47 protein-coding genes and 4 pseudogenes are annotated in these 53,142 nt (G+C 63.5%); 21 read left to right on the top strand and 30 right to left on the bottom strand.

Annotation, left to right across the window (positions count from 1 at the left end; all coding sequences use genetic code 11):
• Positions 1 to 85: 85 nt before the first annotated feature.
• The 4 genes from CG471_RS13565 to CG471_RS13550 are packed head-to-tail and all read right to left on the bottom strand — an operon-like array spanning position 86 to position 4,183.
• The gene (locus CG471_RS13565; RefSeq protein WP_099232180.1) at positions 86 to 2,281 is read right to left on the bottom strand and encodes a strawberry notch family protein; all 2,196 of its coding nucleotides are present in this window, start codon (positions 2,279 to 2,281) and stop codon (positions 86 to 88) included.
• Between the two features lie 57 nt (positions 2,282 to 2,338).
• Positions 2,339 to 3,178: a toprim domain-containing protein gene (locus tag CG471_RS13560; protein WP_063977164.1), complete on the bottom strand. Its 840-nt coding sequence runs from the start codon at positions 3,176 to 3,178 to the stop codon at positions 2,339 to 2,341.
• Positions 3,179 to 3,230: 52 nt separating this feature from the next.
• Positions 3,231 to 3,524 (bottom strand): chromosome partitioning protein ParB, encoded by a 294-nt coding sequence (locus CG471_RS13555; protein ID WP_081261105.1) that lies wholly within the window; start codon positions 3,522 to 3,524, stop codon positions 3,231 to 3,233.
• Positions 3,521 to 4,183, bottom strand: a complete 663-nt coding sequence (locus CG471_RS13550) for a ParA family protein (protein WP_063977163.1) — start codon at positions 4,181 to 4,183, stop codon at positions 3,521 to 3,523. The genes CG471_RS13555 and CG471_RS13550 overlap by 4 nt, the downstream gene beginning before the upstream one ends.
• 757 nt (positions 4,184 to 4,940) lie before the next feature.
• On the opposite strand from CG471_RS13550, the gene CG471_RS13545 reads away from it, so the two are divergent.
• The gene (locus tag CG471_RS13545) at positions 4,941 to 5,687 is read left to right on the top strand and encodes a lytic transglycosylase domain-containing protein (protein WP_234781661.1); all 747 of its coding nucleotides are present in this window, start codon (positions 4,941 to 4,943) and stop codon (positions 5,685 to 5,687) included.
• Here CG471_RS13545 and CG471_RS13540 read toward each other — a convergent pair.
• Entirely contained in the window at positions 5,654 to 5,929 is a 276-nt protein-coding gene (locus CG471_RS13540) for a hypothetical protein (protein WP_063977162.1), read from the bottom strand. The genes CG471_RS13545 and CG471_RS13540 overlap by 34 nt on opposite strands.
• 351 nt (positions 5,930 to 6,280) lie before the next feature.
• Positions 6,281 to 6,967: a helix-turn-helix domain-containing protein gene (locus CG471_RS13535; protein ID WP_257211535.1), complete on the bottom strand. Its 687-nt coding sequence runs from the start codon at positions 6,965 to 6,967 to the stop codon at positions 6,281 to 6,283.
• Positions 6,968 to 7,065: 98 nt separating this feature from the next.
• Between CG471_RS13535 and istA the strand changes: the two genes are divergently transcribed.
• The 3 genes and pseudogenes from istA to CG471_RS13520 form a co-directional block, all read left to right on the top strand.
• A complete protein-coding gene (gene istA / locus CG471_RS13530; protein WP_063977055.1) occupies positions 7,066 to 8,580 on the top strand; it encodes an IS21 family transposase in 1,515 nt (504 codons plus the stop codon).
• The gene (istB, locus tag CG471_RS13525; protein ID WP_031304487.1) at positions 8,567 to 9,295 is read left to right on the top strand and encodes an IS21-like element helper ATPase IstB; all 729 of its coding nucleotides are present in this window, start codon (positions 8,567 to 8,569) and stop codon (positions 9,293 to 9,295) included. Before istA ends, istB begins: the two co-directional genes overlap by 14 nt.
• A 174-nt stretch (positions 9,296 to 9,469) precedes the next feature.
• A pseudogene (locus CG471_RS13520) lies at positions 9,470 to 9,808 on the top strand (EAL domain-containing protein); the annotation flags it as partial.
• 15 nt (positions 9,809 to 9,823) lie between these two features.
• Here the strand turns inward: CG471_RS13520 and CG471_RS31690 are convergent.
• Positions 9,824 to 10,159: a toprim domain-containing protein gene (locus tag CG471_RS31690; protein ID WP_306552744.1), complete on the bottom strand. Its 336-nt coding sequence runs from the start codon at positions 10,157 to 10,159 to the stop codon at positions 9,824 to 9,826.
• Between the two features lie 129 nt (positions 10,160 to 10,288).
• On the opposite strand from CG471_RS31690, the gene CG471_RS31685 reads away from it, so the two are divergent.
• Positions 10,289 to 10,618 carry a hypothetical protein gene (locus tag CG471_RS31685; protein ID WP_306552743.1) on the top strand — a complete coding sequence of 110 codons (330 nt, stop codon included), beginning with the start codon at positions 10,289 to 10,291 and terminating at the stop codon, positions 10,616 to 10,618.
• A 536-nt stretch (positions 10,619 to 11,154) separates the two neighbouring features.
• Here the strand turns inward: CG471_RS31685 and CG471_RS13510 are convergent.
• Positions 11,155 to 12,450, bottom strand: a complete 1,296-nt coding sequence (locus CG471_RS13510) for a replication protein RepA (RefSeq protein WP_069336927.1) — start codon at positions 12,448 to 12,450, stop codon at positions 11,155 to 11,157.
• Between the two features lie 525 nt (positions 12,451 to 12,975).
• On the opposite strand from CG471_RS13510, the gene CG471_RS13505 reads away from it, so the two are divergent.
• On the top strand, positions 12,976 to 14,181 hold the full coding sequence (locus CG471_RS13505) for an AAA family ATPase (protein WP_099232178.1): 1,206 nt from the start codon (positions 12,976 to 12,978) through the stop codon (positions 14,179 to 14,181).
• 206 nt (positions 14,182 to 14,387) lie between these two features.
• Positions 14,388 to 15,368, top strand: coding sequence for a ParB/RepB/Spo0J family partition protein (locus CG471_RS13500; RefSeq protein ID WP_069336930.1), 981 nt, complete (start codon positions 14,388 to 14,390; stop codon positions 15,366 to 15,368).
• A gap of 56 nt (positions 15,369 to 15,424) precedes the next feature.
• Here CG471_RS13500 and CG471_RS13495 read toward each other — a convergent pair whose 3' ends face one another.
• Positions 15,425 to 16,552 (bottom strand): hypothetical protein, encoded by a 1,128-nt coding sequence (locus CG471_RS13495; protein WP_257211534.1) that lies wholly within the window; start codon positions 16,550 to 16,552, stop codon positions 15,425 to 15,427.
• Between the two features lie 323 nt (positions 16,553 to 16,875).
• On the opposite strand from CG471_RS13495, the gene CG471_RS13490 reads away from it, so the two are divergent.
• From CG471_RS13490 to CG471_RS13470, 5 genes are all read left to right on the top strand, one after another.
• The gene (locus CG471_RS13490) at positions 16,876 to 17,766 is read left to right on the top strand and encodes a recombinase family protein (protein WP_016744730.1); all 891 of its coding nucleotides are present in this window, start codon (positions 16,876 to 16,878) and stop codon (positions 17,764 to 17,766) included.
• Between the two features lie 136 nt (positions 17,767 to 17,902).
• Positions 17,903 to 18,205: a hypothetical protein gene (locus tag CG471_RS13485; protein ID WP_016744731.1), complete on the top strand. Its 303-nt coding sequence runs from the start codon at positions 17,903 to 17,905 to the stop codon at positions 18,203 to 18,205.
• 111 nt (positions 18,206 to 18,316) lie between these two features.
• Positions 18,317 to 19,036, top strand: coding sequence for a HupE/UreJ family protein (locus CG471_RS13480; protein WP_373562053.1), 720 nt, complete (start codon positions 18,317 to 18,319; stop codon positions 19,034 to 19,036).
• Complete coding sequence (locus tag CG471_RS13475; RefSeq protein ID WP_029548568.1) at positions 19,033 to 19,626, top strand: hypothetical protein; 594 nt, start codon at positions 19,033 to 19,035, stop codon at positions 19,624 to 19,626. Before CG471_RS13480 ends, CG471_RS13475 begins: the two co-directional genes overlap by 4 nt.
• A 31-nt stretch (positions 19,627 to 19,657) precedes the next feature.
• Positions 19,658 to 19,987, top strand: a complete 330-nt coding sequence (locus tag CG471_RS13470) for a DUF6488 family protein (protein ID WP_016744734.1) — start codon at positions 19,658 to 19,660, stop codon at positions 19,985 to 19,987.
• Positions 19,988 to 20,042: 55 nt separating this feature from the next.
• On the opposite strand, the gene CG471_RS13465 is transcribed toward CG471_RS13470, so the two are convergent.
• The 9 genes and pseudogenes from CG471_RS13465 to CG471_RS13430 form a co-directional block, all read right to left on the bottom strand.
• Complete coding sequence (locus tag CG471_RS13465) at positions 20,043 to 21,377, bottom strand: MFS transporter (RefSeq protein WP_099232176.1); 1,335 nt, start codon at positions 21,375 to 21,377, stop codon at positions 20,043 to 20,045.
• 58 nt (positions 21,378 to 21,435) lie between these two features.
• The gene (locus CG471_RS13460; protein ID WP_016744736.1) at positions 21,436 to 24,657 is read right to left on the bottom strand and encodes an efflux RND transporter permease subunit; all 3,222 of its coding nucleotides are present in this window, start codon (positions 24,655 to 24,657) and stop codon (positions 21,436 to 21,438) included.
• Positions 24,647 to 25,897, bottom strand: a complete 1,251-nt coding sequence (locus CG471_RS13455) for an efflux RND transporter periplasmic adaptor subunit (protein ID WP_016744737.1) — start codon at positions 25,895 to 25,897, stop codon at positions 24,647 to 24,649. The genes CG471_RS13460 and CG471_RS13455 overlap by 11 nt, the downstream gene beginning before the upstream one ends.
• Positions 25,897 to 27,177 (bottom strand): TolC family protein, encoded by a 1,281-nt coding sequence (locus CG471_RS13450; protein ID WP_029548569.1) that lies wholly within the window; start codon positions 27,175 to 27,177, stop codon positions 25,897 to 25,899. The genes CG471_RS13455 and CG471_RS13450 overlap by 1 nt, the downstream gene beginning before the upstream one ends.
• A 59-nt stretch (positions 27,178 to 27,236) precedes the next feature.
• Positions 27,237 to 27,650: a hypothetical protein gene (locus tag CG471_RS13445; protein ID WP_020372088.1), complete on the bottom strand. Its 414-nt coding sequence runs from the start codon at positions 27,648 to 27,650 to the stop codon at positions 27,237 to 27,239.
• 63 nt (positions 27,651 to 27,713) lie between these two features.
• Positions 27,714 to 28,427: a hypothetical protein gene (locus CG471_RS31335; RefSeq protein WP_029548570.1), complete on the bottom strand. Its 714-nt coding sequence runs from the start codon at positions 28,425 to 28,427 to the stop codon at positions 27,714 to 27,716.
• Positions 28,428 to 28,484: 57 nt separating this feature from the next.
• A pseudogene (locus CG471_RS31800) lies at positions 28,485 to 28,973 on the bottom strand (TniQ family protein); the annotation flags it as partial.
• On the bottom strand, positions 28,894 to 29,817 hold the full coding sequence (locus tag CG471_RS13435) for a TniB family NTP-binding protein (protein WP_016744740.1): 924 nt from the start codon (positions 29,815 to 29,817) through the stop codon (positions 28,894 to 28,896). The gene CG471_RS13435 and the pseudogene CG471_RS31800, both read right to left, overlap by 80 nt.
• The gene (locus tag CG471_RS13430; RefSeq protein ID WP_046765589.1) at positions 29,814 to 31,469 is read right to left on the bottom strand and encodes a Mu transposase C-terminal domain-containing protein; all 1,656 of its coding nucleotides are present in this window, start codon (positions 31,467 to 31,469) and stop codon (positions 29,814 to 29,816) included. Before CG471_RS13430 ends, CG471_RS13435 begins: the two co-directional genes overlap by 4 nt.
• A 181-nt stretch (positions 31,470 to 31,650) precedes the next feature.
• Here CG471_RS13430 and CG471_RS13425 point away from each other — a divergent pair, with 181 nt between their 5' ends.
• Positions 31,651 to 33,105: a Swt1 family HEPN domain-containing protein gene (locus tag CG471_RS13425; RefSeq protein ID WP_099232175.1), complete on the top strand. Its 1,455-nt coding sequence runs from the start codon at positions 31,651 to 31,653 to the stop codon at positions 33,103 to 33,105.
• On the top strand, positions 33,102 to 34,229 hold the full coding sequence (locus CG471_RS13420; protein WP_069336924.1) for a tyrosine-type recombinase/integrase: 1,128 nt from the start codon (positions 33,102 to 33,104) through the stop codon (positions 34,227 to 34,229). Before CG471_RS13425 ends, CG471_RS13420 begins: the two co-directional genes overlap by 4 nt.
• A gap of 150 nt (positions 34,230 to 34,379) precedes the next feature.
• Here the strand turns inward: CG471_RS13420 and CG471_RS13415 are convergent, their stop codons facing one another.
• Genes CG471_RS13415 through CG471_RS13400 form a run of 4 tightly spaced genes read right to left on the bottom strand, consistent with a single transcriptional unit; the run spans position 34,380 to position 40,331 of the window.
• Positions 34,380 to 35,519: a hybrid sensor histidine kinase/response regulator gene (locus CG471_RS13415; protein WP_099232174.1), complete on the bottom strand. Its 1,140-nt coding sequence runs from the start codon at positions 35,517 to 35,519 to the stop codon at positions 34,380 to 34,382.
• Complete coding sequence (locus CG471_RS13410) at positions 35,516 to 36,082, bottom strand: chemotaxis protein CheB (protein WP_099232173.1); 567 nt, start codon at positions 36,080 to 36,082, stop codon at positions 35,516 to 35,518. Before CG471_RS13410 ends, CG471_RS13415 begins: the two co-directional genes overlap by 4 nt.
• Entirely contained in the window at positions 36,079 to 36,903 is an 825-nt protein-coding gene (locus CG471_RS13405; protein ID WP_099232172.1) for a protein-glutamate O-methyltransferase CheR, read from the bottom strand. The genes CG471_RS13410 and CG471_RS13405 overlap by 4 nt, the downstream gene beginning before the upstream one ends.
• Positions 36,903 to 40,331: a response regulator gene (locus CG471_RS13400; protein WP_099232171.1), complete on the bottom strand. Its 3,429-nt coding sequence runs from the start codon at positions 40,329 to 40,331 to the stop codon at positions 36,903 to 36,905. Before CG471_RS13400 ends, CG471_RS13405 begins: the two co-directional genes overlap by 1 nt.
• 300 nt (positions 40,332 to 40,631) lie before the next feature.
• On the opposite strand from CG471_RS13400, the gene CG471_RS13395 reads away from it, so the two are divergent.
• On the top strand, positions 40,632 to 43,115 hold the full coding sequence (locus tag CG471_RS13395) for a PAS domain-containing sensor histidine kinase (RefSeq protein WP_099232170.1): 2,484 nt from the start codon (positions 40,632 to 40,634) through the stop codon (positions 43,113 to 43,115).
• A 192-nt stretch (positions 43,116 to 43,307) separates the two neighbouring features.
• A complete protein-coding gene (locus tag CG471_RS13390) occupies positions 43,308 to 43,469 on the top strand; it encodes a YdcH family protein (RefSeq protein ID WP_373562052.1) in 162 nt (53 codons plus the stop codon).
• A gap of 151 nt (positions 43,470 to 43,620) precedes the next feature.
• Here the strand turns inward: CG471_RS13390 and CG471_RS13385 are convergent, their stop codons facing one another.
• A complete protein-coding gene (locus tag CG471_RS13385; protein ID WP_099232169.1) occupies positions 43,621 to 43,977 on the bottom strand; it encodes a hypothetical protein in 357 nt (118 codons plus the stop codon).
• Positions 43,978 to 44,100: 123 nt separating this feature from the next.
• Here CG471_RS13385 and CG471_RS13380 point away from each other — a divergent pair, with 123 nt between their 5' ends.
• Genes CG471_RS13380 through CG471_RS13370 form a run of 3 tightly spaced genes read left to right on the top strand, consistent with a single transcriptional unit; the run spans position 44,101 to position 46,521 of the window.
• Positions 44,101 to 44,508 (top strand): PepSY domain-containing protein, encoded by a 408-nt coding sequence (locus CG471_RS13380; protein ID WP_099232168.1) that lies wholly within the window; start codon positions 44,101 to 44,103, stop codon positions 44,506 to 44,508.
• A gap of 4 nt (positions 44,509 to 44,512) precedes the next feature.
• Positions 44,513 to 45,169, top strand: a complete 657-nt coding sequence (locus CG471_RS13375; protein ID WP_099232167.1) for a response regulator transcription factor — start codon at positions 44,513 to 44,515, stop codon at positions 45,167 to 45,169.
• A 2-nt stretch (positions 45,170 to 45,171) separates the two neighbouring features.
• Complete coding sequence (locus CG471_RS13370) at positions 45,172 to 46,521, top strand: HAMP domain-containing sensor histidine kinase (protein WP_099232166.1); 1,350 nt, start codon at positions 45,172 to 45,174, stop codon at positions 46,519 to 46,521.
• Positions 46,522 to 46,575: 54 nt separating this feature from the next.
• Here CG471_RS13370 and CG471_RS13365 read toward each other — a convergent pair whose 3' ends face one another.
• The 3 genes from CG471_RS13365 to CG471_RS13355 form a co-directional block, all read right to left on the bottom strand.
• A complete protein-coding gene (locus tag CG471_RS13365) occupies positions 46,576 to 47,202 on the bottom strand; it encodes an RES family NAD+ phosphorylase (protein ID WP_201450225.1) in 627 nt (208 codons plus the stop codon).
• 38 nt (positions 47,203 to 47,240) lie between these two features.
• Positions 47,241 to 47,768 (bottom strand): MbcA/ParS/Xre antitoxin family protein, encoded by a 528-nt coding sequence (locus tag CG471_RS13360; protein ID WP_069336918.1) that lies wholly within the window; start codon positions 47,766 to 47,768, stop codon positions 47,241 to 47,243.
• A gap of 242 nt (positions 47,769 to 48,010) precedes the next feature.
• Complete coding sequence (locus CG471_RS13355; protein WP_099232181.1) at positions 48,011 to 48,196, bottom strand: YdcH family protein; 186 nt, start codon at positions 48,194 to 48,196, stop codon at positions 48,011 to 48,013.
• Positions 48,197 to 48,473: 277 nt separating this feature from the next.
• Between CG471_RS13355 and CG471_RS13350 the strand changes: the two genes are divergently transcribed.
• On the top strand, positions 48,474 to 48,962 hold the full coding sequence (locus tag CG471_RS13350) for a Crp/Fnr family transcriptional regulator (RefSeq protein ID WP_099232164.1): 489 nt from the start codon (positions 48,474 to 48,476) through the stop codon (positions 48,960 to 48,962).
• 8 nt (positions 48,963 to 48,970) lie between these two features.
• Positions 48,971 to 49,584, top strand: a pseudogene (locus tag CG471_RS13345) (DedA family protein).
• A 57-nt stretch (positions 49,585 to 49,641) separates the two neighbouring features.
• Here the strand turns inward: CG471_RS13345 and CG471_RS31330 are convergent.
• The 4 genes and pseudogenes from CG471_RS31330 to CG471_RS13325 form a co-directional block, all read right to left on the bottom strand.
• On the bottom strand, positions 49,642 to 50,436 hold the full coding sequence (locus CG471_RS31330) for a trypsin-like peptidase domain-containing protein (protein WP_099232163.1): 795 nt from the start codon (positions 50,434 to 50,436) through the stop codon (positions 49,642 to 49,644).
• 214 nt (positions 50,437 to 50,650) lie between these two features.
• Positions 50,651 to 51,004: a hypothetical protein gene (locus CG471_RS30665; protein WP_164522511.1), complete on the bottom strand. Its 354-nt coding sequence runs from the start codon at positions 51,002 to 51,004 to the stop codon at positions 50,651 to 50,653.
• Between the two features lie 9 nt (positions 51,005 to 51,013).
• Positions 51,014 to 52,819, bottom strand: a complete 1,806-nt coding sequence (locus tag CG471_RS13330; RefSeq protein ID WP_069336912.1) for a SulP family inorganic anion transporter — start codon at positions 52,817 to 52,819, stop codon at positions 51,014 to 51,016.
• Positions 52,786 to 53,031 (bottom strand): annotated as a pseudogene (locus CG471_RS13325) (NAD(FAD)-dependent dehydrogenase); the annotation flags it as partial. The pseudogene CG471_RS13325 and the gene CG471_RS13330, both read right to left, overlap by 34 nt.
• Positions 53,032 to 53,142 lie beyond the last annotated feature (111 nt).

Genomic DNA, 53,142 nt, shown 5'->3' with positions numbered 1-53,142 from the left:
AGCGAGATGCCAATCTGATGGGATGGCTCGACACCCTATAGAATAATGTGAAGGACGTGGCGAAATGTTCCGCAGCTTTGCAGGACTACGCCGCGTTCCTCCGCATTACCGCTTCCTCGCGATAAGGCATCTTATGGCGAGCTGCGCATAAGATACCCCATGCGTCGGCATAGGTGTCATAGACTTCGATCTGTTCGGGCGTCAGTTCGTGGCGCAGGATGTCGTATTCGACGCCTGCGAAGCTGAGTGCGCGCGCGGTATAGAGTCCTGTGGCCTTGAGATCGCGGGCGACCAGCTCCATCGCCGCGATGCCACCCTGACGGATCTGGGTGATAAAGGCTTCACGGTTGGCGAAGGCGGTATCTGGCCCCCACAGGCCGAGCCGCACCGCATAGGCAAGATTGTTGACCTCGGACGCGCCGGTGGCGGACGCATAGAGCACGCGCGCGAGCGGCAGATGGTTCTGGAGCAGGACCCCTGCGATGCCCTGCTGCGACCCCTTCTTGGTGCCCATCGATCCCTCGCCGCCTGCAACGCCGCCCATCTCATGGGCTTCGTCGAAAGCGATCACGCCGTCGAAATCGGCACCTGCCCAGGCAATGATCTGGTCGAGCCGCGTGGCATCGCCCCGGTTTGAGCGCAGGGTCGGATAGGTGACGAACAGGACTCCCTCGGCCATCGATATCGGCTCGTCGATTTTCCAGCGCGAGAGCGGCTGCACATCGGCGGCAAGACCGCCCAGCGCGGTCCAGTCCCGGATCGCATCGGCGTGCAGTGCTTCGTTCTTGCTGATCCAGATATTCTTGCGACGACCGGCAAGCCAGTTGTCCAGAATGACGGCCGCGACCTGACGCCCCTTCCCTGCCCCGGTGCCGTCGCCCAGGAAATAGCCTTTGCGATAGGCCCGACCGTCGTCGGCGAGGACCAGGCCGACGCCTTCCTTGTCGGGCTTTGACAGGCCGGGGATGAACTGGGTCCAGGCATGACCGGCATAGACGACGGTCTCGAGTTGCGAGGAGGACAACAGCCTGTCCGTCACGGTTCGCTCAGGGAGCGCGGGCACATGGGAGGGGATCGGCGCCGGGATCGAGCCCATGGCGATGGATTCGACCAGGGCGGTCGGATGCTCCCCAGCGGTATCGAAGACGATCCGGCTCGGGCGATAGGGAAGATAGACGCCGGTCTGCTCGGCCAGCGGTGCCGCCGTTTCGAGGACGGCATAGCTTACGGGAAGCACGTCGTTGCGCGCCGGTGCGCGGAAGATTCGCGGCGTGGCGGCGGGCTTCGACTTGACGCTGCGCATCAGCGAGATCGGGCCGCTGCGTTTGACAGGCGTTGGCGCGACCGCGGTCATTGGCAGGCGTGGCGGGATCGCGAGGACATCGAGAAGGTCAGCGACATCGCGGCGCTGGATCGTTGTTGTCGTGGTATCGCCCACGGCCTTGTCGATGACGTAAAGGCGGACTGCGACCCCGGTGCCGTGCTTGCCATAGGCATGGGTGAGCCGGATCGAGGTGCGGAGGCTGACGCTGGCGAGCGTGGTCGACCAGACCGATGCCATGCGTGCCGATTGCGCAAACCAGTCGGGCATGATTGCCACGACGCGTCCCCCCGGTGCCAGACGTTTGATGGCGGCCTGGAGATGGCGGACGGCTGCCAACGCATCGGCGCCGCGGCCGAGCGACCGCGAGAATGGCGGGTTCATGAGGATGAGGCCGGGGCGCGGTGCTGCCGTCATGACGCTGGCGATCTGTGCGCCGTCATGCCCTGTGACGCTGGCAAGTGGATAGGCCGCTGCTAACCGAGCGCGGCGGGCCGGGTCGATCTCATTGAGATGAAGCGCCGCGACAGGTGGCAGGCAGGCGATCAGCAGGCCGTTGCCCGCGCTCGGTTCAAGGACGATATCGTCGTCCTGTGGCGCGGCAAGCAAGCAGGCAACCGCCGCAAGGTCGAGCGGCGTCGAGAATTGCTGCCAGTCGATCTGTTCCTCGCTGCGGACGGTCTGGGTGGGAAGTCGGCCGACAAGAGCGATCGCCTCTGCGATGCTTGGAGGCTTTGCCCCGCCATTGACCGCCAGGACGGTCGCATGCTCGAGGATTTCGAAGCTCTCGCGCTGGGTCCAGTGGCCATCGGCGTCGCTGCCGCCAAAGGCGTTTGCCATTGCGTCGTTAAGCTTGGCGCGGGTGATTTTGACCCCGCTTGCGATCGAGGCCGCGACGTGACGGGCAGCAGCGGTGGCATTTCCGGCGCGGGCAGGCGCCGTATCGAACAGGTCGGTCATGGGGATCTCCAGGGCTTGGGCTGCTCGTGCAGCTCGCAAACCCGATCCCCCTCCCCTTCAGGCTCCTGGCTTCAGGACGTCGGCCCAGTCGCCGAAGCGCGGCGGTGGCGGCATCCGCTTGAGGATGAACCCCTGTGGGCGGTAGGCGGCCCAGGCTTTCCGCCGCGCGCGCCGCCCTTCGAAATCATTATCCTCGGCGAAGATGAGCGTGGTGACACTCGCGGGGATATAAACACGGTCGAGGCGCGCTGCGCCAAGGGTCGCCCAGCAGGGAATGCCGTGGATCTGGCTGAAGGCAGCCGACGTCTCGAACCCTTCGCCAAGGGCGAGTGTCTCGCGAACGCGCACCCCCTGCCACGTCGCGCCGCCCGGCGTTCCCAGGGTGACCTTGTCGAGATAGCTCCCGGTCTCAAGGTCGAGGAAAATACGCTGGATCGCTCGAAGTACGCGCCCTTCCCGCGCCGCGACCAGGAGGGCCGGGAGAAAACGGGTCAGGGGCTTTGGACCCCACGGGCAGCGCGGATGAAAGCGCAAGTCGTCGAATGTGCCGGTGATACCGCGAAAGCGCAGATAGGCTTGCGCCGGCGTACCCTCGATCGGGAGAGCATCGTTCCACAATCGCTCGAGATTTGCGGGGCGTCCAGCGCGCTGGGCGGGAGGTGGCTCGTAGCGACGACCCGGTTCGATGCGGGCGATCTCGCGCAGGACGTCGTCTGCCGCGCAGCCGGCAAAGCAATGGACCAGGATGCCGTCATGCCCTTGCCGCAGCGACAGGCTGGGTTTGGAATCTGCGTGCGCAGGGCACCGGCACATGGCGTTGAAGCCGTGCCATGTGCCGCCAAGGGTGCCGACGATATCGACGAGGGTCTGGGTGGGTTTAAGGGCAACGAGGGGCATCACATATCCTTTCTCGTCTGCTCGACCCCCCTCCCCTTTTCTGATCGTCCTATCAGCGGTCCTTCGTAAACAGCGCCCAGGCTTCTTCGATGAGTACGCCCTGGGTGACGCCTCGGCGCTGAGCTTCATCCGCGATTTCTAATGCGACATGCGGCAGTACCTTGGCGTGGACTTGTCCTGTTCTTGGACTTGGACGCCGACCAGCCTTGCGAGGTTCAGGGTCGCGAGAAACGAACCCATGTTCTTCTGCCGCCTCGTCTGCCGCTCGGAGTGCAGACGCATCTTGTGGTTTTGGCCGGGTTTTCAGGCCACCGATGTCGATGGCGAAACTTGGCTTTTCGGTCATCGTGCAGTCTCCTTCAGTCGTTCTACGACGGCTTGCATAAATGCTGAGGCGTTCTGCTGTGCTGCGACTGCATTCCCCTGGGGTGGCATCGTGTAGAGATCGCCACCGAATTCGAAGAGGCTGGAGAAAGCCGATCGTTCCAACAGGTCGGGTTCTATAACGTCAACGCCTTGTCCACGGAGCGAAGCGACAATCCCGGAATGCTGCTTGGAACGGACTGTTTTTGTCATCGTGAATACCGCGGCATATCGAATCTGCCGACCCAGCGATTCCTCTTCTTCCATTATCAGGGCGATCGCGCGTGCGCCGATTGTTGCATCGAGAGTGGTTGCTCGCATCGGTGTAATAACAAGATCGGCTTGCGATATCGCTCGCGACATCAGTCGTGAAGCCACACCTTCCATGTCGACGATGACGATTTCCCCATCGCGATCGAATTCTTTGATTGTTTTGATGACTGTCGATTCCGTCACGTCGTTGAGAACCTTGATTCTCGGAGGCAATGCTCCTCGGCTTGCCCAAAGGCTGACGGACATATTCGGATCGCAGTCTAGAAGCGTAACGGGCACGCCAGCGTGAGCGAGTTCCGTGGCCAGAATGACCGCTGTGGTACTCTTGCCGGCCCCTCCTTTCGGGGACGCGATCGTGATTGTTGGCATGGGGACCCCCTGAATGTTGTTGCCCGGAGCGCTTTCGCAAACCGGGTTTTGGTATCAATCGGATATGCTTATCAACCGGATTTCATCGATGACCAGATATGGCAATTAACCTGGTATATGCCATAACCGGATTGGAATGGAAACCCGGTATTGGCGTCGACCGGGTACTCGAGATGACCCGATAATTCCTTGCACCTGATAAGAGGGCTTACCCGATAATCCCTTATACCTGATAACACATCATACCTGATATTCCTAAATATCCGGTTTCCCAGATTATCGGGTGATCTCAATAATCCGGTATAACCTCTAACTCGGTTCGTCAAATTATCCGATTAGGATCGTCATGCGCCCAGGAGCGATGAGGGCGTGCACACAATCGTGCACAGCGGGCTTTGACCGAAGCCAAGTGACTTAGGGCCCGGAAGCAAAGCTCATTTGGTAGTTGCACGATCTGATACGATCAGACTGACGTCGAGTAGAGGGGCGCTCTGCCAATTTAGCTCAACAAGTCACCCCTTGACGGACCCACAGTGTAATTTTTTTCCACATTGACCGGATTGGTCGACTCTGGCTGTTTGAAGCTATGAACTCATGCCTCGCAATAAGACTTGTAACAGGTGTAACAGCGATCGCGGCCGTTTCTTCACCCGTCGCTGCGTCGCAGCGTAGAGTCGAGATCGTCGCCTTTGGTGACATATCCCGGGGTGCTGTAATTGATGTCGGTCCCGCGCGCGCTATCCCCAGGCAAGCAGACGTGCCTGAGATTGGTGTTTCGCCGGAAAGACTTCAAGCCGATTTCCGCAATATTACAGCGGGAGAGAACGCCTGGGGTTCGGATATACCGAATCCTTCGGTTTCTGTTCCTCTTTGGATGCAGACCGGCACGGTGATGACCGGCGCAGCTCGGGCTGCGCAAAATGTCGTCGCACCCTTCATGTATAGTCCGGCCGCCTGCTCAATCACGCCATACCGTCCGCGTGGCGATCTGGCCCCTTGGCAGGAGGCACGAAGAGCGCGCTATTTCCCGATGATCTCAGCCGTAGCTTGTGAAGCTGGGGTCCCGACCGGCCTTCTCGACGCTCTAGTGGCCCAGGAAAGCCAGTATGATCCGCTTGTGGTCTCGCCCAAGGGCGCCGTTGGCCTGACCCAGTTGATGCCTGGCACGGCGCGCGGGTTGGGCGTTTACAACTCTCGCGATCCGCTTGCCAATCTGAGGGGAGGGGCGAGGTATCTTCGTTCTCACCTAGACGAGTTCAAAAGGGTCGACTTGGCGCTGGCAGCCTATAATGCCGGTCCGGGTCGCGTTCGTATGCTCGGCCGGATACCGCCGTTCCGTGAGACGATCGATTATGTTGCCGCAATCACCAAGGGTTGGAGCAACGGCGTGTCAAGAATGGCGTCGATCCAGACGGCTTCCCACCCCAGTCTTCCTAGGATAGCGCAGGGCAGGGGGGTCGAATTGTTTGCCTACACATCAACGAGTGTTTCAAACCCCAGATAGTGTGCAAAATAGATCGCAATACATAAAACTGCCGGCGCACCTTGGAGATAGTTGATCTGCCAACGTACCCAGACCCTGGGGAGCACGAGCATCTTATCCAGCGTCGATGTTGTGGGAAGACCGATTCCCCCCTGTCGATAGTCGTAAGCTGTTTTGGCAATTGCGAAGGTAGCGCACATTAATGCCATGACGCCGACGGCGGCATAGAGGGAGAGCCAGGCCTGAACTGTCGCTTGGGGCATGTTCGCTACCTAACAGTAAGATCCTGTCGCTTCCTTAACTCTCTGATCGTGCCGAAGTTACCGGAGGCTGGATCAGTTTGCGCTAAGGGATGCAGTCGCGTTGAGCGCGCGAAGGGAAGGGTGGCATCGTTGGATTAGCGCTCTTAAGCTGCGCAGACTGGCGCTATGGTCCCGTTCATCAACGAAAATCAGCTGAACCAAGCATGAAGGCGGCCTTTTGAGCGCCACGGTAAACGCTTGCTCCTTTCGGGAGCACCGCGGCGCACAGCGCCGCGTTCCACGGCTCAATCTGGCGTTGGCGGCTGTGGCTAGTCGGGGTTGGTGGTTCTAGGGCTGTCTCGCCGTCAGGCGTTAGGGCGTTGGCCGACCAGGCCAACTCTTCTCACAGCTTATATAATATGAATCTAGGAGCGGTTGACCATTTTTTTGAGACTCTTGGTTCTCGATGGCCATGGCGAGGCTGTCCAATATGCGCCGCAGGTCCACATCCACAATCTCCTCGGCAACAACCTGTCGGGGCGAGCGCCATAGCCTCATCGCCTCGATCTCTTCGATCCGGTCGACCTCACGCTGCACCACGTCATCGGGGAGAGGAATGGGCCGTAGAAAACGCGGAAGGAATCGCGCGAGCCTGTTGGGAAAGCTCATCCGATAGACGTTGGACGTTTGTGCGTTGCGGGCCTTTGGACGATCGGCGGGAGGATCGATCGGTACGCACCGGCGCTGTTTGTCGAGCAATCCCATTTTGGAGAGGATCGATAGCCCGCGTCCAACGCTCGCGCGAGAGAGTCCGGTGTGCGTCTCGATCCATTCCCAGGTTGGGAACACCTTGCCAGCGCAGTTGCGGGCAAGATCGGTAAGCTCCTTGAACACGCGTACCGCTGCGGGCGTTATCAGCGTGAGGAGCTGTTCATCTTCGGTGAGTGGTCGCCCCTCGGCGCGGGCAAGCCGGCGGACCGCGTTCTTGCGCTTCAGCAGTTCCGTGGCGTTCTTGTAGAGCCGATCCGGCTCGCCCTTGGCGTGAGGATCAGCGTGCAATAGGCACCCCCTTCGTGGGGTGATCGGCGTGCAAAAAGGACCCCTTCATCCCGGGGATTTAGTTGGCCGACTGGTTTTGATCAGTTGGCGAGAACGGGATGTTGATCGTGGAGACAGTGGTTCGGATTCGGCGTGAGCATGCAGCGGGTAAGGCGATCAAGGCGATCGCTCGTGACCTTCGTTTGTCGCGGAAGGTCGTCCGCAAAGCGATCCGGTCGCCGGAGGCGGCGTTCAACTATCAGCGCAAAGTCCAGCCGCTGCCGCGGATCGGTCCTTATCAGGATCGTCTCGATGCGCTGCTTGAGGAGAACGAAGGTCGCGGCCGTCGCGATCGGCTACGGATGACGCGTATCCATGACCTGCTGGTGCGCGAGGGGTTCGATGGATCCTATGATGCGGTGCGCCGCTATGCGGCGCGCTGGCGTGCTGCGCGGCGGAAGGATGCTGGCGAAGGCGCACCGGCGTTCATCCCGATGACCTTCCAGCCGGGTGAGGCCTACCAGTTCGACTGGAGCCACGAGGATGTGGAGATCGCCGGCAAGCCGATGCGGGTGAAGGTGGCGCATATGCGTCTCTGCGCCTCGCGCGCACCCTATGTCCGGGCCTATCCGCGCGAGGGCCAGGAGATGCTGTTCGATGCCCATGCCCGGGCGTTCGCGTTCTTTGGCGGTGTGCCGCGACGCGGTATCTACGATAATATGAAGACGGCGGTGACGGCCGTGTTCACCGGCAAGGAGCGTGTGTTCAACCGCCGCTTCTTGATCATGACCGATCATTACATGGTCGAGCCGACCGCCTGCTCGCCGGCGGCGGGATGGGAGAAGGGCCAGGTCGAGCAGCAGGTCCAGACGATCCGAGGCCGCTTCTTCCAGCCGCGGCTCCGGTTCGCCAGCCTGGCCGAGCTCAACGGGTGGCTGGAGGCCGAGTGCCGGCGCTGGGCCGAGCATCATGCCCATCCCGAACGCGGGGATATTACCGTCGCCGAGGCGCTGGATATGGAGCGACCGGCCCTGCAGCCGATCCTGGCACCGTTCGACGGCTTCCATGAGAGCGAGCATGCCGTCACCGGCACATGCCTCATCAGCTTCGATCGCAACCGCTACTCGGTCATGTCGACGGCCGCACGCCGGACCGTTCAGGTGCGCTCCTATGCCGATCGCATCGTCATACGCTGCGGCGATGCGATCGTCGGGGAGCATGAGCGCCACTTCGGTCGGAACCGCACGATATACGATCCCTGGCATTATCTGCCGGTCCTCGCGCACAAGCCCGGCGCGCTGCGTAACGGCGCACCGTTCCAGGACTGGGATCTGCCGCCCGCCCTGCACCGATTACGGCGAAGGCTCGGCACCGGGGACGAGGCCGATCGCAGGTTCGTGCGGGTCCTCTCGGCGGTCCTCACCGATGGCCTGGAGCCGGTAGAGGCTGCCGTGCGCGAAGCGTTGGCGAACGGAACGGCCAGCGACGAGCTGATCCTCAACATCCTCTCCCGGCGCCGCGAGCCGGCGACACCCCACAGCATCGTCACTTCGGAAGACCGGATGCTGCAGCATCCTCCGCTCGCCGACTGTGCCCGCTATGATCTGCTGCGAGGCTATGATGCAGCGGCATGATATGATCGACACGATGCGCGGCCTCGGACTCAAGGGCATGGCGGCGGCGTTCGACGAGGCGGTCACTACCGGCCTCCAGCGCAAGCGCACCACCATGGAGATACTGACCGACCTGCTCCGTGCCGAGGCGACCCACCGGGATGCAGCCTCCATCCGCTATCGGATGACGGCTGCGAGGCTGCCCGTGGTGAAGGACCTGGAGCGGTTCAGCTTCGAGGGCACACCGATCAATGAGGAGATGATCCGCTCCCTTCACGACGGCTCCTTCCTCCCGCCTCGCCGCAATATCGTGCTGGTCGGCGGCACGGGGACAGGCAAGACCCACCTCGCCATCGCGATCACCGCCAATGTCGTGCGAAGGGGCGCTCGCGCCCGCTACTTCAACACCGTCGATCTGGTGACACGCCTCGAAGAGGAGACCCGGATCGGCAAAGGCGGGACCCTGGCGGCGCAGCTGTCGCGGCTCGACCTGATCGTGCTTGACGAGCTCGGTTATCTGCCGTTCGCCCGCTCGGGAGGGCAGTTGCTGTTCCACCTCATCAGCAAGCTTTATGAGCGCACCAGCGTCATCATCACCACGAACCTCGCCTTCGGTGAATGGCCGACCGTGTTCGGCGATCCCAAGATGACCACGGCGCTGCTCGACCGCGTCACCCACCACTGCGATATCGTCGAGACGGGCAACGACAGCTGGCGCTTCAAAAACCGCAGCTGACAGCCACCTTCGGCGCCTTCAAAAATCTATCTTGCGCTGCGCGCGCCTCCGGTCGGGCTACGCCCGCCCTCCGCCGCACGCAGCGCAAGGCCATCTTCAACAAACCAACATCATATCCGAAAAGGGGTCCCTCTTCGACGCCGATCGGGGGTCCCTTTTGAACGCCGTTTGACAATCAAGGCGCTGGGAGTGTCGATCGCTATCGACGATTTTGGCACCGGCTACTCATCGCTCGACACGCTGAACTCGTTCCCCTTCGACAAGATCAAGATCGACAAATCCTTCCTTCTCGAGTCCGAAACAAGCCATCAGGCGCGCGCGATCATTCGAGCGGTTCTCGCTCTCGGCCGCAGCCTTGAAGTGCCGGTTCTTGCCGAGGGGCTTGAGAGTGAGGAGCAATTGCGCCTTTTGCGATCCGAAGATTGCGATGAAGCGCAGGGGTATCTCTGGGGCAGACCAGTTCGGCTGCCTTTGCCCGATGATAAGCCGGGGCAGGAGAGCGAAGCGGCATGAAGTGCCGGGAGGTCGTCAGCGCATGCTCTCCAGGACATCGGCCCAGTCATTATGCCCAGGAGGAAAGCTTCGCTCGATGACAAGGCCCGGCCGGGCATAGATGGTTTCGGCAAATTCCACCGCACGTCGCCCTTCCGCGTCATCATCTCCCGCCAGGATCAAGCGTCGCAGCGTATCGGGCAGGCGAGGATGGGCATAGCGGCGCGCTCCCATGCTGGCCCAGCACCGAATGGCGTTCAGCCGGGTGAAGGCGGCAGCCGTCTCAAAGCCTTCGGCGAGGGCAAGCGTGTCACTCCCCTCCCCTTCTCCCTGCCATGCTCCCGCTCCTGGTCGGCCGAGCATCAGCTTCATGCGGTATCTTGCGGTGGCCGGGTCGAGGAATATGCGCTGCACCGCCTTCAGTTGCCGGCCCTCGCGAACGGCGATGAGCAAGGCGGGGTGGTAGCTGGTCCAGGGCTTGGGCCGAAACGGACAACGCGGATGAAAACGCAGGCCTTCACTGAGCGGCCAGAGACTGCGAAGCTCGAGGTAGCGCTGCGCCAGGGTGCCCTCGACAGGCTGCGCTTCAGCCCAAAGACGTTCGACATTGCCGGCGTGGGGCAAGGGCCCGTCATTGTAGGTAAACGGCCCGCGGTTTGGTACACGCCGGAGCTCGCGCAGGACATTTTCTCGATCACACCCGGCAAAGCAGGTGACGAGGATTCCGCGATTGCCTTGGCGCAAGGAAAGGCTCGGCCTGTTGTCAGCATGGGATGGGCAACGGCACATGGCGACCCGGCCATGCCATTGCCCGCCGAGGGATCCGACTAAATCGACCAGCTCCTGGCTGGGCTTGAGAGCGACTAGGGACATGAGCTCATCCTTTCGCTGCTAGCCCTCCCCCTCCCCTCTTTCCATGCGCCCACAGTGAAGCAGCCGTCGCGTCAGCGAGGTGCCGCCGTCTTTCTCTTCGCTTTGTATGAGCTTCGGGGGGCATCTCTACGCGGCCTGAACTGTTCAGATGAGGAACTGGGGGCGTGCACAGTGGCTGGCCTGGGCAGCGTTGCACCTTGTGCCGGACCCCTAGCGAAATGCTATGGAGTTCAAGGGATTAGCCTGAATCTCGGGCGAAGGACCAACAAGGACCTGCAGATCAGCGTAATGCCGCCGGTGAAGTCAACGCTGCTGTCTATGTGAGTTTGCGGGGGTTGAGCCAGCTACAACTGGCGAGCTACATCTTCTTCTTATGAGCCTTGGGGGGCACCTTCGTAGCGGCCCTCTAGGCTTACCTTGGATGGCGACGGCAGGGTTGCTCCCTCGACTGCTGCTGTTCTCAGGCAGCATCGGAAACGCACGGAGATCATCGGTCATTCGCTGCCGGATTGAGATCGCCGCTCGGCATAGCGGATGACGAACGCCTCCCAGACGCGTAGCCATTCGGTGTCGGTCCGTGGCTGCTTGATCCCCGGAAAGCCTGCCCGGAACGCTGTCGCCATATCATCGACCGACCAGGGTTTGCCTTTTTCAAGGCCAATCGCTCTAAAGGCTGCCTCTCGTGTTCCGTAGCTCATCGAACCTGCAGGGAAAGCCTGCTTGGGCTCGTCCTTGCCGACCTGAGCTTTCGCTCTTGGCGCGCTGACCGATGATCTCGGTGCCGTTTGATCCGGCTGAGCACCGATGAGCCGCAAGTGTGACCCCACGAGCTTGCGCTCCAGCGGCGCCGGGGACGGGTGAAGCACGACCTTGCGTCCCGAGAGATCGACATTTGCGTTCGGATAGACAGCCGACACGAGCTGCATTGTCTCTCGAACCGTCTGACGAAAGCGCTTGCTGTCGGCATCGTTGCCGAGGTGCTTGGCAAGCTGATCCCAGGATATGACCTGACCCTTGCCTGTGATCCGCGGTAGCCGATATGCCAAATAGGTATAGAGATCAAGCGCCGTAGGGGTGCCCTTCAACTCGCGGATGGCGACTTCGTTGAGCGGTACCGCATGATCCACCAAATGGCTATAGAACGCTTCGGACATCCGGATCTCGCGGGCAAAAGCACCGTTCGCGCCCAAGCTTCCGGCATATTCGTTGGAGATCTTGACGTCTCGGACGGCGAAGGCGTTATCGCCGGCATCCGTCCCGTCCCACCGGATCTGCCACTCGCAAGCGAGCAGACGGTCGACCTGCTCGCGCATGAGGTTGGCCGTGCCGCGCGGTCCGTAGGACACGGTCTGATACCCGAGCCGGCGCATCCACTCGGTGAAGTTGCGGCCCAGATAAACATCACGCGAGCGCTTCGTGACGGCCTGGGAAAGCAAATAAATCAGCGCGACTCGCGGATAGGCTCCGTACGGAACTCCCAAGCTACGGAAGACGGGCTTTCCGTCCACCGTCTGAAGAATAGGCTTGGGATTGATGGCGAGAGCATACCTGCCGTCTTCGCGTAAGATCGGCTGGGTGTCGTCCTTCGGCCGTTTTGTGGGTAGGCTCATGGCGCAGAGCGCGGAATGGAGGAAAGCCGGAACCGGTTCTTCGTCATGAACGCGTAGGAAGGCGTCCATCGTAAGTTGGGTGCCAGCGGCCTGGGCGACCCGGCGAACCCGGTCCTCGCCGCCGTCGAGCATGGCCAGAGCGTATTGATGCCCTATCGGTTTATGGCTGTCACCGCTCATGCCTTTGCCCTTCCCCGACTCACGGGCTCTGATTGGCTCCTTTCAACAGCTTCGGACGGCTTTGGCAAGCATGTTGGCAGTTTCAGCGCCGGCAGCAGGGCGAAACCTCCAAATTTACCGATGATGTCGGTGCGGTTTGCTCCCTCCCCTTTTCAAAATTGAAAAACGATTCGCCCAATCGGATTTCTATAGGGATTCGAGTCTTTAGGTATGGGCTCCGAGATCATCGGTCGGGTCGGAACCGAGATCATCGCTTTCCGGCACCGAGTTCATCGGCTCGCACCGACATCATCGGCGGTTATCCACAGCCCTGATCCCCACAACGGCCTGAGCGCTCGGGAACGCACTGGCCGCGGAAAACCGCACCGAGATCATCGGTCGCTGCCGCAAGTCAGGAGCCGGCGAACTCTCGAAGCCCCAGAACGGCTCGGAGATCATCGGTGAAGTTGCAAGGTTGGTGGACAATTCTTGCTCCAAACTGCCAACGACGGTAGAGATTGGCTTCAATCTCACAAAGTGGCGGCCATGGCGAGCGAACAAACCTTAGAAGCACCTCAGGACGAACTGCTGGATGACGGTCTCGGCCTATTGCACCGGCGCGCGCTCACGATCCTGAAACGGATCCGGGACAACGCAATTGATCCAGAGACTGGCGCGAAGAAGGGGCCGTCCTTCCCCATCTCGAAGGCGGCGGCGCTGGTTAGCCGCACGGCTTCTGCAATCCGCGAGGCCGAACGGGACGGCCGCCTGCCGGCGCGGGGGCGGACAGCGTCCGGTCACCGGGTGCAATATTCACTCGAGGAACTCGACCATATGCGCGAGGTGTTCGGTACGCGGCCGTGGCGCTCGCCTGAGGACGTGCCGGCCATCATTTCCGTGTCGAACTTCAAGGGAGGTGTGGGCAAGTCGACGATTGCACTTCACCTAGCGCAGCATTTCGCCATTCGTGGCTATCGCGTGCTGTTCATCGACTGCGACAGCCAGGCAAGCTCGACGATGATGTTCGGGTATCGACCTGATATCGACCTGTCAGAAGAAGACACGCTTTACGGGCACTTCCACAATCCCGAGCTGCTCGGGGTTCGTAAGATCATCCGCAAGACGCATTTCTTCGGACTAGATTTGATCCCTGCCAACCTCAAGCTCTACAATCTCGAATACGAGATCGCGGGCTATCTGGCGCAGAACCAGAGCTTCGACATCATCGACATGATCGCGCAAGCGATCGATGACGTGGTCGACGACTATGACGTCGTTATCATGGATCCACCGCCAGCCCTCGGCATGGTCTCCATGGCTGTCCTCCAGGCGGCGAACGCGATGGTGATACCGGTTCCGCCGAGCGTGATCGACTTTGCGTCAACCGTTTCCTTCATCGACATGGCGCGCACTACCATGCGGCAGCTGGAAAAGCTCGCGGGGAGGGTGAAGCCGGCATACAATTTCATCCGCCTCGTCGGAAGTAGGGTGGACGAAAGCAAATCGATGCAAAGCGAAATCCTGACCATGATGCGTCAGGTTTTTGGAGGTTCGATGATCAGTTCGGTGCTGCGTACGAGCGCCGAAATCGACAACGCAAGCTCTCGCATGAAGACCGTTTTCGAACTGGATCGACCGGTCACTTCCCACGAGGTCCACAACCGCTGTGTGAAGTACCTGAACGAGGTCTGCCTCGACATCGAGAAGGATGTCCTGCGCACCTGGCAGAGCCGGGCAGGGGAGGTGGCGTGACATGAATTGCCACGTGGCAACAACTCGAAACACGTCAGTATATGAATATGTTACGTCTGGCGCGGCGAGGCACACGCAGTGGATCACCCGCGACGATGAACGCCGGTTGCCACGTGGCAACGCAACCCTCGCCAAGCGGCTTTCAGGCCAAGTTGCCACGTGGCAATCGCGGCAGGGTGGAACAATTTCAAGTGGGATAAGCGATGATGTCCAAGGGTAACAGAGGCTTCGGCAGCAGTCTTACTGAGGGTCTCGACGAGGCAACCGACGTCGACACCGCTGCGCCGGCCGAAGGCATTATGGCGAGCCGCAGCCAGGCCTTGGCCCGCATCGCATCGGGCAAGGTGGTGACAGACCGTACCGAGTGGGTCGATCCTGCGAGGTGCCGGCCGTGGCGACTTCATAATCGCGATCTCGACCATCTCAATGAAGAGACCTGTCGCGATCTCATTGACGCTTTTCTCTCGGCGAAGAAGCAGCGCATTCCGGCAATCGTCAGGAGGCTGCAAGGCGATCCTGACTTCGATTTTGAAATCATCGCCGGGGTGCGGCGCTGGTGGACGGTCAAGTGGCTTCGTGAGCATCACCATCCTGAATATGACTACCTCATCACGATCCAGTCGGTTTCCGACGAGGAAGCATTCCGGGTCTCGGACATCGAGAATCGTTCCCGCAAAGACATCTCCGATTGGGAGCGGGCGAAGGAATATTCACGTGCCCTGGCGGAGTTCTACAATGGCTCGCAGGCCGAAATGGCAGAGCACCTCAAAATATCTCGCTCGTGGCTCAGCCGGCTGCTCGACGTGGCGCGCCTGCCGCAGTCCATCGTAGCCGCCTTCAGCGATCCTCACGATATCACCGTGCGGATTGCCCGCGACGTTAAGCCGCTCTCAGTTGACGCGAAGATGTTGCCGTTGATGGAGGCAGAGGCGCGGCTGATCGAGAGCGAGCGAGCCGATCTCGGAGCCAAACTGCCGGGCGCCGAGGTCGCCAAACGGCTCGTGCGCGCGACTGTCGCCCCAAAGCAAAAGGGTGGCGCGGAAGTGGAGCTTAAGGCGAGGAACGGGAAGGCGATGTTGCGCTATACGCGGGGCAGCCGCGGCGGCCTGTCCTTGAAGGTACTGCCACGCTCGGGTGCTTCGACCGACGAGGTTCTGGAATCGATCCGCAGCCTGCTTGAACCTTGAGCAAAACCGGCGGACTGCGACTCCGGAAGCGCTAGCCAATGCGACCGGAGTGGAGGTCAGCGGCTCGCAAGAAGCGCGTCTATGCGCTCCATCTCCTGGTCGAAGGCGACAAACGCCTCGGCCAGGTCCCGGCGTGGGGGCAGGGGAGGGGGCTCCTTTGGAGGTCGGCCGCGTTTGGGCGCCACAAAGCCAAAGTCGACAGCTAGATCTGCGGCAACGAAGATGCGCCAGGAACGCCGCCGCGTAATCTCGACGAGAAGCTTGGCCGAGGCGGCTCGTGCTAGGAGCTTGCTCGCGCCAGCAAGAGTCAAGCCGAGCGCGCCAGCCACCGATTGCGGCGAAAGCACCGGATGATGGCAGCTTAGCGCAGCAAGGGCGGGAAGCATGCCTGGCCGATACTCGGCCATAATCTTGCGCTGCGCATCCCGATAAAGCCTTTCGAGTCGATCGAGGCGATCAAGCCCGGCAATGGCGGCCGCTTCAACCGAGCGAACGGCCGCTTGCCAGTCATGGTCCGCTGGCATGCGTTTGAGGCGCAGCGCCTTGGCCCCTCCCGCGAGGCAAGGCAGCGGCGTCGTCGTCAGATCGTAATCGCGCAGCGCGAAGGCCAGGCCTAGCCATGGCTCGATGGTCGCGTCGATGCGGGCATGCTGGCGAACACGCTCGAGGGCCCGGACGAGGGCAGGGTGCTCCGTGACAAAATGCGGTTCCGTTACAGCTACCGGCAGTTTGTCACGCCAGGCGAGCCGATCAGGCTCGCGCAGCGCCTGCGCCCACGCCGGGAAGCCGTCGAATACATCCACGTTGGTCGCGCGCCGCGGCCGTTCTGGAATATGGATGCCGCAGCCCCAGGAAAATACGTCGATTTCGTCGATCTCCGCCGCCTGCAGGTGGAGCGCCCGCGCATAGCCCGACCAAGCAGCTCGGCGCGCCCAGGCGGATGCGGCTGAACTGACGCAAATGCGGGCATCGAGGCGCGAAATTGCCGCTGTACACGACGCTACGCTTGCAACCATCCGCGGGCTGTAAGTGGGGCCGAAGCGGGCCGGCGAGGAAGGTGCGGGCATAGCCAACAGTAAACCGAAGAGGCATCTAAGTAAATCGTGCCGAGATATACAGTGGTGATAATAGGTCGTTATCAACACTGGTGGGCTGCGCACCGATCGTGTAAGACGCCGCAGCAATTGTCGGTTTCCCTATACGACCGGACTCCAGCGTTTCCCGCGATGTAGCGCGTCAGGCTGACCCCAAACCTCCGGACTCCGATACCAAACCACTGGACTGGCATTGGCAAAGCGCCGGAAAGTCGCGGATTGGGGCGCTTTTGAACCTTTGAGTGGGGAGGGGGCTCAATCCCTCACGAGTATAGGCGCTGGCGCGGCGCGCAACATTCTCTCCTTGGATCACCGGCGCGCGTTCATGGCGATCAAGACTAGCCGCCACTTGCTCAAAACTCTATCGTACGGGGACAACCGGTCGTTTGACCCCGTTATATGGAATGTGACAAATGGCTTTGATCGGCTACGCGCGGGTCTCGACCGACGAGCAGGACACGGCCATCCAGCTCAGTGCGCTGCGCGCCGAAGGCTGCACGGTGATCCTCGAGGACAAGGCGAGCGGGGGCAGCCGCGATCGTCCGAACCTCGCGCGTGCGCTCGCACGCGTCGGGCATGGCGATACGTTGCTGGTGGTTCGGATCGACCGTTTGGCACGATCGCTTTCGCATCTGCTCGAGATCGTGGAGACCCTGAGGGGGAAGGGCGCCTATTTTCGCTCGATCAACGATCCGATCGATACATCGAGCGCGCAGGGCATGCTGATGACGCAAATGCTCGGCGCCTTCGCGGAGTTCGAGCGTGCGCTGATCCGCGAGCGGACCCGCGCCGGTCTTAAGGCGGCCGTTGCACGAGGAGCTAAACCTGGAAACCCGAAGATGCGCGCACGCGATCCGGCGGCGATCGCCGATATCCGCTACAGCCTCAAGGAACGCTATCTCAATGAGTTGATCGACGATCGGCACCGCTGGTTGCCGACGGTTGCCAGATTGCGGCCGCATCTGCCTTGGGCACTAGTCCTACGGCAAATCCGCGCCATCACGCCACCCGTGCGCTCGTTCAGCGAGCGAACTCTGGTGAAAGCGTGCCGAGCCCTGGTAAAGGCCGGCTATGCCGATGCAATCATCCTTGACCAGGCACCGCGCCTGCCGCCTGATACGCGGGTCGCGCGGCTTGTCGCCGATCGCCTGAAAACGCATCCGGATTCCTCGTTACGGGACATTGCGTCCTGGCTGACCCGAGATCTGCGTGAGCCAACGCCGCGCGGCGGATTGGCATGGTCGCCCGAGGGCGTGCGGCGGGTGATTGGGCAAGCGCAGAAGCTGCAATTGCTCCAGGATTGATCCAGAGCTTCCTTTTTGCGAATAATTCGCAGATAAGCGCGGTCAGGAATTGCGAAGTTCGCAGGATTCGGGCTTAAGAACACTTTGGAAGGAAAGGCCTCTCGACCTTGCTATGTTGATCGTCCGGCTACTTTCCTTGCTGTTCGTGCTGACGCTGGCTTTCTCCCACGGCGGTCCGATCGCGTCGATCAGCCACGATCACGCGCTCACGGCCGAACATCATCATGCCGGGCATGGCCATAGCCCTAGCGATGCGCCCGATACCGATCATGAATCGGACGGGACCAGCGCCCATGTTCATCTGCTCGTCGACCGGCTCGCGTATGCGGCGCCGGTCCCGGCGACGAGGCTTGACCGAGCGCCCCGACACTGGCCGCACAACCAACCGCAACTGCCATCGGCCGTTCTCGCGCCGCTGCTCGAGCCACCCGCCGCCTGAGCCTGATGCGGCAGCCGCCGCGTGAACGCGGTGCGGGTTTGTTTCGCGCCGTTTCTCCAGGCATGTGCCTGGCGGGCCGCTTGCCCGTCCGGCGCTCAGGAAAGTCATGTCATGAATTCCTTACGGGCCAGACCTCCGGCGATTTGCCGCACGGTCCTCCTTGCCCTGATGGCCTTTTCCTTCGCTGGCGCGGCTTTCGCGCACGGCGTCGCCGAGGGCGATCAGGGCTATATCGAACAGACGAGCGGGCCACAGATCGGCGCGTTCCTCTATCTCGGCGCCAAGCATATGGTGACGGGCTACGACCATCTGCTGTTCCTGTTCGGCGTGATCTTCTTCCTCTACCGGATGAAGGACATCGCCGCCTATGTGACGCTGTTCGCGATCGGTCACTCGACGACGCTGATCGCGGGCGCCCTCATGGGCACGAATGTCAGCGCCTATCTGGTCGATGCGATCATCGGCCTGTCGGTCGTTTACAAGGCGCTCGACAACCTCGGCGCGTTCCAGCGATGGTTCGGCGTCCAGCCCAATACCAAGGCGGCGGTGCTGATCTTCGGCCTGTTCCACGGCTTCGGCCTTGCGACCAAGCTACAAGACTTCTCGCTGTCCCCGGATGGGCTGATCGTCAATCTCCTCTCGTTCAATGTCGGCGTCGAGATCGGGCAGATCCTCGCGCTCGCCGCCATCCTTATCGTCATGGGCTACTGGCGGCGCACGCGCAGCTTTTCGGCCCATGCCTTCACCGCCAACGTCGTGCTGATGACCGCGGGCTTCGTGCTCACCGGCTATCAGCTCGCGGGCTTTGCTCTGGAAGGAGCCGCATCATGAACCAAGTTCCGCAACCCGGCATCGGGGAGTTGCCGAGCCTGCGCCAGCTCAACCGCGCGACCCTGATCGCTCTCGGAGCCGCCGCCGTCATTCTCGTGACGACCGTGCTTCCGGCCGAATATGGCGTCGATCCCACCGGCGTCGGCCGCTTGCTCGGGCTGACCGAGATGGGCAAGGTCAAGCGGGCGGAAGCCGCAAGCCATGCCGTCCCGGCGACGCCCGTGGCCGCAGCGCCCGCCGCATCCCCGGCGCCCGCGCTGAAGGCCGGGGAACCCGTCGAGGTGAAGCTGACGCTCGCTCCCAATGAAGGCCGTGAGGTCAAGGCGACCATGAAGGCGGGCGGCGAGTTCGACTATCGCTGGGCCACGGATGGCGCGGAGGTCCGTTTCGAGCTGCACGGCGAGCCGGCAGGCGCTGCGAGCGACGACTATACGAGCTATGAGAAAGGCAGCTCGGCTGGCGCATCGGGCAAGTTCCGCGCGCCCTTCGACGGCACGCATGGCTGGTATTGGAAGAACCGCACCGACCAGCCCGTCACCATCACCGTGACCGCAACCGGCGACTTCGAGAAGTTCGCCGCGCTTCCCTGAACCTCATTTCCAATCTGAAAAGGATATTTCCATGCGTATTGCTCTTATCGCTCTTGCCGCCTTCGCGCTCCATGCTGCCCCGGCGCTCGCCCATCCCGACCATGACGACGAGGAGCATGAGGCGCGCACCCCCCAGCAGACCGCCCGCGACAATGTGGTGCGGCTCATCAGCCAGGCGAAGCTGCCGGCGAGCTGGTCGAAGGCGACCGTTGCCGGCACGCGCGAGCGCACCAGCCAGGGTCAGCGCCAGACGATCGTGACCTTTCGCAACGAAGCCGAACCGAATGCGGCGCGCAAGCTGTTCCATGTCGTGCTGACGGCAGGCGGCCAGTTCGTCTTGGGCGACTTCCGCCAGCCTTGACCCTGCAAGGACGCCGGGGCCATCCCCCGGCGTCCGCTTTTCCGACTCCGCGATCCTATCGGATCGGCCAGTGCGGATGCAGTTCGTCGATCACGAATATATGGGCCGCGCGACCCTGCGGATGGCCTTCGGCGAGATGGGGATGGTCGGGCGGAAGGGCGGCGTGATCGTGCTCCACCACGTCGGCATCCTCCTTTGGCCAGATCAGGAACGCTAGTCCCACGCCGATCAGCGACAGCGCGGCGGCGACCGCGAACGCCAGGCCCATGCCACCCTGCGCGCCGGTCTGGCCAGCCAGCGGATAGGCGACGAGCCAGCACACATGGCTGAGCGCGAACTGCGCGGCGAACAGGGCGGGCCGATCCGCTTCGCCCGACGATCGTCGTAACAGGCGGCCGCCCGGCGTGATGCTCGCCGAATAGGCAATGCCGAGCACCGCCCACCCCGCGAGAATGACGCTCCAATAGCCGGGCGAGGCATGACCGCGCCATGAGAGAGCCAGCGCGGCCAGCGCGATGGTCATTGCCGAGGCCGCCGCAAGCATCACCGTGCGGTCGGGCAGCTTGTCGAGCAGGCGCGGCAGCAGCAGCGCGGCCAACATCGAGCCGCCGCCGAACGCGGCGAGCGTGATCGCCACCTCCCGTTGCCCCAACCCGAGCGCCGCCTGCACCAGCACCGGCGTATTGACGATCACCATCGCGCTCGCGGCGGCGGCGGCGAGCGTCACCGCCAGCAGCCCGCGCAGCCGGGGCGTCTTGAGATAGAGCCGGGCGCCGCGCGTGGTGTTGTCGTAGATGCCGCCTTTTGGCTTGGCGGCGGCAGCACGCGGCAGAACCGTCGTCAGGACCAGCAGCGCCGAGCAGGCAAAGCCGATCGCGGTGCCCGAAAACAGCCAGTGGAAGTTCATCACCGTCAGCAGCGCGGCGGCGAGCATCGGGCTGGTCAGGCTTTCCATGTCGTAAGCGAGGCGCGAGAGCGACAATGCGCTAGTATAGTCCTTCTCGTCGGGCAGCACCTCAGGAATGGTGGCCTGGAAGGTGGGCGTGAATCCGGCCGAGGCTGATTGCAGCACGAAGATCAGGAAATAGACCTGCCAGACCTGATCGACGAACGGCAGCGCCAGCGCGACCAGCCCACGGATCACGTCCATCGCGACAAGGAAGCTGCGGCGCGGCAAGCGGCTCGCATAGGCGCCGACGGCCGGGGCGACGCCGATATAGGCGATCATCTTGATCGCCATCGCCGTGCCGAGCACGGCCCCCGCATCGGCCCCGGCGATGTCATAGGCGAGCAGGCCGAGCGCGACCGTGGCGAGGCCGGTGCCGACCAGCGCGATTATCTGCGCCAGGAACAGGTGGCGGTAGGTGCGATTGGCGAGAACCGAGAGCATGGGCAATTCCTCAGACTGTCCGCTCCCATGCGCGATCGACGCATGGGAGCGGCATGGGTCAGTTTATGGCGGGCGCCATGTCCGGCGGCGTTCGCGTTTCGGGTTCGGCCCTGCGGCCATGCACGAGGCGATAGAGCGCGGGCAGGACCAGCAGCGTCAGCAGTGTCGAGGAGATGATGCCGCCGATCACAACTGTTGCGAGCGGCCGCTGCACTTCCGCGCCCGCGCCGACGTTGAACGCCATCGGCACGAACCCGAGGCTTGCCACCAGCGCGGTCATCAGCACGGGTCTCAGCCTGGTGAGGGCGCCTTCGCGGATCGCATCCTCAAGGCCGTTGCCACTGGCGCGGAGCTGCCGGATGAAGCTTAGCATCACCACGCCGTTCAGGACCGCCACGCCCGAGAGCGCGATGAACCCGACACCCGCCGAGATCGAGAGCGGCATACCCCGGATCAGCAGCGCCGCCACGCCGCCGGTCAGCGCCAGCGGCACGCCGGAGAAGACGATGGCGGAATCCCTGGCGGATCGGAACAGGCCGTAGAGCAAGCCGAAGATCAGCAGCAGCGCGGCGGGCACCACCAGGCGCAGCCGCTCGGCCGCCGAGATCAATTGCTCGAACGTACCGCCATAGCTCACCCAATAGCCGGAGGGGACTTCGACCTCGGCGTCCACCTTTTGCTGAAGCTCCTCGATGAACGAGCCGAGATCGCGCCCGCGCACGTTGGCGGTCACGACGACGCGGCGCTTGCCGTCCTCGCGGCTGATCTGGTTGGGTCCGATCACCACCTCGACCTTGGCGACATCGGCGAGCGGCACGAACCCGCGCGGGTTGGCGCCATTGCCTGCCAGCGGAATCCGCAAGCGCCCGATCTCGTCGGCCTTGCTCCTGATGTCCTCGGGCAATCGCACGATCACCGGGAAGCGCCGGTCGCCCTCGAATATCCGCCCGGCCTCCCGGCCGCCGATCGAGACCGCCACCACCTCCTGGATATCACCGATGTTGAGGCCGAGCCGCGCCAGCGCCGCCCGGTCGGGCGTGATCTGGAGGACGGGCAGCCCCGTAACCTGCTCGACGCTCACATCCTGCGCGCCCTCGATGCCGCTCACCACGCCTTCGACGGCCTGACCGATCTCCAACAACTGATCGAGATCGTCGCCGAACACCTTGATCGCGACATCGGCCCGGACGCCCGACAGCAGTTCGTTGAATCGCATCTGGATCGGCTGGGTGAACTCGTAATTGTTGCCGGGAATGGTCGCGGCGGCTTCCTGCATCTCGCGGACCAGCTCGGCCTTGGGCTTGCGCGGGTCCGGCCATTCGCTGCGATCCTTGAGCATTATAAAGGTATCGGCGACCGAAGGGGGCATCGGATCGGTCGCCACTTCGGCGGTGCCGATCTTGGCGACGATCCGCTCGACCTCGGGGAACCGCTTCAATCGCGCTTCGAGCGTGGTCTGCATCTGGATCGCCTGGCTGAGACTTGTGCCGGGGATGCGCAGGGCGTGGAGCGCGATGTCGCCCTCGTCGAGATTGGGAACGAACTCCGATCCCATGCGCGTCGCGGCAAAGCCCGCGATGGCGACCAGCGCCACCGCGCCCGCGACGAACGCAACCCGGAGCCGCAGGGCGGCATCGAGCGCGGGCGCATAGACCTTGCGCGCCCAGCCCATCAGACGGCTTTCCTTCTCCTCAACCTTGCCGGTGACGAACAGCGCGACTGCCGCCGGCACGAAGCTCAGCGACAGGATCAGCGCGAAGGTCAGCGCCATGACGACGGTGATCGCCATCGGGTGGAACATTTTCCCCTCGACGCCGGTGAGCGCGAAGATCGGCACATAGACCAGAGCGATGATGAGCATCCCGAACAGCGACGGCCGGATGACCTCCGACGTCGCCGACGCGGCGAGCGCGAAGCGTTCCTCGCGTTTCAGCAGCCGCCCTAGCTGGTGCTGTGCCTCGCCGAACCGGCGCAGGCAGTTCTCGACGATGATGACCGCGCCATCGACGATCAGCCCGAAGTCGAGCGCGCCCAGGCTCATGAGATTGCCCGAGACGCCCGCGCGCACCATGCCGGTGATGGTCATCAGCATGGTAATCGGGATCACCGCCGCCGTGATGAGCGCCGCGCGGATATTGCCGAGCAGCAGGAACAGGACGACGATCACCAGCAGCGCACCTTCGAGCAGGTTCTTCTCGACGGTCCAGATCGCCCGTTCGACGAGATCGGTGCGATCGTAGATCGGCACGGCCTTCACGCCCGCCGGGAGCGCCCTGGCCGCTTCCTCGAGCCGCGCGGCGGCCGCGCGCGCGACGATCCGGCTGTTCTCACCAGCCAGCATGAACACGGTGCCGAGCACGACTTCCTGGCCGTTCTCGGTCGCCGCGCCGGTGCGCAGTTCTTCGCCCATGCCGACATCGGCGACATCGGCCACGCGGATCGGTATCCCGCCCCGATTGGTTACGATGATCGACTTGAGATCGTCGATGCCCGACGCCTGGCCCGGCACGCGGACCAGATATTGCTCGCCGTAGCGCTCGACATAGCCCGCGCCGACATTGGCGTTGTTGCGCCCCAATGCCTCGACAACATCGTTGAGAGTAAGCCCATAGGCCGAGAGCCGGTCAGGCAGCGGCGTCACATGATACTGTCGCTCATAGCCGCCGATGCTGTTGACCTCGGTGACGCCGGGGGTGTTCCTGAGCTGGGGCCGGATCACCCAATCCTGAAGCGTGCGCAGATCTTCGGGTGTATAGCGGCTCCCATCCGGCTTGCGGGCATTCGGCGCCGCTTCCAGCGTATACATGAAGATCTCGCCCAGCCCGGTGGCGATCGGCCCCATCTCGGGCGCGACGCCATCGGGAAGCTGGTCGCGCGCCGTCTGGAGCCGTTCGTTGATGAGCTGGCGCGCAAAGTAGATATTGGTGCCGTCCTCGAACACGGCCGTTACCTGGGAAAGACCGTAGCGCGAGATCGAGCGGGTATATTGCAGGCCCGGCAAACCGGCGATCGCGGTCTCGACCGGGAAGGTGACGCGCTGCTCGGCTTCGAGCGGCGAGAAGCCGGTCGCTTCGCTGTTGATCTGCACCTGGACGTTGGTGATGTCCGGCGTCGCGTCGATCGGCAGGCGCTGGAAGGCCCAGACGCCGATGCCGCAGAGCAGCGCGACAACGACCAGCACGGCCCAGCGGAAGCGGATCGCGGAGGCGACAATCTTTTCCAGAAGAGGTGGGCGTTCAAGCAAGGGCGTATGCTTGTGGGTGGCGGTCTCAGTGGTCATGGCTGGCCCCCGACTTGTCGATGTCGGCGCGGATCAGGAAAGCGCCGTCGGTCACATATTCGGTGCCGGGTTCGAGGCCGCCGAGCACTTCGGTCCATTCAGGCGTGCGCCGCCCGATCTCCAGCATCCGCACCTCGTAGGTGTTGCCGACCCTGGCATAGACCACCTCGAAATCGCGGAACCGCTGGATGGCCTTGGTCCTGACCGCGAGCGGCACTTGCGCTTCGGCCACGGCGAACGATCCCTCGACGCCCATGCCGGGGCGGAAGGTTCGCGACGCTTCGGGCGGCAGATGGACATGCGCCATCATCGTCTGGCTGGCGACGTCCGCGGTCGGCAGCACGGCTTCCACGGGCGCGTCGAGCTTCGCTTCGCCCGACAGGCTTCGCACGCTCACCCGCTGGCCCACGCGCACGCGCTCGGCGTCGCGGGGATAGACGAAGAACTCGGCATGGAGCTTCGTGGGATCGGCAACCACGAACAGCGCCCGGTCGCCGGTGGTGTCGCCGACATTGGCGTTCTTCTCGATGATGGTGCCGCTGATCGGCGCCGGCACCGCGTAGGTCTGGAGCGAATGGCTGGACTCGACGCGCAGGAGTGTCTGCCCCCGGCTGACCCGATCGCCCAGCTTGCCGGTCATCCAGACGATCTGGCCGGGAAGCCGGGCGCGGACATCGGCCTTGCCTTCGGGCGTGATCTCGATCCGCCCGCCCATGTCGATCAGCTCGGCAACGGTCGCGGAACCCGCGCGCTCGGTCTTGACGCCTCCGGCCCGCGCCGCCTCGGCCGAAATCGTCGTCCGGCCCTCATAGGAGGCGTAGGTCCAGTTGTGCGTGCGGCCGCCTTCGACCGCGCGCACCTTCACGTCGAACGAATGAGGCTCGATCACCACACCGCCGCCGCGCAGATAGTCCTCCTGCGGGGTGAAGGCAAAACGATCGACCTTGCCGCCAAGGCGCGACAGCTCGATCGCAAGCTGGACTTCGCCTGGCGGAATGGGCTTGTCTTTCCGGTAGGCATAGACGTGGAACTCGGGATCTACGCCATCCTCGAAGATGGTGATCTCGACCGCGAAATCGCCGTCGCGCAGCATTCGCCCGCGATGCGGCCCGCGTTCATAGTCGTCGGCGGCAGCGGCCGCCTTGGGTTCGGCCGCCTCCTTGGTGGCAGGGGACTCGCCGCATCCGGCGAGCAGGGAAAGAGCGAGCAGCGAGCCCGCGAAAAGGAAGGATCGTGTCATCAGCGGTTCTCCGCGCTGGCAAGGAGGGAGGCATGGCGACCGGTCAGCCGGTCGAGCCGGGCGCCATCGAGATGGAAGCGGCGCAGCAGCTCGACCCGGCGGGACCGGGCATCGACGACGGCCTGCTGGGCCTGGTTGACTTCGAGGAAGGTGAAGGCGGTGCCGCCGCGCGCGAAACCATCGCGCACCAGCACCACCGCGCGCTCCGCGCTCGGCAGAACCTCGCGTTCGATCCGGACGATCTCGGCGGCAAGGCTCGCCCGTTCGGCTGTCAGCCGGTCGATTTCACGCCGCACCTGCACCCGCGCGACGGCGATCTCGGCTTCGGCGGCCTGAGCTTCGGCATTGGCGCGCGCGACATTGCCGCGATTGGCGGCGCGGTTGCCGAGCGGGATCGAGCCGCCAACTATAATCGCCACGTCATTGCCTTGCCCGAAATGGCGAACGCCAACCCGCGCGGTCGGGTCGCCGGCATTGCCGGTCTCCGCAAGCCGCACGCGGGCACCGGCAGCGTCGCGCTCGGCGGCGAGCAGGGCGAGGTCGGGACTGTCCTCGGCCGCCGTCGCGCCGGGGGTAGCGATCCCGAACGGCGAGGGATCGAGACTGTAATCGGCCGTGCCGCCCCAGAAGGCAGCGAGACTGGCGCGGGCGATCCGCGCAGTCTCCCGCGCCTGATCGAGCGCGATGCGGGCTTGCGCCACGGCGGTCCTCGCCCGTTCGCCCGCGAACAGCGGATCGAGCGCGCGCCCGACACGGCGGCCGGTCTCCGCTTCCACGCGCTGGGCGGCGGCGAGGCGCTGTTCGGCAATAGAGATCACTGCTTCGGCTGCCAGCGCATCGACCCAGGCGGCTTGCACCTGGGCCAAGAGGTCGAGCATCCGTAGGCGGTTGCGCTCGACAGCGATGCCCAGGTCCGAGCGGGCCGCACCGATGCGGGCTTCGCGCTTGCCGCCGCGTTCCCACGTTCGCTCATACCAGGCGGTGGTCTGCGATCGTTCGAGCGGGGAATAGGGGCCGGTGCCCGCGAAATCCTCGACATCGACGCCGACGACATCGCGTGGCCGCACATCGGCTTGGGTAATGGCGGCATCGGCCGCACGGAGCCGCGCGGCGTTCGCTGCGACGGAAGGATCGCCGGATGCGACGCGCGACAGCGCATCCGACAGGCTGAGGGACTGCGCCGCGCCGATTGAAGGCGCGGACAGGGCGGCCAGCGCTGCGCCTATCGCAAGCGCGCGCCGCAAACGCGCCGGTCGGCGCGCAACGAGGATGGAAAGCATGACAAGAACGGCCTCACGAGCAGGCGTGGCAGATGCCGCGCCTCACATGACGCGGCGGCTCAGCTTGGGATCGCGAGGCTCTTGGGAGGTCGTTCGGGGCCGGGAATGCGCAGGCCTGGTGTCTGGTTATCCGGCGCAAGCCCGAGCAGTTCGCTGGACAAAGCGACTTGGACGGAATCCGCCGAGGCCGTCACCGGCACAGCCGAGCCGCCATCGCCATGATGGTGATGGCTGCCGGGTAGATGGTCGGACGGATCGTTGTCGCCGGGTTGGGGCACGTGATGATCGTCGGCATGGTCTTGTATGATGGAAGCATCGCTGAATAAGGAATGGTCGTGTTCGAACGAAACACCCGGCGCATGCTGGATCTTGTCGATAGACGTGGAAAGCGAGGCGCCAGCAAAGACGACGGCCAAGGCGATACAAAACATCGCCCAAAACCGGTTCGCCAGGAAGAGCCTCGAAATGCGCATGGATGGGGTTCTAGCCGGTGAAGGGCGGGGGCTCAATCAGTAACCGCTTCCAACGACATGGAATCAGCTTTGGCCAGCGAGATCGCGAGGTTCGGTTTGTTCGTTTGTCGATGCATGGGCGAATACGTTGCGTATCGCTCGATGCGCCGCTTCCAGCTTCGAGATCGTGAACCGGCGGGCCATTCGCTCTCGTGCGGCTTTGATCTGAGAGATAAAGGCGGAAGACCAGTGTCCGTCTGTCATCAGCAAGCGATCGAGCACGCCACGATCTGCTCTGGCAATGAACCGTTCGATCGCTGACGGTGCGTCAGGACCAAAAAGCGCGGCGCCTATCTCGGGATTGGTCTCGATGATGCCGCAAGCGGCGGCAAGCAGGCGCCGGCGCAGGAGCGGCGATGCGGCGGCGAGCGGGTTGAGAGTGTCGCTCGAATAGAATTGGAGGCCCATGTAACCGGGCGTCATCGCGTCGCACGCGAAATCGTTCAGCGGGATGTTCCGTGTCCTGCACCACCAATATTCGTCGTTTGGCGGCTTCCTGGTCAGGAGGCGGCAAATGCCTCGAACCTCGTTGAGGAGTTGGTCGGCCGACGTGAAGTTGAAGCGGAACTGGTCGGGGGTCCTACCCTTTATCGCGCCTATGCATTGCTGCTCGAACGCAATAACATGATCCCAGCAGAGCAGGGCGTCCTTCCCGGCATAAATGGCCGGGGCCGAGGTTCTTTCCATCGGTTGCCAGCAGGCATCGCAAATCATCCGCAGCGGACCGCGCGCGGGCATCGCAAATCGCCATGTCCGCGATCCGCAACCATTACAACGATCCTCCAGCGGCCAGCGGTGCCGATGGCAATAGCCCACAGCGGCCAGTACCCACTGACGCCGGACGTGCGCTGGCCGGTCGGATGCGAAATCTTCCGCGAGGCACCGGCTGCACCAACTGACGTGCAGCCGCGGCACCGGGATCAGCCCGGTAGAACCGGCTGAGCCCGGCGGGTGTTCCCAAGCCAGAAAATCGACCGGTAAGTAGGGATAGTGCTTCGCAAGACTATGTTCGACTAAGCGCGTCGCCGGCACGTTGAGGTCGTCGGCAGTCCCATTGAGCCAGGCTCTTGTCGGGCGAATATCCGGGTGGCGCCAGTCGCCCTTGCGATTTCGGACAGCCTTTGGCTCCGGTAGCGCTCGCCCTCGGCGGGAATGGCGCTGACGCGCGTGCCAGGACGTCAGCAGTTCGTCAGCGAAAGGATTTTCATGCCGCACGGCGCCGCAATGCCCGCTTGGCACTGGCGATGACCTGCATCGAGACGAGCGGGAGCAATAGCTGCTCATCATCGAAGCTGTCGGCGTCGATCATCTCGCGGCCGCTTCGGATCGCCGCGATCGCGACAGCCTCCATCAACCGGAAGATTCGGCCTGTCACGCCCTCACTCAATGCGATGACGCGCTGGCGGACCTCAGCTTCATCGAGCAGGGAAGGGCGGCGCAAGGGGAGCAGACCGGCGAAGCTCGCCATGAGCTGGCGCAGGGCGTGATCGTTGCGCCAGGGTGAAAGCTCGAATGCGGCGAAGCGGTCGGCGAGATTGGGATCGGTGAGGATCGCGATACGCGCATCTTCCGTGCCCGCGCACACGATCGGAATTCTGAGGTCGTTGGTCAGAAAGCGAATGGTGTTGAGAAAAATCCGCTGCTGGCGCGGCGAGCCCGCCAGCATCTTGTCGATTTCGTCCAGAACCAGCACCTTGGTCCCGAATTCCCCGAGGGTGCGACGGGCCAGAGAGCGCAGTGATCGCAGGGAGATATGGTCGAACTCGGAGTAGTTCATAGCCAGCATAAGCTCGGTGTAGAACTCTTCCTCGGTAGGCTGTGGCGGCATCTGGACCATGACGACCGGCATAATCGTAAGGCCGGCATTCTTATCGTACCGGGTTGCGTGCAGCTCTGCGAAGCGATTGAGGATCTCGCTCTTGCCCATGCCAGTGGAACCGAAAAGCAGGAGGCAGGGCATGCGGCCGCGCGGGGGATAGGTCAGCAGATCTTCGAGCCTGCCGAGCGCGGCTTCGGATTGTGGCAGCGATAGCCATCGATCGCGTCTCAGCCAGTCGATGCGTTCGTCGTCGGATAACCCTGCCTGCTCGCGATATGCCGGAAACAGATGATCGTAGAGGTCGGTCATAGTCGCTCCTCGATCTGGAATGGAACGATAGGCGCGCTATCCTCCGGCTCGGACGATACCGGCAAAGCCATTGAAGGAACTGCGGTGGCAGGAGGGAGGCCAGCCTCCAGCGCATAGGCGATGCGCTGGGCGGATTTTCGCGCAGCCTTGGTCTTGTGGGCCGCTTCGAGGACGATGCGCCGCTGCTCGTTCACCATGTCAAACAGCGATTGCTCGTCGACGGCCTGACGCCCGCGTTCGCGCAGTGCTCGCACCGCGAGGTCGTGCTCGAACTTCGTGATGGCAGGCCGCCGCCGATCACGGAGCGGAACCGTCAAATGCTCGGTATCGGACAGCTCGACGTAGACAGCCGAGAGGTTGAGCGGATTATACTTGATCGGGAGCTTGTGATCGCAGTTCGCGAGGAGGCCGGACAAACTGCCATGCCAGTAAAATGCATGGAACAGCTCGATACCCTCACGCCTGACCTTCCGCATCTCGAACGGGAGAAAGTTGAAGAGGAAGCGAGCGGGATCAGCCGGGAGCCGGAGCGGGTCAGCGCGGCTCCCGAGCCCGTCAGCCCAGGCCGTGAGCGGAGGAACGCCAAGCTCGCTGTGAATCGAGCCATGATAGACGCCGACCTCGAGTGTAAACCAGCGCTCGAACTCGCGCAGCGTCATGCAGGCTTGGCCCTCCGCGTCGTAGTCGCCTTTGGCCTGGATGTTTGAGAAGGTCGTACCCGGTAGGAGATGCACGGCGCCGACCGCGGTTCCGATCAAGCGTTCGATGTGGCCACCGTAGTGCGGCGTGCGCCGGGGGCGGTGCTTGAGGTCGATGCCATGCTGCTCACAGCCACGCTCGAGCGCCCTGGACCTAAACTCTGCGGCATTGTCGAGATGCAGAGTTTCGGGGATGCCAAAGACGGGATAGTCGAGATTGATCTCGCGTTCTTGAAGCCAGGCTGCCTTTGGCAGGACCGCATGGCGGATCGCCATGCCTACAGACGTAGCTGAGGGTTTCTCGAGCGAGATGTAGAAGCCCGGAATGACTCGGGTCGCTATGTCGATCTGGAGGGTGAGCGTTGGTCGGCCAAGCGGTTTGCGGAAATGCTCGTCGACGATGATGATATCGGCGGGTGTGTGGTCTATTTGTACGATCTGCAGCGGGTAGTCGGCAGTGTAAGATCGAATCACGGGTCGGTATCGATCAGACGCTGCCTTCGCGCCTTCGCGCGTTCTGGTGAGGCGTTCTCGGTCAATCGCGGCAACGCGCGCGGCGATGGTCTTGCGAGTGGGCGCGCGAAGGCCGCGTTCATAACAGGCATGCCGGATGTCGCGCTGCAATCTCGCGAGGGTCGGTTTGGGGCGCGTCAAGTAGAACCGTTCGATTTCGGAGGCGATCACTTGGTCGATCTCCGGCGCCAGTCGGCGACGCCCTTTGGGAAAACCTTCGGGCCGATCGACGAGGGAGCTGGTAACGGGCTCAGCGCGATAGCGGGCGACAAGCTCAAAGACGCGCGACCTGCTCAGGCCCAGCTCCGCGCTCGCGTTCAACATCGCAGCGCGGGTAATCTTGGGCAGGCTGGCGAGTGCACGAATAGCCGGCTCGCGATTGCAAGCAATGCTCCAGGCTGTAGAATCCGCTCTCGTAAGAGCTGTGCCCGTTTCGGCCATGACCTATCCCCGATCTTGCCAGGGACTCGTGTTGCCGGGTCCACCGGTATTGTATCAGAAACGGGATGGACGGGCGAGAGTCCGGAGGTATTTGGGATAGATGAAGATTGAAAAGCCTGGCAATTTCGGTCTGTCCGTTTGGTCAAACTGACAGCAATATCAAGGCGCCAGAAGGAAACCCGTGAATTTCGATGATGATCCGATCCGCAAGGCGATGCGGGACCTGAACGGCACGTCCGATATCATCCGCGCCGCAACGCAGGCGGGAAGGAACGCCGATGTCCTCGCTAGGGCGCTGAAAGGGCAGCGACGCCTTGACGAGATGCTTAAGCTTCGACCGACGATCTTCGAAGAGATGGCGGCGAATCACAAGCGCATCACAGACATGCTCGAGCGCCGTCCCAACATCATCGAGGAGATGGCCCGCCGACAAAGCGAGTTCGATAAGTTCGTTTCGAGCGGCGGCTATGCGCAAGCGACCGGTCGCCTTTCCGCCTTCCAAGAGGCGCTCGCGAGCGTCAAGCGGCTCGACAAGCTCCTGCCGAAGGCTGACGTTTATCAGCGCATGCTGGGTGCGCGCCCGCTGATCCCCGATACGGTGGCCGATGCTCTGGCGCGTGGTGGCGCGCTTGCGCCCATGCTCGAACGGCTCGGCACCGCGGCCGCGCTGGACCGATCGATTGTAGAGCAGCTTGCCGGTGTCGAGGAGTTCATTGCTGGCACGAATGCCGCGCGCCTTTCCCGCGCCGCGCTTTCGTCGAACTTCCCGGACCTCGTGCCTGAGCTGCGCTTTCCCACCGCGGCCGAGATCGCCGCAGTGGACCTTGCCGGAGTTGCGGGGGTGGGTGATCCGGCAGGGGAGTGGGCGCGTGCGACCGCCGCGCAGATGGCGGGCATTGAAACCCCCTGGGTGCGCGATGATCAGCCCGAGCTTTCAATCGAGGGTTATGCCGCTTTCAAGGGCATGACCGAGATTGTGGCGCGCACCAGTCCTGCCGCCCCTCGAGCCACCCAGCTGGTGCGCGCCGAGCTTGGCGACTATCGGCGCGAGGATCAGGGCGACGAAGCGGTCGACGACGCGATGCTGGCCTCAGGCCTGCGCATCGCGCGGGGCTTCGACATGCGCTTGGCCAGCCTGCCGATGGCGCTCGTGGGCAATATATTCGTGCCCTTTGGCATGGTTCCGGAAGCACCACCTGAAGCCGACCCCGATGAGCTCGATGCGGTCATCTCCTTGATGTTCCGCCAGCTCGAGCGCCGGCTGCGGGCCTTCATCGATCGGTCGATGAAGGCCGGGGTAGGGGAGAAATGGATCCGCCAGCGCGTCCACAAGAATATCCGCGAGGAATGGGAAAGACGGCGCCAGGCCGATGTGGACGCGCAGCGCGCACCTGGAGAGCTATTCGACTATGCCGATTTCGGTGACTATCGCGGCATCATCGAACGTGGCGAGAATTGGCGCGACGTGTTCCAACCGTTCTTCAAGGTGAAAACGTCAATCGGCGAGACGCTCGGCCGCCTCAGCGTCATTCGCAATCCAGTCGCGCACGTGCGGCCTTTGACCGTCGAGGATCTGCTCGTGCTGCGTGTCGAGGGCAACCGCCTGTACCGCTGGATGGGTGAGCCCGTGCCATGATCGATAGCGCAATCCTGGCACCCCAGGGCGAGACCGATCGCCATGGCAGTCTGGCGGTTGTCGCGGACGTCCGCGAGCTGGTGGGTCCAAGAGCACCGATCGACGAGGCGCTCGTTGCCGCCGCCGTTCGAGGATGGTCTGCGAACACGCGCCGCGCCTTCCGTTCGGACCTGACTCTCTGGGGCAAATGGTGCCGTCAGAACCGGATCGCGGCCGATCGCGCCGATGCCGCGCTCGTGGCGTCCTGGATCCGCGCTCTCGCCGGCATCGACGACAGCAGCGAGACTCAGCGGGCGATGGCGACGATCGAGCGCTACATCGTCAATGTCGGTTGGGCTTACCGCATGGCTGGTCTTCCCGATCCAACGTCCATGCCGCTCGTTCGGCTTGAGAAGAAAGCGGCGCGCAAGGCTCTCGGCGTCAAGCAGCGACAGGCCCGAGCCATTCGCTTCAAAGGCGAAATATCGGACCTGGACAGCCCGGCCGTGGGGGTCTGTCTCGCTCATCTCGTCAGAGCGTGCCGGCGCGACGAACTGGGCCTTCGCGATGAGGCATTCCTGCGCGTCGCCTACGACACCGGGGCGCGGCGGTCTGAGCTCGTGGCGATCGATGTCGACCATGTCGAAGGGCCAGATACCGAGGGGGCGGGCATTCTCTTCATACCTTCGTCGAAAACCGACCAGGTGGGGGAGGGGGCCTACGCCTATCTTGCGCCCAAGACGATGGCGGCGATACGCCGCTGGCGCGACAAGGCCGATGTTCGAAAAGGCCCCCTATTCCGGCGGGTCGAAACCCATTTTGACGGGTCTGTAGCTGCTATAGGCCGAAACCGTCTCCATCCCAACAGCGTCACCTTGATTTACCGGCGGCTGATACGAGCGGCCTGGGAACGCAAGCTTCTGGGTGCGATGTCTGAAGCCGAGCTTGAGCGCTGGGTGGCCGCGGTTTCGTCGCACTCGATCCGTGTAGGCGTGGCCCAGGACAATTTCGCGGCCGGGGAAGGCTTGCCCGCGATCATGCAGGCTTACCGCTGGCGCGACCCGAAGACGGTCATGCGCTATGGTGCGCGTCTCGCGGCCAAGAGCGGCGCCAGCGCTAGACTGGCCAAACGTTTCGCTGATTGAGCGAGCTGATCGACCCAGCCGAACGACGTTCTGGTCGTGGTTGCGCTCTCGTCAGGCAGCCTTGAGCCAGCTTACATCTTTTGCATCGTCGCTCGGGCCAGCCGTGAGGCCGCCGGTCATTTGATGCCCGGCGGTCTCAACCGGCTCGGGTCAACCCGTGGCAGGCAGGCGAACCTCGAAGGTGCTCCCTTCGCCCACCGCGCTTCTGGCCAGCACGATCGAACCGTCATGAAGCTCCACCAGCTGTCGAACCAGCGCGAGGCCGATGCCGAGACCGTCTTGCATTGCACGCGCGCCACCTTCGATCTGCTCGAAGATCTCGAAAATTCGGCTCTGCTGCTCGGCCGGTATGCCAACGCCGTTGTCGGTGACCTGCAAGAGCGCCGAGGACCCGTCCCGGCCGACACTGAGATCGATCCTTCCGCCCGGCGGGGTATATTTCACGGCATTGCCTACGAGGTTGTTGATGATCTGGGTGATCCGGGCCGGGTCCGCATCGAGCCAGATGGGCTCCGGCGTCACGTCGAGATGGAGCGCGTGCTCTGCCTCCTTGAGGGCGGGCCGAACCGCCTCCATTGCAAAGCCGAGAACCTCCTGAAGATGCAAGCGCTCCTTTCTCAAGGATATCTTGCCCTGATCGATCCGCGCGATGTCGAGGAGATCTTCGACCAACCGGGTCACATGCTTGAGACTGCGGCGCATGCCGCTGCGGATTTCGCGCGCCAGCTCGGTTCCTTCGCGCTTTTCGAGGAGCTCGAGTCCACCGCTCAGCGCCATGATCGGATTGCGGAGCTCGTGACCAAGCACGGCGAGGAAGCGGTTCTTCTGCCGGTCGGCTTCCTGAAGCGCTTTCGTGAGGCCTGCGAGTTCGTCCCTTTGTGCGATGATCTGCCGCCGCTGACCGTAGAGATCGAAGAAGACATTGGCCTTGGAGCGCAGCACGTCGGCTTCGATCGGCTTCTGGATGAAGTCTACGGCGCCCGCTTCATAGCCGCGGAAGCGCCGGGTGACGTCGGCGCTGCCTGCGGTAACGAAGATGATCGGGATATGACGCGAACGCTCGTTGGCGCGCATGATTTCGGCGAGTTCGAACCCGTCCATGCCGGGCATCTGGACGTCGAGCAGCGCGAGTGCATAGTCGTGGACCAGCATGAGTTCGAGCGCCTCCTCGCCGCTACGCGCGGTGTGAAAGTCGAGGCCTTCGCGCTTGAGAAGCGCACGCAGCGCAAGCAGATTTTCCTCAAGGTCGTCGACCAGCAGGAATTTGATGGCATCGTCAGGTGACGTCATTTGGCTGCTGGCTCTTGTAGGTAGGTTATGATCTGATCGAGGGGCATGGCCTTGGCGGATGGACAAGCCGCGAGGGCGGCCGCCGGCATCGTGGGGACTTCGGCTGTCTCGGGATCTTCTACGATGGCGACGCCCCCCGCTTCGGCGACGGCCTTGAGACCTGCCGCCCCGTCATGATTTGCGCCGGTGAGAACGATAGCGGTCAGCGCCGGGCCAAAAGCATCCGCCGCAGTCTCAAATAGAACGTCGATCGCTGGCCGGGAATGGTTGACGGTCTCGTCGGACGACAGCGCAATAGAATGCCCGGCCTCGACAAGCAAATGATAGTCGGGCGGCGCGAAGTAGATCGTGCCGGCGACAAGCGGCTCCTTGTCTTCGGCCTCCTTGACGAGAAGCGCGCACTTCTTGCCGAAGAGCTCGACTAGGGCATTCTCCTTGCGCGGCGGCACGTGCATCACGATGAGCACCGGGATGGGGAAGCCGGCGGGCAGGGCGGGAAGGAGCCGCGACAAGGCCTGAAAGCCGCCAGCCGAGGCGCCGATGGCGAGCGCGCCGGCAGTCATGGCTCCCGCCTCTGGTAGATTTTCTGCTCGCGAACGAACTCGGCGAAGGCGTTCGCATGGCTGGAAAAGCGCAGGCTCTCCTTCGAGCCGATCCCGAGAAAGCCCTTTCGGGCGAGAGAATCGCGGAATAGCCCGACCGCCCGGTCCTGAAGCGCGCGATCGAAGTAGATCAGCACGTTGCGGCAGGAGATGAGATGCATCTCGCCGAAGACCGTGTCCGTCACCAGGCTGTGGTCGGAAAAAACGACATGGCTGCGCAGCGACTTGTCGAATACCGCCCGGCCATAGTCGGCGGTGTAATAGTCCGAGAGCGAGGAGCGTCCGCCTGACTTCTGATGGTTCTCGGTGTAGGTCCGGATCTGATCCAGCGGGTAGATCCCGGCTTCTGCTGCCCTTAGAGCGGCCGGGTTGATGTCGGTCGCATAGAACAGCGTCTTTCTGGCCAGCCCTTCCTCGCGGAAGAGGATCGAAAGCGAGTAGAGCTCCTCGCCGTTGCTGCAGCCCGCCACCCAAACCTTGAGCGAAGGATAGGTCGCCAGATGCGGGATAACATGCTCGCGCAGCGCTTTGTAATAGGCTGGATCGCGGAACATTTCGCTGACCTGGACGGTCAGGTAGTCTAGCAGACGTGGCAGCACGGTCTCGTCATGGAGCAGCGCTGCCTGCATCGCCGAGACGCTCGCATAGCCGAGCTGATTGCGCGCCTGGATGACGCGCCGTTTGATCGAGGCGCGGGCATAGCGGCGAAAGTCGTAATGGTAGTGTTGGTATAGAGCCTCAAGCAGCAGCTCGATCTCTATATCCTCGACGCCGTCGTGCATCAGCGGGGCATCCAGACACGCACCAGCGATAGCAGCTTTTCGACGTCGATCGGCTTGGCCATGTAGTCGTTGGCTCCCGCTTCGAGGCACCGCTGCTGATCGTCGGGCATTGCCTTGGCGGTGAGCATGATGATCGGCAGCTTGCTCCAGCGTGGGTCGTTGCGGATCGTGCTTGTGGCGGTGAGCCCGTCCATCACCGGCATCATGACGTCCATCAGCACGAGGTCGATCTTCGTCGCCGGCTCCTCGCCGGCCGCCTCGAGCGCGTCGAGAGCTTCCTGGCCGTTGCGAGCGATCTGCGTGAGCGCGCCGCGCGGCTCGAGCACGCTGGTGAGAGAGTAGACGTTGCGCACGTCATCTTCGACGATGAGAATGCGGCGATCCTCGAGCGCCGCGTCGCGATGCCGGGCTTTCTCGATCATCTTGCGCTGCTCGGGGGGTAGCTCCGAGACCACCTGGTGGAGGAACAGCGATACCTCGTCGAGCAGCCGCTCGGGCGATTTGGCGCCCTTGATGATGATTGAACTGGAGTAGCGGCGCAGCTGCTGCTCTTCGTCGGCCGACAGATCGCGCCCGGTATAGACGATGACCGGCGGAAAGCCGTGCTCACCGTCCTCGCTCAAGGTTTCGAGCAACGAGAAGCCCGATGCATCGGGCAGCGAGAGGTCGAGCACCATGCAGTCAAAGGTCTGGGCACGAAGTTCCTCGAGGCAGTCGGCCGCCGTGCCGACGCCGACCGTCTCGACGTCCTGCGACTGCAGAAGCTTGCTGACCGCGTCCCGTTGCACCGCATCGTCCTCGACGATCAGGACCCGGCGCATTCGGGATGCGAGCTTCGCCTCCAGCCCGGCAAGCACTTGCGACAATTGCTCGCGATCGGCCGGTTTCACCAGATAGCCCACCGCCCCGAGCGCAAGCGCCGTCTGGCTATGATCGGCGGCCGAAACGACGTGGATCGGAATGTGCCGCGTCTCGTCGTCATGTTTCAGCCGGTCGAGCACCGTCAGGCCGGATTGGTCGGGCAGTCCGAGATCGAGGACGATCGCGCTTGGACTGTACTCGCGTGCGAGCTCCACGGCTTCCTGAGCCGTTCCCGCGACGATGCACTGGAAGCCCATCTCGCGTGACAGATTGCACACGACCGAGGCGAACACCTCGTCGTCCTCGATGACCAGGAGCACGCGTTTACCTTCCGCGAGGACGGCGCGATCGTCTTCCGCCGCAAAGGAGGGCGCCGGCGGCGCGATCTTGCGTGACGGGACCGGCGGTGCCGGCGCCCTGACCGGCGCGCGCTCGCGGTGCTCGCGCTCGGCGACCAGCGCTGGATCGTAGACGAGGGGCAGCGTCACGATGAAGCGGCTGCCTTCCCCCACCTTGCTTTCGAGCCTGATCGAACCGCCGAGCAGGCGAACCAGCTCGCGCGAGATGGAAAGCCCTAAGCCGGTGCCGCCATATTTGCGGCTGATGGTGCCGTCGGCCTGGTGAAATGCCTCGAAGATATGGTCCTGCTGGTCCTTGGCGATCCCGATGCCTGTGTCCTTTACCGCGATGGCGAGCTTGTCATCGCCGGCTCGCGCGACGGCAAGGCGCACGCTGCCGCGTTCGGTAAACTTGAGTGCGTTCGAAAGCAGGTTCTTGAGGACCTGTTCCAGTCGCAGGCGATCGGTCTCAAGCGTGCGCGGGCAGTGCTCATCCAATTCCACCTCGAAGCGAAGGCCCCGCTCATCGGCGACCGGCTGGAAGAGTTTCTGCATGTCTCCGACGAGGCGCTCCAGCGACACGGAGGCGGGCTGGATCTCGACATGCCCGGCCTCGATCTTCGAGAGATCAAGAATGTCGTTGATCAGCGTCAGCAGGTCGTTGCCGGAGGATTCGATGGTGCGGGCAAACTTCACCTGGTCCTTGGAAAGGTTGCCGTCGGGATTGTCGCCGAGCAGTTTGGACAGGATCAGCAAGGAATTGAGCGGCGTGCGCAGCTCGTGGCTCATATTGGCGAGGAAATCGGACTTGTACCGGCTGGCCTGTTCAAGCTCGCGCGCCTTCAGTTGCAGAGAAGCGCTGGCGCGTTCGAGTTCGTCACGCTGTGTTTCGAGCGTCTGGGCTTGCTCGGACAGCTGGCTGTTCGTCTGCTCGAGCTCGACCTGCTGCAGTTCGAGCCTTGCCTGCGATTCCTTGAGCGCCGTGCCCTGTTCCTCGAGCTCCTCGTTGGAGACGCGAAGCTCCTCGCTCTGGGTTTGCAGTTCTTCGGCCTGCCGCTGGGTCTCTTCCAGGGCGTCCTGCAGCCGGGCGCGGAATCGCGCCGAGCGCAGGGCGATGCCGATCGCCGACGAAGACTGTTCGAGAAGCTCGAGGACCAGATCGTCGACAGGTTCGAAAAAGCCGAGCTCGAGCACGGCATTCACCGCGCCGTCCGCCCGGGCCGGCGCGATCACGAGATGGCGCGGCGTGTCGCGGCCGAGCGCCGAGCCGATCGACAGGTAGCCCGCCGGGACATCGCTGAGCACGATCAGCTGCCCATCGGCGGCCACCTTGCCAAGGAGACCCTCGTTCAGCGCGAAGGCGGCGGGGACGTTCGCGTCGCCGGGTACGCCGAGCATGGCGGCCCGCGCAAACCGTCCGGCCTCGCCCTTGAACAAGGCTCCGGCCTGGCAACCGGTGTGCTGCGCCATAAACGCAAGAATCGCATCGGCAAGTTCCGGCACGGTCTTGTCGCCCATCATGGCGCTCGCGAGCCCGACCTGGCCGGTTTGTAGCCGTTGCTGGCGGGCGCGGCCGCGGCTGCCCTGAAGCAGCAGGATGAAGATGGCGATTGTCAGACAGGCGCCGATGAGGCTCGAGACGATCGCGCTGGTGATCGCCGTTCGAGCGGCGTCATCCATCTCTTCCATGCGCAGCTGGCGCAGCCGCAGCTCCTCTCGCGCCATGGCGCCAAGCTGTGCTCGTATGGCGTCCATGTCGCTCTTGCCGCGATCGGTCGACACCAGGGCGAGGGCCGCATCGAGGCCGCGCGTTCGCCGCAATTCAACGGTGTTGCGAAGCTCCGCCATCTTGGCATCGACATGGCGTCTGAGCGCCAGGACATTCTCCTGCTGGACCGGGTTGCCGCGCGTCAGCGATGCCAATGCGTTCAGGCGGGACCCAGTTGAGAGGACGGCGGACTCGTAGGGTTCGAGGTATCGATTGTCGCCGGTAAGCAGATATCCGCGCTGTCCGGTCTCTGCGTCCTGAAGCGAAGAGAGAAGATCGTTGAGCGAGATGATAACCGAGTGCGTCTGGCGAATGGCGCCTTCGCTGGCGCGCACATTCTGGATGTTGCGGTAAGCCGACGCGCCGCTGATGAGAAAGAAGAGGAGCCCGACGACGAGGCCGACGGCAGACCACCTGTCGGCGCGCCTGGGAGAGTAAAGCTTCCGATTTGTTCTCTTCACCTGATCTGGTCTCGCGGGTTTGGGGTTCGCCTGCCTAGCGAGATAGGCGCCGTGGAATCAAGGACACCTACCCTGTGTCGCCGAAGATTGGCTCGCGCTCTGCATGGATGCGTTCCGCGAAACCGGGCCCGGCGCTGATCCATGTCTGAAGATTCGTGGGGAGCCTTCCGGAAAATGCAGGCGTTTCTAAGAGCTCAAGCTTTCATCGTCCTCTAGCGCCACTTACATGAGCACGAGGGATGCCTGAGGAGACGGGCCGACCGTGACGTACAGACCGGCAGATAGGCAAACAGCATTTTCATGAACGCCCGGGATTATCCTCTTCTCGATCCGAACCTGGACTTTCTGCAAGGAGGAGGCGAGCTGGGGCAGCGCATTCGCGGTCATGATTGGGCGGCAACGCCGATGGGCGCGCCAGAGCAGTGGCCGCAGTCATTGCGGTCGGCCCTGTCCATCTGCCTCCAGTCGAGTTTCCCCACCGCGATCTACTGGGGCAGCGAACTGAGACTGCTCTATAACGACGCCTGGGCGTTCATTCCGGGAGAGCGGCATCCCGGAGCTCTGGGGCAACCGGCGGCCAAGGTCTGGTCCGACATCTGGAATGTCGTCGGACCCCAGCTCGAACAGGTGCGCAGCTCGGCGGAGGGGTTCTCGACCTACGACCAGATGCTCCCGATCGTGCGCGAGGGCCGGGAACAGGAGACATACTGGAACTACAGCTTCACGCCGATCCGCGGTGAGGATGGGTCGGTGGTGGGCGTCTTCAACCAGGGGCACGAGACTACGAGCCGCGTTCTGGAAGAACGCAGGCGCATCCTGGAATCGGAGCGGCAGCGACGCCTTTTTCAGCAAGCGCCCGGGTTCATCACGATTCTTCAGGGTCCGGAGCATCGCTTCGAGTTCGTCAATGATGCCTACATCAGCCTGTTCGGCAACCGCGACTTCGTGGGCAAGACCGTTCGCGACGCCTTTCCCGAACTGGCGGGGCAGGGCTTCTACGAGTGGCTCGACAGGGTCTTTGCGACCGGCGAGCGCTTCGTCGCCAGCAACGTTCCCATCACGCTGGAGGGTAACGGCGGCCTGCCTTCCGCAGAACGGTTCCTCGACTTCATCTACGCGCCGGTGGCGGACGATGACAACCGCGTCACCGGCATCTTCTGCGAAGGGCACGACGTCACCGAACGCAATCGCAGCGAGGCGGCGCTGCGGCAAAGCGAAGAGCGATTTCGTCAGCTAGCCGAGACCGTCGAGCAGGGTTTCTACGTCACGGAGCTTGATGACAGGCGTCTGTCGTACCTCAGCCCGGCTTACGAGCGGATTTGGCAGCGCCCGCGCGAGGAGCTGCTGGAGAACATCGCGAGCTTCATCGAGACCATCCATCCCGACGACCGGGAGCGCGTTAGCGCCGCCGAGCGCGAGCAGCTATCGGGTCTTTCCCAGGAGCTGCACTATCGGATCGTCCGGCCCGATGGCTCGGTCAGATGGATCCGCGACCGCTTCTTCCCCGTCAACGATCAAGATGGACGTCCCTTGCGATCGGTCGGCCTTGCGGACGACATCACGCACAGCCGCCAGATCCAGGAAGATTTGCATGTGCTCAACGAGACGTTGGAACAGCGCGTGGCGGAGCGCACGGCCGAGCTTGCGGCGGCGCAGGAAGCGCTGCGGCAGAGCCAGAAGCTCGAAGCCATGGGTCAGCTCACGGGCGGCGTCGCGCATGACTTCAATAACCTGCTGACGCCGATCATCGGCAGCCTCGACATGCTTCAGCGCCGAGGACTCGCCGACGAGCGCATGCGCCGCCACATCGACGGAGCTCTGCAATCGGCCGAGCGCGCCAAGACGCTCGTCCAGCGGCCGCTCGCCTTCGCGCGCCGGCAGCCGCTCCAAGCCGTTGCGGTCGATCTGACCGCGCTGGTGGAGGGCATGGCCGAACTTGTCGACAGCACGACGGGCCCCCAGGTCGAAGTGCTGGTTGAGCTCGAGGACGGCCTGCCGAGCGTGCTGGCCGATGCCAATCAGGTCGAGATGGCGCTCCTCAATCTTGCGGTCAATTCGCGCGACGCGATGCCGCGAGGCGGGACCTTGCGGATCACCGCCGCGTCCGGCTCTAAAGGTGGCCGGCCCGAACAACTGCCGCGCGGGGATTTCGTGCGGCTCGCCGTCACCGATACCGGTGTGGGAATGGATGAGGCCACCCTCTCGCGCGCCATCGAGCCGTTCTTCTCGACCAAGGGTGTCGGGCAGGGCACCGGCCTCGGCCTCAGCATGGTCCACGGCCTGGTGTCACAGCTCGGCGGCGTGATGAGCATCGCCAGTGAGGCCGGTGTCGGAACCAGCGTCGAGCTGTGGCTGCCGGTGGCGGTTGCGCAGGAGGGCCTAGGGCGATCCTCCGAAGAGGCCGTGCCCGTGGCGGGTCACGGCTGTGCGCTGGTGGTCGATGACGAAGACCTGGTTCGCATGTGCACCGCCGAGATGATGAGCGAACTTGGGTTCGACGTTGTCGAAGCGCGTTCGGGCGAGGAGGCGCTGAAACGGCTCGCCAACGGCTTGCGGCCGGACGTGCTCGTCACCGATCATCTCATGCCGGGCATGACCGGCATTGAGCTCGCGCATCTTGCCACGGGAATGTTGCCGCAGATGGCGGCCGTGATCGTGTCCGGCTATGCGGAGCAGGAAGGTGTGGCCCCGAGCCTGCCGCGGTTGACCAAGCCCTTCAAGCAGGCCGAGCTGAAACAGGCGCTTGCCAATGCCACCGCATCTGCCGCTCGCCGGCCTACATGACGGTCGGGGAGAAAAGGGGGCAGAGCGAGACAGACCCTCGCATTGCTCGTCGACGAGGGCAGATGGATCGCGCACGTTCCCAAGTGGCAGCGCTGCGGCTGAATTGATCCGGGACAAAGCACGGCGCATGGCCTTGTGGTCAATATGGCGGCGCCCGGAACGGGAACACACGCCTTAAGCAAGGAGGAGGCAATGACGATGGAGTCGCCACATGCAAGCGCTTTGCACCTCAAGCATGCCGGTCTTGAACGGCGGATCCTCGAGGAGATGAAGCGGCCGCTTCCCGACCTCGGCGTCATTCAACAACTCAAGCGCCAGAAGCTCCGCCTCAAGGAAGAATTGACGAGAAGCTAGCACTCGAGCCCGAGCGGCGGCCACATGTGTGCAGCGAGTTGTGCCGCGCTGTGTGCCGCAGACATTGATGGTGCAGGCAATATCCAGGGCCGGCGTCGAGGCCTTTGGCCAGCCCTGGAGGCTGAAGTGTCGGCATTGGCCGACAGCCCATTCAATCGTCCCAGTGCTGGTCGCGCCGGACTGAAAGGACGCGCTGGCCCTGGCGGTCCATGATCGCTTTGAGTTCGCGCCCCTGCGCGTCGAAACCTTCGGCCTCGATGCGCCCATCGTCGCGCTCGACCTCCACGAGGTGGACGATGCCAGCACGCTTGAGGGCGTCCGCATTGGGGACGGGCATTCGCCCATAGCGTCCGCGATCCTCAAAATCGTCGTCCCAGTGCGTGTTCGCGAAATAGGGCTGGTCCTTGGCTCCTGTGGGCGCGGGCCCCGCCAGTGCGACGGCTGCGGCTCCTGCACCCGCAGCGCCAATAGCCAGGACGGCGACGGCGGACACGATCTTCTTCTTCATGGCAGTGCTCCTCGTTCGAATCACCAATGCGATGACGAGGCCATGATTGCCGGGTGCTGCTGACGGCAGGCTCGCAAGGCATGTCAGCCCAATGTCAGCTCCGATGGCGCATAAGCGAACCCGATGGGTCTCGAGCGTCAGATACTGGCCGCGATGGCTGTGGCTGCGCTGAGCGCCTGCGATCGCGACGCTGCTCACAACGAGCGGGGACCATCGGCGCAAGCTGAACAGGTGATTTCCCGCGTGACGCCGAAGGCCCCCCCGGCGCGCGATCGACAGCACGGAGTGGAGATAGCAGGACCGGACGGAGCCGCAACGGCGCTTCCTGGCGAGGGCGCCGGACACCTGCCGCTCGCGCGCATTCTCGCGATTGCGCGCGAGCACGTTCCGGGTGAAGTCATCGAAGTCGAGTTGGAGAGCGACGACGGCCGCGCGGAGTACGAAGTTAAGATCCTGACTTCAGATGGTCGTACCATGGAAATGCAGATCGACGCGGTGCGCGGCACGATCCTGCAGTCCGAAGAAGATTGAGTATATGCGTCTGCTGCTGGTTGAAGATGACGAGGCGATTGCAAAGGGCGTGCAGGAGGCGCTCACCCGCGCCGGCTTCACGGTCGATCGGGCTCAAGACGGGGAAACCGCCTGGGTCATGGGCGGCGACGAGGATTATGACGTCGCCGTGCTCGACCTCGGCCTGCCGCGTTTGGACGGAATGACTGTTCTTAGGCGCTGGCGCGGTGAAGGACGGATATTCCCGATTATCATCCTTTCGGCGCGCGGCGCCTGGCTCGACAAGGTAGAGGGCATCGAGGCCGGAGCCGATGACTATCTCGCTAAGCCGTTCGAGCCCGCGGAGCTCGTCGCGCGGGTCCGCGCGCTGGTCCGGCGCAACGCGGGCCATGCTGAGGCGCTCCTGACCTTCGGGCCGCTCACGCTGGATACGCGCCGCATGAAGGCGCTCGTCAGCGGCCGCGAAGTCAATCTGTCCCCGCTCGAATACCGGCTGCTTCACGCGCTCGCGCATAGCGGCGGCCGCCCCCTGAGCGCCGGCGAGCTGTCCGAGATGCTGCACGGCGTCGATGCGGCCGAAGCCAATGCGATCGAGGCGTTGGTCGCCCGGCTGCGGCGCAAGATCGGTGTCGACGCGATCGAGACGCGGCGTGGGTTCGGCTATTGCCTCATGAAGGGCTGACAATGGCGGCACTGGACAAGGCTCTCAACCGCTCGCTCAACGTGCGGCTGCTGCTGTTCGCGGGCGTGACCATCGCTCTGGCCCTCATCGCGGCCTGGGCGGTGCTCGGCCTTCTGTTCGAGCGCCATTCGGAGCGCCAGTTGCAGGCAGAACTGGAACGCCACGGCATCGCCTTGATCGCCGCGACCGAACTCGATCGGGACAGGCGTCCGGTCATCGCACGTCAGCCGACCGACCCTCGCTTCCAGCGGCCGGCAAGCGGCCTTTACTGGCGTGTCGTCGCGCCAGGCGGGGAGCTGCGTTCGCGGTCGTTGTGGGACGGGGCTCTCGCGCTCTCGATCTCGGCGCAGATGCCGGCATGGTCCGCCTTTAGCGCCAGCGGACCGTTCGAGGATCGCGTGCTTGTCGTGGCCCGGCGTGTCCGGCTCGGCGCGCAAGGGCCTGAGCTGCTCGTCGAAGTCGCCGCCGATCGCCAGCCGATCCTGCAGGCCCGCGCCGCGTTCGGGCGTGAAACCGCGTTCTTCCTCGCGGCCCTGTGGCTCGCGCTGGCCTTCGCTGCCTGGGTGCAGGTCCGCATGGGTCTGCGCCCGCTCGACCAGGTGAGGAACGAATTGGACGGGATGTCGCGCGGGGCCGATGCGCGCCTCGCCCTCGCAAACCATCCGGTCGAGATCCGTCCTTTGACCGAGGCGATCAATGCGGTGGCGGATCGCCGGGCCCGAGACATCGACCGCGCCCGCCAGCGCGCCCGCGATCTCGCGCACGCGCTCAAGACGCCGATCACCTCGCTTCGTCTGCAGATCGAAACGCTCCCGTCCGAGAAGGCGAAAGAGATGATGCACGGTCTTTCGCTCATCTCTGCCGCCGTCGAAAGCGAACTGGCCCGAACCGGCGCCAGCAGCGAGGGCGAGACCGTCGATGCGCGGGCGACGATCGAGCGCCTGTTCGCCGTCATCGCCCGCACGCCTGATGGCGCACGCGTTTCGCTCCACAATCAGGTGCCGGACGGATTCGACGTGCCGCTGGGCGCCGAGGCGGCGCTCGAAGCGTTCGGCGCGGTCATGGAAAACGCAGCCCGACACGCGGTCAGCGAGGTCCAAGCCCTAAGCGGGTCCGGCCCGCGCGCGTACTGGATCGAGATATGTGACGATGGGCCGGGCATTCCTGACGAGTTGCACGCGGCGATGCTCGAGCGTGGTGGCCGGCTGGATGAGACCGGACGAAATCACGGGCTCGGCCTTGCGATCGCGCGCGATATCGTGAGGGCGAGCGGCGGCGATCTCTCGCTGGCAGCAACTCGAAAAGGCGGGCTTCTCGTGCGCTTCGAGTGGCCGAAGACCCCCACGTCATAGGTGACGAGAAGAGCAGCGCCGGGCAGCGCCGAGCACGCGAGCGGTGTCCGCCGTTCACGCGCTCAGTTTGCGGACGTCGATTTGTTTGGACGCAGCTTCAATGCTGATCTCGAAATGATCGGTCTGGACGACATCGATGATTCCAGCCGGCCGATATCCAACGACGTTCGTGCCGCCCCGATGGCGCAAGCTGTCATAGGCAATGCCGGCTGAGGCCGACGCGCGAATTGTCTCGCCGAATGCCTGTGCTCCGGCATAGCTGTTCGGGAGATAGGCATCGGGATAGGCTGACTGCTGGCCGCAGATATCTAGGTAATTGCCGACCAGCGTGGCGCTGTAGGAGCGATAGGTCCGTGCCATGGCCTCTACCGAGCGCGCCACCGTTTCACGCCGCAGATGATGTCCGACCTCGGCCGCAGCCGTGACGATCGAGGCCGACGCGTACCAAGCGCCAAGATCGGGACCATTGAACCGCATGCCGCCGGGCGCGACATGGAGAAAGGATGCCATGATGATGCTCGCGTTGGGACGGCCATAAACCCACTGATCGCGAGGCAGGCGATCGATCCGTTCGGCCACCAGGCGGTCGTTCGTCCAACCGGCAAGCTCCATTACGGCAGCCGCGTCGGCGGCTGTCGCCACCGTGTCGAACAGGCCAATGGGGGGAAAGCGCGACGGCACAAGTCGATACGCCGGCCGAGGCGCGGGCCTGTAGTCGGTCACCCGAAGACGATTTCGCTGTCGCTGTAGGGAGCGAAGCCTTCGTCGGCGGCGTTCGGAGCCATGTAGATGCCGCCGCGCGCACTATCGAGGAAACGGCGCACGGTCATCAGCCCGTCCTGGGTGCCGCTCGTCAGCAGATCAATCGGCGGATGGCCGCCGAACACCGGAGCGTCGTGAGGCTGGCGCAGCCAGTCGATGCCTTCATGCTCGTCGGCGAACAGCACGCCCAGCGCCTGATGAATGCCGAACAGTGCCGAGATCCGGGTAAGCACGTCGACATCGAGGGTGATGGTCCCATGTTCGCGCGCCTGCTTGCACCAGCTATGATAGGTCGATCGGGAGGGATAGCCGAGCACCAACCGGCGCTGTTCCTCGTTAAGCCCCCACAGGTCGGCAATCGCGACGAAGGTCCGCATGGCAGGTGCGCTCAGGCGGCGTCGATTGGCCGGCGCGAAGCGGGACAGGTCCAGGCGCGGCGGAAGTTCCGCCGTCTGGCCGCCGCCTTCAATCGCGTTCCTCGCCATTTGCGCCTCCTGAACGGATTTGGATATAGTCCAAATCTGGACATTTCGCAATTGCGCGAGTGCTTGTCGCGAATGGCTGGGGGGAGGGGCGACGGCACGAGCAACCAACGCCCGTGCCGCTCCATCCATCGATCCAGCATGTCGGGCGACACGCGCAGTCGACACAATACCAGAACAGCGCTGAACGGCATCGAGACCGCTAAGCGGGACAGGTTCAGCTCGATCCGAGCAAGGCGTTCTAGTCAGGCGACTCTGCTGTCGTCGGAGAGGTCACATTGTCTGGCCAGCTGGTCCTTGACCGCCAGCTTCAGCTTCTTGAGGCGGGCGATCGTGAGCTCGTCCGGATGAGGACGCGCCATTTCCCTCTGGATCTCGCCGTCAAGGCGGGCATGCTCGCGCCGTAGATAGCTCAAATGATAATCTGACATCTTCATCTCCATGCAAAGTTGAGGATGTGACCGTTCGAGGAACGGTGACACGACATTGGGATGAAATGGCGATCTTTTCAACGGTCGGGCGAGGGTCACCGCGCCCGCATGATGGCCGAGACGTTGAACACCCCTGAATGGCGCGCGGCATGGCGAAGATCGACCGGTCGTCAGTACCGCCTGACTTGGATTCTTCCGGCAGCATGGTTGCGGCTATGGAACGTTATTAACCCAGGTGTATTTTGCTCCATGTTGTCAGCCTTCGTTTGGGACAATCATGAATAGCGTCGAGTCCCTGTTCGCGTCGCATCTTGCCAAGCTTCGACGGCTCGCGACGCTCGACCCGGACGACATGACCGCGCTTCTCTCTCTGCCGCAGCGGACCTCCCGAATCTCTGGGCGCAGCTGCCTCATGCGCGAGGGGGCGCCCGCCGAGGAATGCTGCATCCTCGTCAAGGGTTTCGCCTCCAGGAGCAAGCTGGCGAAGAACGGAGGCCGGCAGATCGTCTCGTTCCACGTTGCGGGCGATCTTCTCGGCTTCGACAGTCTGTTCCTCGAACAAGCTGATCATGATGTTCAGACGGTGACCGATGCGACATTGGTCTGGATCGCTTTGCCTCGCCTCAAGGAACTCGTAGCCCGCCGGCCGGCGATCGCGGCGGCTTTCTGGCGCGACGCGCTGATCGATGCGTCGATCGGGCGCGAATGGGTGCTGAATGTCGGCCGTCGCAACGCCAAGGCGAGAGTTGCGCATCCATGGGACTGAAACCAAGTATGACGGAATGGATCTTACGGCTGATCGAGCAAGGCGGTTACTGGGGCATCTTCTTCCTGATGTTCATCGAGAACGTCTTTCCGCCGATCCCTTCCGAACTGATCATGGGGCTTGGCGGCGTTTCGGTCGCGCGAGGCACGATGGAGTTTTGGCCGCTGCTGGCGGTCGGAACGGTCGGCTCGACGCTTGGAAATTATGCATGGTTCGTGCTGGGGATCGGCTTGGTTACGAACGATTGCGGCCGTTCGTGGAGCGATGGGGTCGGTGGCTGACGGTCGAATGGAAGGACGTGGAAAGGGCGAGCGCCTTCTTCCGCCGCCATGGCCAATGGGTGGTATTCGCCCTGCGCTTCTCGCCTTTCCTGAGAACGATGATTTTTCTGCCGGCGGGGCTCGCCCATATGCGGCACGGGATCTTCCTGCTGTTTACCCTCGCCGGAGCCGCCGTCTGGAATGCGGCGCTGATCCTCGGCGGATCCTGGCTCTCGCGCTATCTCGAGGAAGCGCAGGGCGTCCTCAATATTCTGGTGGCCCTCACCCTGATCGTGGGCGTAGGCGGTTATATCTGGCGCGTTTGCACCTGGAAGAGGCACCGAAACGGAAAGGTCGATTGAGGTGTCGGACCTCCGCCGCATCGGGCGGACGCGCCGACCCGCAGTTGAGCGCTCGACCTAGGGCGTGAAGACGCTGATCGCGGCCGGCAGAACCTTGAACGATACTGGCGTGAAGGTCTTGAGTTCCCCGTCGAGGTTCACCGGGCGGGGCCGTCTCGTCCAGACATCGAAATGATCGCAGCGCGCGCTGCGAACTTCGCGCCAGAGGCTGTGCCGGCCGGCCTTGAAAGCGGGATACATGACAAGAAGCTGCCAGAGGCGTTGCAGCTCCAGCGAATAGAGATCGAGCGCGGCGTCATCGATCCGCGCATCGTGGTGAACGGCGTTTCCGCCGCCATAATAGCGCCCGTTGCCGATGGCGATCTGAAGGGTGCGAACGGGTGCCGGGCGGCGCAGCGCAACGCCGATCTTGAGCAGCGCAAGATCGTGGCTCGGGCTGGCGCCGACCAGCGAGGCGCGGAACTTGCGACCGTCGGCAAGTTGGACCGTCGCCTCCGAGGCGCCCTGGATCACGTGGAAGTTGGTGACGACGTGCCCGGCGCCGTCCCAAATTAAGCCGGACCCTGTGCCGCGCGGGACGGAGAATACATTGCGCGTCCAGGCGTCCTCCACCAGCTGGGATGTCGAGATATAGACGACCGATCCGCGGGCCTTTTCGAACAGGGCTATGGTCGCCTTTTCATCGCCGGCAAGGTCGCCCCGCGCCGTTACAAGCCGGGATGCGGGATCCGCTGGAGCCATCGGCTGCAGGACGCGCCACAACAGGATCAGTGCGGCGGCGCAGGCAGTGACGAGAAGACAGCGGCCGATAAAGCCGAGTTTCGCTGTTTCAGGGCTCATTCCTGAAGACATGTTGCGCCTCGGGGAATTGCGTCAAGTATCTCAGATCCCGATTGTTGCAGGCGAGCTGCCGCGAGGCTCGCGACTTGCGGATGGTGGCGGGGTGAATGGCATGCTCCTGCTATGAGCGAACGTTCCGCGCCGCTCGGACGATCGACGTCCATGATACGCTTGATCGTCGTAACGTCTGTGCCCTGACCTTGACCCCATGGTGAAGCAGCGTTCGCTATCGGCCCACTGCCGCGTACTTGTGAAATCGTGAGGTGTTGGTCAGAGGATCTGCGACGTAGATCTCGGCTTCGAAGACAGAGAAAGGACGATCATGATCGGCAAGATTCTGGGTGCGATTGCGGGCGAACGAGCGGCCAAGCACGTGCGGGGGCTCGGGGGCCCCGGCGGAGCGCTCCTTGGCGCTGGCGCAGCCGCGCTGATACGGCGTCTGGGGCCGCTCGGCCTCGTTGCGGTCGCTGTCGGCGGATATGCGCTGAAGCGGCACCTCGACGCCAAGAACGCCGAACAGCCGGGGGCAGATGGGCAGGACAACGAGATGCCTGCCAATAAAGCCAGTCAGCCCGGTCAAGCGTAAGCTCTATATCGCGCCTCTGGCGGCCCAGAGATCAGGCGCAGCCAGTGACTCCTGTTCCCGGTCCGCGAGAGCGATAACTTTCGTAAAAGCCTCATGCTGCGACAGCCAGACCTTGCCTGAGAGGCCGTCGAGCAGATGCGAGCGCTCGAGCGCGTCCATGACCGGGCCTTTGACTTCCGACAGGTGCAGGCAAACACCGGCGTCGGCAAGACGCCGATTGATCATCTCGAGGCTCTCGAGTGCGGAGGCATCGATGGCGTTGACCGCCGAGCACATCAAGATGAGGTGCCTCACGTCACGTTTTTCGGCGATTTGTTCGAGAATAAACTCCTCCAGCCACCGAGCGTTGAGATAGGTCAGGCTCTCATCGATGCGGATCGTGAGCACCCGGGGGTCTGTGAAAACCCTATGGCGCGCGACATTGCGAAAATGCTCGGTTTCAGGAACGCGGCCGACGATTGCAGCGTGCGGTCGTGACGCCCGCCAGAGATAGAGCGCCAGGCTGAGACCGACGCCGGCGATGATTCCCGCCTCGACTCCAACGGCCAGCGTCAGAAGGATCGTCGCCAGCATCGCTGCGAAATCGGGTTTGGAATAGCGCCAGATCTCGACCGGTTTCCTCAGGTCCACCAGACTGAGAACGGCGACGATGATCGTCGCGGCGAGCGTGGCAATCGGAAGCGCGGCGAGGAGCGGCGTCAGGAAGAGGGCGGCGACGAGAATGCCGGCGGCAGTGTAAACGCCGGCGGCCGGCGTTTGCGCTCCGGCGTCGAAATTGACGACCGAGCGTGCGAAGCCGCCCGTCACCGGATAGCCGCCGGTGAACGCGGCCGCGACATTGGCGGCGCCCAGGCCGATCAGTTCCTGGTCCGGATCGATCTTCTGGCGCCGCTTGGCGGCGAGTGTCTGGGATACAGATACGCTCTCGACGAAGCCAATCACCGAGAGAAGAAGCGCGGGAATAGCGAGCTGCCGCCAGAGCTGCGCGTCGAACAAGGGCAGCGTGAGGGGCGGCAGGCTCTGGGGAATCTGGCCGACCACCCGGACGCCCTTGTCCTCGAGTTCCAGCGCGAGGACGGCGAGCGTTGAAGCCGCGACAGCCGCGATCGGACCGGTCTTGGCGAGAAGATCGGCGACGCGAGGCGCGATGCCGAGGCGGATCAGCAGAGGCTTTGCTCCGCTGCGCACCCAGAACAGGAAAGCGCAGGCGCTGACGCCGATTGCGAGCGTGGGCGGATGGATCGAGGCGAGATCGCTAGCAAGTCCGGCAATAAGCTCGGGCAAGGTGGCGCCCCCGCCGTCGACGCCGAGCAGCGACTTCATCTGACTTGCTGCAATGAGAATGCCGCTCGCGGTGATGAACCCCGAGACGACTGGATGCGAGAGAAGGCTGGCGAGGAACCCCAGTCTGAGAAGGCCCATCGCCAGCAAGATCAGTCCTGATAGCAGCGCAAGTATGAGCGCGGCTGCGATGAAGCGCGGGCTTCCCGGCGCTCCAATCGCGCTGGCGGCGGTCAGCGTCATCAAGGAGATTACGGCGACCGGCCCCACCGCCAGAGTTCGGCTCGTGCCAAAGGCGGCATAGGCGAGGAGGGGCGCGACCGAGGCGTAAAGCCCGATTTCGGGTGGGAGCCCCGCGAGCATTGCATAGGCGAGGCTCTGGGGGATGAGCATGATCGTGACGATCGCCGCCGCGGTCATGTCGCTTGCGAGCGTGGCCCGGTCATAGCCGCGTGCCCAGGCGAGCGCCGGCAGGTAATGCGCAAGCTTCGCCATCACGCGCCGATCGGCTGCGGCCTGACCATCCATTCCCGGCCTTTGAGCATCCCATGCCAGTAGACCGGGGGCAGGATCGTGTCCTTGAGGAGCCAGGAGAGCCGCGAGGGGCGGGTGCCGTCGATCAGCCATCCTGGGAAGCTCGGCAGGAGCTTGCCTCCATAGCCGAACTCGGCGAGCACGATCTTGCCGGCCTCGACCGTCAGGGGACAGCTGCCATAGCCATTATAGGGGGCGTTTGCGGGAGGGGGCGGAATCCTACGCCAAGCTCGCCCAGATAGCCGGCGCGAGATCTTACTTGTTGCTGCCTTCTACGGTCGCGCCAGAAAGGCGACGGCTCAGTTCTATCCGGCGAT

The sequence above is a fragment of the Sphingobium sp. IP1 genome, from assembly GCF_002708645.1.
In the GTDB taxonomy this organism is placed as follows: Bacteria; Pseudomonadota; Alphaproteobacteria; order Sphingomonadales; family Sphingomonadaceae; genus Sphingobium; species Sphingobium yanoikuyae.
The sequence above is the reverse complement of the archived record's forward strand: the minus strand, read 5'-3'. Positions and strand labels throughout refer to the sequence as shown.

Coding starts and splice junctions, on each gene's coding strand:
- CG471_RS13565 (WP_099232180.1), bottom strand. CDS start 2,281: ATGACCGACCTGTTCGATACGGCGCCTGCCCGCGCCGGAAATGCCACC.
- CG471_RS13560 (WP_063977164.1), bottom strand. CDS start 3,178: ATGCCCCTCGTTGCCCTTAAACCCACCCAGACCCTCGTCGATATCGTC.
- CG471_RS13555 (WP_081261105.1), bottom strand. CDS start 3,524: ATGACCGAAAAGCCAAGTTTCGCCATCGACATCGGTGGCCTGAAAACC.
- CG471_RS13550 (WP_063977163.1), bottom strand. CDS start 4,183: ATGCCAACAATCACGATCGCGTCCCCGAAAGGAGGGGCCGGCAAGAGT.
- CG471_RS13540 (WP_063977162.1), bottom strand. CDS start 5,929: ATGCCCCAAGCGACAGTTCAGGCCTGGCTCTCCCTCTATGCCGCCGTC.
- istA (WP_063977055.1), top strand. CDS start 7,066: ATGTTGATCGTGGAGACAGTGGTTCGGATTCGGCGTGAGCATGCAGCG.
- istB (WP_031304487.1), top strand. CDS start 8,567: ATGCAGCGGCATGATATGATCGACACGATGCGCGGCCTCGGACTCAAG.
- CG471_RS31690 (WP_306552744.1), bottom strand. CDS start 10,159: ATGAAGCTGATGCTCGGCCGACCAGGAGCGGGAGCATGGCAGGGAGAA.
- CG471_RS31685 (WP_306552743.1), top strand. CDS start 10,289: ATGAAAACGCAGGCCTTCACTGAGCGGCCAGAGACTGCGAAGCTCGAG.
- CG471_RS13510 (WP_069336927.1), bottom strand. CDS start 12,450: ATGAGCGGTGACAGCCATAAACCGATAGGGCATCAATACGCTCTGGCC.
- CG471_RS13505 (WP_099232178.1), top strand. CDS start 12,976: ATGGCGAGCGAACAAACCTTAGAAGCACCTCAGGACGAACTGCTGGAT.
- CG471_RS13500 (WP_069336930.1), top strand. CDS start 14,388: ATGTCCAAGGGTAACAGAGGCTTCGGCAGCAGTCTTACTGAGGGTCTC.
- CG471_RS13490 (WP_016744730.1), top strand. CDS start 16,876: ATGGCTTTGATCGGCTACGCGCGGGTCTCGACCGACGAGCAGGACACG.
- CG471_RS13480 (WP_373562053.1), top strand. CDS start 18,317: ATGAATTCCTTACGGGCCAGACCTCCGGCGATTTGCCGCACGGTCCTC.
- CG471_RS13475 (WP_029548568.1), top strand. CDS start 19,033: ATGAACCAAGTTCCGCAACCCGGCATCGGGGAGTTGCCGAGCCTGCGC.
- CG471_RS13470 (WP_016744734.1), top strand. CDS start 19,658: ATGCGTATTGCTCTTATCGCTCTTGCCGCCTTCGCGCTCCATGCTGCC.
- CG471_RS13465 (WP_099232176.1), bottom strand. CDS start 21,377: ATGCTCTCGGTTCTCGCCAATCGCACCTACCGCCACCTGTTCCTGGCG.
- CG471_RS13460 (WP_016744736.1), bottom strand. CDS start 24,657: ATGACCACTGAGACCGCCACCCACAAGCATACGCCCTTGCTTGAACGC.
- CG471_RS13455 (WP_016744737.1), bottom strand. CDS start 25,897: ATGACACGATCCTTCCTTTTCGCGGGCTCGCTGCTCGCTCTTTCCCTG.
- CG471_RS13450 (WP_029548569.1), bottom strand. CDS start 27,177: ATGCTTTCCATCCTCGTTGCGCGCCGACCGGCGCGTTTGCGGCGCGCG.
- CG471_RS13445 (WP_020372088.1), bottom strand. CDS start 27,650: ATGCGCATTTCGAGGCTCTTCCTGGCGAACCGGTTTTGGGCGATGTTT.
- CG471_RS31335 (WP_029548570.1), bottom strand. CDS start 28,427: ATGCCCGCGCGCGGTCCGCTGCGGATGATTTGCGATGCCTGCTGGCAA.
- CG471_RS13435 (WP_016744740.1), bottom strand. CDS start 29,817: ATGACCGACCTCTACGATCATCTGTTTCCGGCATATCGCGAGCAGGCA.
- CG471_RS13430 (WP_046765589.1), bottom strand. CDS start 31,469: ATGGCCGAAACGGGCACAGCTCTTACGAGAGCGGATTCTACAGCCTGG.
- CG471_RS13420 (WP_069336924.1), top strand. CDS start 33,102: ATGATCGATAGCGCAATCCTGGCACCCCAGGGCGAGACCGATCGCCAT.
- CG471_RS13415 (WP_099232174.1), bottom strand. CDS start 35,519: ATGACGTCACCTGACGATGCCATCAAATTCCTGCTGGTCGACGACCTT.
- CG471_RS13410 (WP_099232173.1), bottom strand. CDS start 36,082: ATGACTGCCGGCGCGCTCGCCATCGGCGCCTCGGCTGGCGGCTTTCAG.
- CG471_RS13405 (WP_099232172.1), bottom strand. CDS start 36,903: ATGCACGACGGCGTCGAGGATATAGAGATCGAGCTGCTGCTTGAGGCT.
- CG471_RS13395 (WP_099232170.1), top strand. CDS start 40,632: ATGAACGCCCGGGATTATCCTCTTCTCGATCCGAACCTGGACTTTCTG.
- CG471_RS13390 (WP_373562052.1), top strand. CDS start 43,308: ATGACGATGGAGTCGCCACATGCAAGCGCTTTGCACCTCAAGCATGCC.
- CG471_RS13385 (WP_099232169.1), bottom strand. CDS start 43,977: ATGAAGAAGAAGATCGTGTCCGCCGTCGCCGTCCTGGCTATTGGCGCT.
- CG471_RS13380 (WP_099232168.1), top strand. CDS start 44,101: ATGGGTCTCGAGCGTCAGATACTGGCCGCGATGGCTGTGGCTGCGCTG.
- CG471_RS13375 (WP_099232167.1), top strand. CDS start 44,513: ATGCGTCTGCTGCTGGTTGAAGATGACGAGGCGATTGCAAAGGGCGTG.
- CG471_RS13370 (WP_099232166.1), top strand. CDS start 45,172: ATGGCGGCACTGGACAAGGCTCTCAACCGCTCGCTCAACGTGCGGCTG.
- CG471_RS13360 (WP_069336918.1), bottom strand. CDS start 47,768: ATGGCGAGGAACGCGATTGAAGGCGGCGGCCAGACGGCGGAACTTCCG.
- CG471_RS13355 (WP_099232181.1), bottom strand. CDS start 48,196: ATGTCAGATTATCATTTGAGCTATCTACGGCGCGAGCATGCCCGCCTT.
- CG471_RS13350 (WP_099232164.1), top strand. CDS start 48,474: ATGAATAGCGTCGAGTCCCTGTTCGCGTCGCATCTTGCCAAGCTTCGA.
- CG471_RS31330 (WP_099232163.1), bottom strand. CDS start 50,436: ATGTCTTCAGGAATGAGCCCTGAAACAGCGAAACTCGGCTTTATCGGC.
- CG471_RS13330 (WP_069336912.1), bottom strand. CDS start 52,819: ATGGATGGTCAGGCCGCAGCCGATCGGCGCGTGATGGCGAAGCTTGCG.